34 protein-coding genes (1 of these 34 running past the window's edge) are annotated in these 41,998 nt (G+C 52.7%); 11 read left to right on the top strand and 23 right to left on the bottom strand.

What is annotated here, in order from left to right:
* Together kdgT and kduI are read left to right on the top strand one after the other, a co-directional pair.
* Nucleotides 1-373: the final stretch of a 2-keto-3-deoxygluconate transporter gene (gene kdgT / locus EDI29_RS16735; protein ID WP_129708579.1), read on the top strand. 584 nt of this gene lie to the left of the window's left edge; 373 of the gene's 957 nt are visible here — the last part of the coding sequence; the start codon falls outside the window, past its left edge; its stop codon occupies nt 371-373.
* Nucleotides 374-385: 12 nt separating this feature from the next.
* Complete coding sequence (gene kduI, locus EDI29_RS16740; RefSeq protein ID WP_137741788.1) at nt 386-1,222, top strand: 5-dehydro-4-deoxy-D-glucuronate isomerase; 837 nt, start codon at nt 386-388, stop codon at nt 1,220-1,222.
* A gap of 70 nt (nt 1,223-1,292) precedes the next feature.
* Here kduI and EDI29_RS16745 read toward each other — a convergent pair whose 3' ends face one another.
* The 11 genes from EDI29_RS16745 to bioH form a co-directional block, all read right to left on the bottom strand.
* A complete protein-coding gene (locus EDI29_RS16745) occupies nt 1,293-1,835 on the bottom strand; it encodes a carbapenem biosynthesis protein CpmH (protein ID WP_241664956.1) in 543 nt (180 codons plus the stop codon).
* 8 nt (nt 1,836-1,843) lie between these two features.
* Nucleotides 1,844-2,377: a carbapenem self-resistance protein CarG family protein gene (locus EDI29_RS16750; protein WP_107168920.1), complete on the bottom strand. Its 534-nt coding sequence runs from the start codon at nt 2,375-2,377 to the stop codon at nt 1,844-1,846.
* A complete protein-coding gene (locus EDI29_RS16755; RefSeq protein WP_137741790.1) occupies nt 2,367-3,248 on the bottom strand; it encodes an SUMF1/EgtB/PvdO family nonheme iron enzyme in 882 nt (293 codons plus the stop codon). The genes EDI29_RS16750 and EDI29_RS16755 overlap by 11 nt, the downstream gene beginning before the upstream one ends.
* Nucleotides 3,249-3,466: 218 nt before the next feature.
* The gene (locus tag EDI29_RS16760) at nt 3,467-4,858 is read right to left on the bottom strand and encodes an FtsX-like permease family protein (RefSeq protein ID WP_137741791.1); all 1,392 of its coding nucleotides are present in this window, start codon (nt 4,856-4,858) and stop codon (nt 3,467-3,469) included.
* Nucleotides 4,855-5,547 carry an ABC transporter ATP-binding protein gene (locus EDI29_RS16765; protein ID WP_137741792.1) on the bottom strand — a complete coding sequence of 231 codons (693 nt, stop codon included), beginning with the start codon at nt 5,545-5,547 and terminating at the stop codon, nt 4,855-4,857. Before EDI29_RS16765 ends, EDI29_RS16760 begins: the two co-directional genes overlap by 4 nt.
* An 8-nt stretch (nt 5,548-5,555) precedes the next feature.
* On the bottom strand, nt 5,556-6,035 hold the full coding sequence (locus EDI29_RS16770; RefSeq protein WP_137741793.1) for a hypothetical protein: 480 nt from the start codon (nt 6,033-6,035) through the stop codon (nt 5,556-5,558).
* A gap of 12 nt (nt 6,036-6,047) precedes the next feature.
* Nucleotides 6,048-7,793: an alkaline phosphatase gene (locus EDI29_RS16775; protein WP_137741794.1), complete on the bottom strand. Its 1,746-nt coding sequence runs from the start codon at nt 7,791-7,793 to the stop codon at nt 6,048-6,050.
* Between the two features lie 124 nt (nt 7,794-7,917).
* A complete protein-coding gene (locus tag EDI29_RS16780) occupies nt 7,918-8,901 on the bottom strand; it encodes a GlxA family transcriptional regulator (RefSeq protein ID WP_137741795.1) in 984 nt (327 codons plus the stop codon).
* A gap of 106 nt (nt 8,902-9,007) precedes the next feature.
* On the bottom strand, nt 9,008-9,622 hold the full coding sequence (locus tag EDI29_RS16785) for a LysE family translocator (RefSeq protein ID WP_137741796.1): 615 nt from the start codon (nt 9,620-9,622) through the stop codon (nt 9,008-9,010).
* A gap of 145 nt (nt 9,623-9,767) precedes the next feature.
* Entirely contained in the window at nt 9,768-12,884 is a 3,117-nt protein-coding gene (gene acrD / locus EDI29_RS16790; RefSeq protein ID WP_137741797.1) for a multidrug efflux RND transporter permease AcrD, read from the bottom strand.
* A 182-nt stretch (nt 12,885-13,066) separates the two neighbouring features.
* Complete coding sequence (bioH, locus tag EDI29_RS16795; protein WP_137741798.1) at nt 13,067-13,834, bottom strand: pimeloyl-ACP methyl ester esterase BioH; 768 nt, start codon at nt 13,832-13,834, stop codon at nt 13,067-13,069.
* Nucleotides 13,835-14,044: 210 nt separating this feature from the next.
* On the opposite strand from bioH, the gene gntX reads away from it, so the two are divergent.
* Nucleotides 14,045-14,746: a DNA utilization protein GntX gene (gntX, locus tag EDI29_RS16800; RefSeq protein WP_137741799.1), complete on the top strand. Its 702-nt coding sequence runs from the start codon at nt 14,045-14,047 to the stop codon at nt 14,744-14,746.
* 60 nt (nt 14,747-14,806) lie between these two features.
* Complete coding sequence (gene nfuA, locus EDI29_RS16805; protein WP_039345583.1) at nt 14,807-15,382, top strand: Fe-S biogenesis protein NfuA; 576 nt, start codon at nt 14,807-14,809, stop codon at nt 15,380-15,382.
* An 88-nt stretch (nt 15,383-15,470) separates the two neighbouring features.
* Here the strand turns inward: nfuA and EDI29_RS16810 are convergent, their stop codons facing one another.
* From EDI29_RS16810 to glpG, 5 genes are all read right to left on the bottom strand, one after another.
* Nucleotides 15,471-16,508 (bottom strand): S66 family peptidase, encoded by a 1,038-nt coding sequence (locus EDI29_RS16810; RefSeq protein WP_137741800.1) that lies wholly within the window; start codon nt 16,506-16,508, stop codon nt 15,471-15,473.
* Nucleotides 16,509-16,656: 148 nt separating this feature from the next.
* Nucleotides 16,657-18,738: a 4-alpha-glucanotransferase gene (gene malQ / locus EDI29_RS16815; RefSeq protein WP_137741801.1), complete on the bottom strand. Its 2,082-nt coding sequence runs from the start codon at nt 18,736-18,738 to the stop codon at nt 16,657-16,659.
* Between the two features lie 12 nt (nt 18,739-18,750).
* The gene (gene malP, locus EDI29_RS16820; RefSeq protein WP_137741802.1) at nt 18,751-21,273 is read right to left on the bottom strand and encodes a maltodextrin phosphorylase; all 2,523 of its coding nucleotides are present in this window, start codon (nt 21,271-21,273) and stop codon (nt 18,751-18,753) included.
* Nucleotides 21,274-21,315: 42 nt separating this feature from the next.
* On the bottom strand, nt 21,316-22,074 hold the full coding sequence (locus EDI29_RS16825) for a DeoR/GlpR family transcriptional regulator (RefSeq protein ID WP_005969330.1): 759 nt from the start codon (nt 22,072-22,074) through the stop codon (nt 21,316-21,318).
* A 24-nt stretch (nt 22,075-22,098) separates the two neighbouring features.
* Nucleotides 22,099-22,932 (bottom strand): rhomboid family intramembrane serine protease GlpG, encoded by an 834-nt coding sequence (glpG, locus tag EDI29_RS16830; protein WP_137741803.1) that lies wholly within the window; start codon nt 22,930-22,932, stop codon nt 22,099-22,101.
* Nucleotides 22,933-23,135: 203 nt separating this feature from the next.
* Between glpG and rbsK the strand changes: the two genes are divergently transcribed.
* The 4 genes from rbsK to EDI29_RS16850 all read left to right on the top strand — a co-directional run bounded on the left by rbsK (nt 23,136) and on the right by EDI29_RS16850 (nt 27,183).
* Nucleotides 23,136-24,347, top strand: coding sequence for a ribokinase (gene rbsK, locus EDI29_RS16835; RefSeq protein ID WP_137741804.1), 1,212 nt, complete (start codon nt 23,136-23,138; stop codon nt 24,345-24,347).
* A 44-nt stretch (nt 24,348-24,391) separates the two neighbouring features.
* On the top strand, nt 24,392-25,315 hold the full coding sequence (locus tag EDI29_RS16840) for a dihydrodipicolinate synthase family protein (protein WP_137741805.1): 924 nt from the start codon (nt 24,392-24,394) through the stop codon (nt 25,313-25,315).
* Between the two features lie 85 nt (nt 25,316-25,400).
* Nucleotides 25,401-25,883 carry a NanQ anomerase/TabA/YiaL family protein gene (locus EDI29_RS16845; RefSeq protein ID WP_137741806.1) on the top strand — a complete coding sequence of 161 codons (483 nt, stop codon included), beginning with the start codon at nt 25,401-25,403 and terminating at the stop codon, nt 25,881-25,883.
* Between the two features lies 1 nt (nt 25,884).
* Nucleotides 25,885-27,183, top strand: a complete 1,299-nt coding sequence (locus EDI29_RS16850; protein WP_137741807.1) for an MFS transporter — start codon at nt 25,885-25,887, stop codon at nt 27,181-27,183.
* Nucleotides 27,184-27,225: 42 nt separating this feature from the next.
* Here EDI29_RS16850 and glpE read toward each other — a convergent pair whose 3' ends face one another.
* Nucleotides 27,226-27,549 (bottom strand): thiosulfate sulfurtransferase GlpE, encoded by a 324-nt coding sequence (glpE, locus tag EDI29_RS16855; protein ID WP_107168938.1) that lies wholly within the window; start codon nt 27,547-27,549, stop codon nt 27,226-27,228.
* 145 nt (nt 27,550-27,694) lie between these two features.
* Between glpE and EDI29_RS16860 the strand changes: the two genes are divergently transcribed.
* Both EDI29_RS16860 and glpD read left to right on the top strand, forming a co-directional pair.
* Nucleotides 27,695-28,123, top strand: a complete 429-nt coding sequence (locus EDI29_RS16860; protein WP_241664957.1) for a bleomycin resistance protein — start codon at nt 27,695-27,697, stop codon at nt 28,121-28,123.
* Between the two features lie 202 nt (nt 28,124-28,325).
* Complete coding sequence (gene glpD / locus EDI29_RS16865) at nt 28,326-29,828, top strand: glycerol-3-phosphate dehydrogenase (protein ID WP_137741808.1); 1,503 nt, start codon at nt 28,326-28,328, stop codon at nt 29,826-29,828.
* Nucleotides 29,829-30,732: 904 nt separating this feature from the next.
* Here the strand turns inward: glpD and EDI29_RS16875 are convergent.
* The 6 genes from EDI29_RS16875 to glgB all read right to left on the bottom strand — a co-directional run bounded on the left by EDI29_RS16875 (nt 30,733) and on the right by glgB (nt 40,966).
* Entirely contained in the window at nt 30,733-31,302 is a 570-nt protein-coding gene (locus tag EDI29_RS16875; protein ID WP_137741810.1) for an NAD(P)H-dependent oxidoreductase, read from the bottom strand.
* Nucleotides 31,303-31,506: 204 nt separating this feature from the next.
* Nucleotides 31,507-33,954, bottom strand: a complete 2,448-nt coding sequence (gene glgP / locus EDI29_RS16880; RefSeq protein ID WP_137741811.1) for a glycogen phosphorylase — start codon at nt 33,952-33,954, stop codon at nt 31,507-31,509.
* 75 nt (nt 33,955-34,029) lie between these two features.
* Nucleotides 34,030-35,469: a glycogen synthase GlgA gene (glgA, locus tag EDI29_RS16885; protein WP_137741812.1), complete on the bottom strand. Its 1,440-nt coding sequence runs from the start codon at nt 35,467-35,469 to the stop codon at nt 34,030-34,032.
* A gap of 28 nt (nt 35,470-35,497) precedes the next feature.
* Nucleotides 35,498-36,775: a glucose-1-phosphate adenylyltransferase gene (gene glgC / locus EDI29_RS16890; protein ID WP_137741813.1), complete on the bottom strand. Its 1,278-nt coding sequence runs from the start codon at nt 36,773-36,775 to the stop codon at nt 35,498-35,500.
* A 36-nt stretch (nt 36,776-36,811) separates the two neighbouring features.
* Nucleotides 36,812-38,788: a glycogen debranching protein GlgX gene (glgX, locus tag EDI29_RS16895; RefSeq protein WP_137741814.1), complete on the bottom strand. Its 1,977-nt coding sequence runs from the start codon at nt 38,786-38,788 to the stop codon at nt 36,812-36,814.
* Entirely contained in the window at nt 38,789-40,966 is a 2,178-nt protein-coding gene (gene glgB, locus EDI29_RS16900) for a 1,4-alpha-glucan branching enzyme (protein WP_137741815.1), read from the bottom strand.
* Between the two features lie 523 nt (nt 40,967-41,489).
* Between glgB and EDI29_RS16905 the strand changes: the two genes are divergently transcribed.
* On the top strand, nt 41,490-41,998 hold a 509-nt coding region (locus EDI29_RS16905; RefSeq protein ID WP_421949925.1), incomplete at its 3' end, for an ABC transporter permease.

Genomic DNA, 41,998 nt, shown 5'->3' on the forward strand with positions numbered 1-41,998 from the left:
CGGCAATTCAGTACAAACGCTGATCCCTTTCTTCGCCTTTGCGTTGGGCAACACCATTAATTTATCGGTGATCCTCCAGACCGGCTTCGCGGGTATCTTCCTCGGCGTATTGGTGATTATTGTTACCGGTATTCCATTAATTCTCGCCGATAAATTTATCGGCGGCGGTAATGGAACCGCTGGCGTGGCCGCATCCAGCAGCGCAGGTGCCGCCGTCGCCACTCCCCTTCTGATCGCGAATATGGCACCAGAGTTCGCGCCAGTCGCTCAACAGGCGACAGCGTTAGTCGCCACCAGCGTCATTGTGACGTCAGTATTGGTGCCCATCATTACGGCATTATGGGCAAAACGCTTTTCACCTAAACACGCATAAAAAGGTAGCAAAATGGACGTAAGACAAAGTGTACACAGTGAGCATGCGAAAACGCTTGATACCACCGAGCTGAGAAAGAAATTTCTCATTGAGAAGATATTTACGCCAAACCACTACACCATGACTTACAGCCACATCGACCGTATTGTGGTGGGCGGGATCATGCCGGTAGATAGTGAAATAACGTTTGATGACGGCATCGGCAAACAATTTGGCGTGAACTATTTTCTTGAACGACGCGAACTGGGGCTGATCAATATCGGCGGCCCGGCAAACATCGTTATTGACGGTACAAGCTATCAGGTTGGCAATGAGGAAGCGCTCTATGTCGGCAAGGGAGCCAAGGCCTTAGCCTTTAGTAGCCTCGACAAGACTAAACCGGCAAAACTGTATTATAACAGCGCACCCGCACATGCCGTTTACCCGACACGCATCATCACACAGGATGACGCGATAAAAGCGCCGTTGGGCGATGTCACGACCTGCAACAAACGGACGATTTGCAAATATCTGGTGCCGGAAGTGGTAGAGACCTGTCAACTGAGCATGGGATTAACGCGCCTGGCAGAAGGCAGCAACTGGAATTCAATGCCAACGCATACCCATGAACGCAGAATGGAGGTTTACTTCTATTTTGACATGGCGGAAGACACCATTATTTTCCACATGATGGGTGAACCGCATGAAACGCGTCATCTGGTGATGCATAACGAACAGGCGGTGATCTCACCGAGTTGGTCGATTCACACTGGCGTCGGCACCAAAAACTACGCCTTTATCTGGGGCATGATCGGCGAAAATCTGACGTTTGACGATATGGATCATATCGCGATGTTGGATTTACGCTAATCCCTTCCGGCGTGATGCCAAGGGAGTAAAAAACGGGGTGGACCATGTTCACCCTGTTTTTTATTTAGCATCAGTAATCCAGTTCTACTGGCACAGGATAATCCTGCAATTTCGCCGCTCCGCCTAACGCTTCACGAATGGTGGCCGAATAGCGCGTGGTTCCTACGCCACCAACAAGATTATCCAGCTCGCTAAAGGCAAAACGTAGCGCCCGGTTATGCGCCCAGTTCTCCAGTGGCGTTAAACGATAAGTGAAATACACCACCGTCAGTTCCTGATTCACGCGGTCGACTTTCTCAATGCGATCCACCTGCATCCTGCCGTAACACAGGTCACCATACTGACGCCAGTTTTTATCCCCTATGGGCGATAAACGGTATACCGTGCTGGTTCCTTCCGGCGTGGCATAGGCCAGACCCGCATCGACCAACGCGTGCAAACGCCCGCTGTTCCAAGGCGCGTCGCCTTTAGGGCTATGCACTGGCCACTGTTTCTCACCCAGACACAAAGGTGACCCTGCATCAAAGAAGTCCTGTACCCGCTGCTGATAATCCCGCTCGCTCAGCTGTGCCAACGCCACGACAGGCAAAAGTAGTCCGACTGCGATTAACATCGACATTTTCATTTTGCTAGCATTGCCTCATCGACTTCCTTGTAGGCCTCATCGACAGATTGGTAGGCATTTTGCGTGACGACACGCTTGCGTTCTGACCATTCATACAACGGCACACCCGGATCGTCCTGCGACGAGTTGAAACCGTAAATCGTCAAAATAACTTTTGCAGGATCAAAGGCGTTTTCCCCTTCCTTCCTTGCCGATACCAGAAAGTAGCGACCGCCAGACAGGAACAGTTGATTATCCTGCACCAGAAAATCAGCAGCGGCGGACAGCCGATAATCAAACCAGGTAAACGTATTACTGTTGGCAACGGGCATAATGCTGTGTCCACCGTCCGGCCGTTGTATAAAGAAAGTCAGCCCGAGATGAGGATGCGAGGTATTGTTGTCAAACTGCGCCACGACAACATAGTCTTGCCCACCGTCCTGATTCAGATCCAGTCGGTTGATGCCGTCTTTCAGCACCACGGGAGACAGTGCAGCGGCAGCGCTGCTGATGGCGCAGAGCACCACCCCACCAACGAATTTATTTATCACCACGCGTCCTTACCAATCGAAAACCGATGTCCGGCATGAAAAAACCGGGCGTATGCAGATCGCAGCTTGCCAGACTATGCACCTGTTCCAGATAGCTTCCGCCGCAAAAGTAGAACATCGTTTTGCCGCCCTCTACCGCATAGGGCTCATTCAACCACTCAGAGACATTGCCACTCATGTCGTACAGACCCAGTGAATTGGGGCGCTTCGATGCCACTGGCACCGTTCCAAACAACTGCGTGTCCGAGGGAAAATGCGCCACGCGATCCGGCTGTTCGCTGCCTGCATAGCGAGAGCCGTAAGTGGCATCCGCAAGTCCCTTCTTGCCGCCTCTGGCCGCCATTTGCCATTCCGCTAACGTCGGCAAGCGGTAACCTGATGCCTGCGGATTCTCACGCATCAGCTTGTCGTTATCGTCTTCTGGAGCACGCTTCAGCGTCTTACCGTCAATAGTGAGGTAACGAGGTTGCAGTTGCTGCCGTTCGCTGAGTGCATTGGCAAAAATCACCGCATCCCACCATGAAACATTGGTCACAGGGTGTTGCCCACTATCCTGCTCAGGTGGCAAGCAATCTTCAAACGTCGCGCCATTGCAGCCACCACTAAGCTGATAACCGTGTGCGTCCGCCCAATCTTGCAGCGCATGGTACTGCTGATAGGTGATTTCTGTTTGCGTCATGGAAAAAGAGGTAATCGACGTGTTGGCATGAGCCGCATAGTCTTCTGGGCCAAAGACAGAACCCACGTAAAAATTGCCGCCGTCGACGTTAATTTCTGTTACCACGTTCACCTTAGCGTCCATAACGGGTAGCGCTGCGGCATGCGATAGCATTAAACACAGCCCTGAAAAGATAAAACCGTTCTTTAACATAACAATCCGTGTTAACCGTACTGAGGAGGGAACATCATTTATTTATTCGCCGCCGAAGTATATGCCTCTGCCTACGGTTTGAGCTAGCCATAGAATAGACTTTTCATCGTCTTAGCGGTTCAAGTGGGGGTCTATAGGTGGGATAAAAAACAGCATCGGGTGCCAAAACAACGCGCCCGATGCCAACACAGCTTAGCTCAGCGAATGAGTCGACGCGCTTACTCCCCTCGAAGCGCCGTTGCGGGAGACTGCCGATAAGACAGCATAGCCGGGATCGTGAGGACGACAGCGGCAACCAGCAACAGGAGCAGGACGAAGTGGATATCTTCCCATTCCAACGTCACTGGCAGCACAAAGCCGCTTTTTTCGCTCATGACTACCGCAATCGCACGTGCCGCAAGGTAACCAAGGCCGACACCCAGCAACACGCCGACGCCCACTAGCGACATCAGCCCGCTCCAGATCAGCGTAAAAATGCCATAGCGCGGTGCGCCAAACGCGCGCAGTGCACCGATCTGTTTCTGCCGTTGCCGCAGGTGGATAACCGCCACCATCGCCACGGCCACCCCCACTAATCCCTGTGTCCCCAGCGAGATATAGGTCAGCAGTTCGCGGATATCACCCAACATCGAGTACAGCTTCACCAGCACTTCACCGGGGAACACCGCCAGCGTCGTGTTGCTGCGATACAGCGAACGCAGTTGATAAGCCCCTGCAATTGTTTTTGGTTTCACAACAATCGCAGGCAGCCCCGCCTGATGCTTGTGCTCTTGTGCTCCCACATCGTGATGATCGTCGTCATGTGCTGCCGTAGCTGGGTGGTCACGGCTGCCCGTTCCTTCCGCAGAATGGGCTTCGTCGTGATGTTCATCAGCATGCTGCTCATCTTCCGTGTGCGCAGCGTCATCATGCCCATGCTCACCTTCATGCTCATGTGCGCCATGATCGCTATGGTCGTGGTCATCGTGGTGTGCATCGTCCGCATCATGCGGTGGATGGATTCCATGTACCCGCCATACTGCGTTCACCGGAACCAGAATCGCGTTATCCCATGCGCTGCCGTCCGCAGGCAACACACCAACCACGGTGTAGGTGACATCATCGTGCGCGTGCGCGCCTTCCGTTCCTACTTGACCGTGGATAGGGCTAAATTTACTCCCCACCGTCAGCCCGGTTTGCGCGCCGACTACAGCTTCAAAACCGTCGTTGAACAGGCGTCCGGCGGTGAGCTGTCGCTTGCCGTTATCCGTCACCAACGGCGGCGTGGTGCCGATAATCGGCATCCCTTGATAAAAATCACCAAACGCGACCGGGGCCGCCCACGCCACCAGCGGATTCTTCTCCAGGTCGGTTAGCACCTGTGCGGGAATCAACGTCAGCGCGGAGGGTTGCAAAAACACGGATGACAGCACAAGCTGTGTTTCGCTTCCCGGCGCACCGATCACTAAATCAAAACGATCGGCAGCCTTGGCGCTGCCCATCCGTAATGCTCTTTCCTGCAAACTCACCGAAATACTTAGTGCTGTCGCCACTGCGATCAGCAACACCACGACCAGCACACCCGGCCAGAGCCGACGCCAGTCGACCCAGATAAGACGCCATGGAATCATGCACGATCCTCCTGATAGGGCTTGTCCGCCACAAGGCGTCCTTTTTCCAGTTGAATACAGCGCGACATCTGGGAAGCCAGACGCGCATCGTGCGTAATGGCAATAAGCGTTGCGCGGCTCTCGCGCGCCAGCGTCACCAGCAGGTCAGCAATCTGCTCACCGCTCTGTGCATCTAAACTCGCCGTCGGTTCATCGGCAACGATGATATCTGGCTTGCTAAGTAAGGCTCTTGCTACCGCAACCCGCTGCTTCTCGCCGCGTGATAGCACTTCGACCGGGCGTTTCCCCGTGTCCAGCCCAACCTGTGCCAGCAACTCTACCGCTCGCTGCCTGAGCGACGCCGGTATCCGCCAGTGGTGAAACTGTGCGGGCAGCAAGACGTTTTCTATCGCATTCAGACCGGGGAAAAGGTGAAAGTCCTGCATCACCAGCCCGATGTGCTGCGCTCGCCAGCGGTCACGTTCCGCTTCGTTCAACTGCCAGATGTCCTGCTTTTCCCACTGCACCTGACCTGTTCCACTGTGATCCATGCCGGTGATGGCATTCACCAACGTCGTTTTACCGGAGCCAGAAGGCCCCATCACCGCCACGCGTTCGCCGGAACGAATCGACAGCGCAGGAATATCCAGCACGGCCTCTGATGTATCAGGGAAGGTCACACTCAGGTGTTGAATCAATAGCTCAGCCATCAGCGCTCCTAAAGGGTATCGAACGTAGCTTCACGCAGTCGCAGCAGGCTGACAAAACCCGTTTCGGGATCGGTCCACGATCCGTGCTCCAACACACCTTCTACTTCAATCATGGTGTTGTTCTGTACGAAGGTCTGACGTTTGGCGAGATAGACCACAACGATATCTTCGGGCCAATCCGCATCAGACGAACAGAAGGGGCACAGCGCCATCGGCATTTTAGTTAAAACAAAGAATTGTGACTCCGCCTTGAGCGGCGGTGCCATGAAGCCGCGCATCGTTACCCGTTTGCCGGAAAGTGCTTTGACCTCATTGGAGAATTCAAGACCCAGCACGCCGTAAGAGGCATACAGCTTATCGAAGGAGAGTTCAGACTGCGCGGCATTCACGGGTGCGATGCCACCAAGGAGCAGCAACACCAACACCGCACGCAGCCAGGAGAATAAAAGCGGGGTTGCCCCCGCTTTGCTGCATTTCGCATTATTCATAGCGTCGTAGGATTACTTTTTGTCTTGCGGTTTTACCGCCAGTGCATCGACAATCACGCGGAACAGATCGGTGTTTTCCATGTAGCCACGGATACGTTCTGCACCTGGGCCACTCGCCTGAATCACCATATCGTCAACGGCATGAACACCTGTGTCAGAAGAGCGTGGCAGAATCCCTTCACGGAATACCGCACCCGGTACTTTCTCGTAGGCTTTGTTGGCAACGTACTCATCTTTTTCGTTCTTGATAGCAGGCACGAACTGACCATCCAGCTTCGGACGGAACGTTTCGTAATAGTCTGGGTAGTTGTTGAAGAACACCGCCAGACGTTTCGAGACGTTCAGGTCATCCGGGTAGCCGTCTTTGTTGGCATCTTTATAGTTCGGATAGCCTGCGTCTTCATACACGCCAACTTTCTCACGCATCTCGGTGCCTGGTTTGCTGTCATCGACCGTACCGATGATAGACAGGCCGTGCGTATGGTCACCCGTTACGATGATCATCGTATCTGGGTTCTTCTCCACGAACTTCTTGGCGATCGCGACAGACTGATCCAGCATGATGGTGTTCGTAAACGCACGTTCCCAATCCAGCGGGTGAGAGGCTTTGTCGATCAGCGCGGATTCCACCATCAGGAAGAAGCCATCTTGGTTTTTGGACAGCACATCCAGCGCCGCCTGCGTCATTTCAGTCAGGTCAGGCTGATTAGGGAATTTCTTGGCCACGTCATTTTTCAGGAAACGACGATCCATCACGCCGTCCATATTACCGGTGTGGAACAGTCCCAGCAGCTTGGTGGCCTGTGAAGCGTTTTTCTTCAGAGAATCCGCATCGGTAACCAGTGAGTAACCCGCCTGCTGGAATTTCTCAACGTAGTTGGTTTCGTCTTTACGTTTTGATCCCGGTGTGCTTTTCGGCAGGAAGTAGGCTGAACCGCCGCCCAGCATGACTGTCGGCTGCACGTTGTAGAACATCTCGACGATTTCAGCTTTATCCGCACGGCGGCGAGTGTGGGAAACCACAGCGGCTGGCGTCGCATCCTGAAGTTCAGCATCACTGACTACGCCAACAGACATTTTGGTAGAACGGGTCAGCAGTTCACCCAGCGTTTCCTGCTTCGGGTGATCCAGTGAGTTTTTGCTACGGCTGACGTACACGCCCAGCGCATTCACACCGGATTTGTGACCGGTCATGTAAGCACTCATGGTATTGGCGCTGTCGGCTGCGATGGAGTCCGTACTGGAAGTACCGCCAAACGCCATATATTGCAGGTCATCAATCGCCAGACGACCGTCCGCTTTCCCTTCCGTCACCCCTTTAGACAGGATGCGCGCGCCGGTGCGGTGTGCGACGGACAGGCCATCGCCGATGAACAGAATCACGTTTTTGGCTTTACGCGGGCCAGACGCCGAATACACGTCCCAGTTCACCTGCGTTTTCTTGCCTTTGGCTTCCGCTTCTACCACATACTTGCCTGCTTCAGGCAGGTTCACGTCTCGCAGCCAGATCGTGGAAGCATTGCCGCCATCTTCACGTTCAACAAATGAGGCCGTTTTACCCAGCACCTGCTGGTAATCTTTGCCGTTGATCAGAATGCGAATATCTTCTGGCTTGAGTACTTCATCAAACTCGACTTTAAAATCGAATTTTCCGCCTGCCAGCATCGTGGCGCGGTCAATGGGATAAATGGCCTGAGCCTGCACCATTCCTGGCAGCGCAGCAGAAATCAGTAAAGGCAGTAACCAGCGAGCTTTCATTGTTATGTCCTTGGTTGCGTAGTTTAGCAGGACATAACGTAGTTACCTTTTTTTACAGTTTGATGAATTTCACCATAAATTATTGCATCTACATCTATTTTCAATAACAAATACAATCTGTCTTTTACGTTTTAAATGCATTCTCCTGACGCCATTTTCCGGGTGTCAGCCCCAGATGCAGCCTGAAAATACGGTTCAGGTGGCTGGGATCGGAAAAACCGGTATCTGTCGCAATTTGCGACAAGGTACGAGCAGTACGTGACATCAACCAGCAAGCCTGAGCGATCTTCATGTCCATGTATGCCTGCTGGATGGTGCGGCCGATACTCTTTTGCAACGACCTATCCAGCTGTCTACGCGATAGGCCGCTGCGCTGAGCAATATCCTCAGAACTAAGCCTGCTTGCCAGACTCTGACGCATGATAATTAGCGCCCGCCGTACCGACATCGGCATACCTTCAAGCTCAGGGCTGTTCCATGTCAGGTGAGACGGTGGCACAAATCCCCCGACTAACATGTCTGACAACCCCTTGATAGCCCTTTCCCTGCCCAGTTTTTTTTCCAGAAGAAAGGCCGCCAGCTCGATGGTGGCACTGCCTCCGGGGCAGGAATAGACGTGCCCTTCCTCCATGACGTTCTTGTCTGTAACAGGAGTAATCGACGGAAACAGCGCTTTAAATTCACCAAAATGACGCCAGTGAACAAGAATACGCTTGCCGGAAAGCCCCGTATCAGCGAGAAGAAAGGCGGCGTTATCGACACTCACAAGCGGGATCTTACTGCGCCGGAGGTGCCGCAGTAAGGGGAGATAAGAGGCGGTATCAGACACTATTTTGGCCGGTACATTCCCACCAAAGATAACGAAATAATCGCAGTTTCCCGCATGGATTTGCCGCGTTGAAACCGCCTGATCCGGTACGAGTACGGCGCCACAGCTTGCTGTCACAGGGTGGTTATCCAACGCAGTCAGCGTCCAGGAACAGGTCAACTGACGGCTGTAGTCCTCCTCATCGCTGGAGAACCGCAGCTTGTCAAGAAACCCGCCGACCGACAAAAGAGAAAACCCCGGCATCAGCAGCAGAACAAATTTTACCTGGGGATTGACCATGTTACGCCTGCTCAAAAAACGGATCGCGACAACGCAATCCAGACAGAGATAACCCTATTTTACCCCTCAACGGGGAAAGCGTCTTTCTCAGAACCAGACCCGCCGTTTACTGCATAAACAACACCAGACCGCCAATCATCATAAAGATGACACCGCAGACCATGCTGAAGGCTTTTCCATGTACCGCGAGATAAGATCGGAACCGTCCCGCTGTAAGATTGATAGCCAGTTCAACCAAAAACTCCACGGCAGCAAAGGTGGCGACCATCACGACAAATTGCAGCAAGGAGTCTTTTGTCGGATCGATAAACTGAGAGAGAAACGCCCCGAAAAATAAGAAGACTTTCGGGTTAGCCCCTGCCGACGCGGCACCCTGAGTAAAAAGAGATAACCGATTTATCGATGCCGCCAATGGCGCAGACTCACCGATATTCAGCGTCCTTAACCGCCATTGCCTGAAACCCAGCCAGATAAGATACATGCCGCCAGCAAATTTTATGTAAGTCAGAAAAGAAGGGTACATGTTAAGCAACACATCAATGCCAAACAGGGACACCGTCATCAGCAGTGCGAAGGCCAGTATTCCGCCCAAAATGGTATACAGGGTGATAGCAGGCCCGAACCGGATACTGTGCGTGATGACCAGTAACGCATTCGGCCCAGGGGTCAGAGCAAGGCCGCAACAGGCAAGCGCGAAGTAAAACCATACATGCATATCCATAACATCTCCTCTTTTACAGAGGTATTAGAGCGAACTGTTCAGCGTGAATAAATGAACAGTTCGGACTAAATATTGTTATTTATGGACACCTAGTCAGTCGCCATTCGGCTAAGTTCATCAAGCTTTCGGCAATGCTACCTGCACTCTATTCCGAGATCTTATCTCTCAGCGGGAAACGACGCCGCACGACGACAAAGAACAGCGGCACGAAGAAGATGGCGAGGAAGGTGGCCGCCAGCATACCGCCGATCACGCCTGTTCCCACCGCATGCTGGCTGGCCGAGCCCGCACCGCTGCTGGTCGCCATCGGCAGGACACCGAAGATAAATGCCAGCGACGTCATCAAGATTGGCCGCAACCGCTGGCGCGAAGCCTCCAGCGTGGCCTCAACCAAATCTTTCCCTTTCTGGTTCATCTCGTTGGCGAATTCCACAATCAGAATGGCGTTCTTCGCCGATAGCCCGACTACCGTCAGTAGCCCAACCTGAAAGTAGACATCGTTTTCCAGACCGCGCGCCCAGGTCGCTACCAGCGCCCCCAACACGCCCATCGGCACCACCAGCATGACGGAGAACGGCACTGTCCAGCTTTCATACAGCGCGGCCAGACACAGAAACACCACCAGTAGCGAAACGGCATACAGCGCCGGTGCTTGCGCCCCGCTCAGTCGCTCCTGTAAGGACATGCCCGTCCACTCCAACCCAAACCCTTCCGGCAGCTTCGCCACCAGCGATTCCATGATCGTCATCGCCGTGCCGGTACTGACACCCGGCATCGCCTCGCCGACAATTTCCAGCGACGAATAGCCGTTGTAACGCTCAAGACGCGGCGAACCGGTTTCCCAGACGGTTTGTGCAAACGCGCTAAACGGCACCATGCCACCGCTGTTATTGCGAACATACCATTTGCTGATGTCGTCCGGCAGCATACGGAACTTCGCCGCCGCCTGAACGTAGACTTTCTTCACCCGACCACGATCAAGGAAATCATTGACATAGGTCGACCCCCAGCCCGTTTTCAGCGTGCTGTTAATGTCATCCACCGAGACCCCCAGCGCCTGTGCTTTGCGCTGATCGATATGAATCCGCAGTTGCGAGCTGTCATCCAGCCCGTTGTGGCGCACGCGCGTCAGTTCGCGGTTGCTGTCAGCCATGTTCAGCAGTCGATCCCGCGCTTCCATCAGCGCATCGTGCCCCAATCCACCGCGATCCTGTAACCGCATAGCGAAGCCCGCAGCGCTACCCAAGCCGTTAATTGACGGCGGGCTGCTGGCGAACACGCGCGCTTCCTTGATATCGCGAAAGGCTTTGGTCGCGCGTTCGATCACGGCAAACGAGCTGCTCTCCGGCATGGTGCGCTCATCCCAGTCTTTAAGACGCACAAACAGCCGCGCCACGTTCTGTCCGTTACCGCCCGGCCCAGAGCCAATGGTGGAAAACACGGACGTCACGGTGTCTTTTTCCTGCGTGAGGTAATACTGCTCGATCTTGTTGACCACCTGTAAGGTCTGCTGCTGCGTCGAACCCGGTGGAAGTTGCACTTGTGTCGTGAACACCCCCCGATCTTCCTGCGGCAGAAACGAGGTCGGCAGCCGGAAAAACAGGAAGGCCATAATCCCGATAATGCCCATATAAAGCAGCAGCCAGCGTCCGCTACTGACCAATATTTTGCCGACGCCGCGCTCATACTTCAGCGACGTGCGGGTAAAGCTGCGGTTGAACCAGCCGAAAAACCCTTTACGACCGTGGTGTTGGCCTTTAGCGAGCGGCTTGAGCAGCGTCGCACACAGTGCAGGCGTCAGGATCATCGCCACCAGCACCGACAGAATCATTGACGTCACAATCGTGATGGAGAACTGACGATAAATCGCCCCCGTGGTGCCGCCAAAGAAGGCCATCGGTACAAATACGGCGGACAGCACCAGCGCAATCCCGACCAGCGCCCCTTGCACCTGCCCCATCGATTTTCGCGTCGCGTCGCGTGGCGAGAGCCCCTCTTCGCTCATCACCCGTTCCACGTTTTCCACCACCACAATGGCATCATCCACCAGCAGGCCAATCGCCAGCACCATCGCGAACATCGTCAGCGTATTCAGGCTAAAACCGAAGGCATACAGCACGGCAAACGTACCGAGCAACACCACCGGCACGGCAATCGTAGGAATCAGGGTGGCACGGAAATTCTGTAAGAACAGGTACATCACCAGAAAGACCAGCAGCACCGCTTCAAACAGAGTTTTCACCACATCGGTGATAGAGGCTTTAACGAAAGGGGATGTCTCGAAGGCGATTTTGGCTTCCAGACCGTGTGGGAAGTACTGCGACAGCTCCTCGATACGTTCTCTGACGCGTTTATCGGTTTCCAGCTCATTCGCGCCAGACGCCAGTTTTACGCCCAGACCAGAGGCGGCCTGACCGTTAAAACGGCTGAGAAAATCGTAGCGTTCAGAACCCAGTTCCACTTCCGCAACATTAGCCAACGTCACCGCAGAGCCATCTTGATTGACGCGCAGCGTGATATCACGGAACTGCTGTGGCGTTTGCAGCAGTGACTGCGCGTTGATCGTGGCGTTAAGCGCCTGATTATCCACCGACGGCACGCCGCCGACTTGCCCTACCGAGACCTGACTGTTCTGCGATTCGATAGCCCGCACCACGTCGCTGGTCGTCAGCGCATAATCCATCAGTTTGGCCGGGTCTAACCAGATGCGCATCGCATATTGTGACCCATAGGAATCGACCTCGCCCACCCCGCTAATGCGGCTGATCGGCTCCTGAATATTCGTCGCAACATAATCGGCGATATCCTGTTTGTCCATGCTGCCATCGGTAGAGACAAACGCGACCATCAGGATATTGGTATCGCCCGTTTTACTTACGGTAACCCCCTGTTGCTGCACATCCTGCGGCAGCTTACGGGTAGCGGATTGCAGCTGGTTTTGCACCTGCTGACGCGCTTCATCGGGGTCAGTACCTGCTTCAAAGGTCAGCATAATACGGGACTGCCCGGTATTGCTGCTGTCCGAGGACATGTACATCAGGTTATCCAGCCCAGTCATGCTTTGCTCGATAACCTGTGTGACGGTATTTTCCAACGTCTGTGCCGATGCACCGGGGTAGTTAGCTGTGATCCTTACGCTGGGCGGTGCCAGATCGGGATACTGTTCTAGCGGTAATGATTTGATCGCCAACATACCGCACAGGCTGAGAAGGATAGCCAGCACCCACGCAAAAATAGGACGGTCGACAAAAAAATTCGCCATCTCTCCTACACTCCTCAGCCATATTTTGATGTGGCTGCTTCATAAGCAGCCTACTTATTATCAACCGGAATAGATTCACTAACCCCAGAGAAAACCCCTGCATACAGGGTGCCAAATTACCTTAACTGCCAACATCGGTTAAATCGTGGAGAAATTGAGGAGAAAATGTAAATTATCGTCGGCTACGCCTGAGCGAACGCGATTATCTGCTCGGAGAAGGCATCGGGATGCGAGATAAACGGCGCATGTGCGGCCTTTGGAATGACTACCGACGTTGAGTTCGGCCATTGTTGCTCCAACAATCCGGCAACCTTGCGTGGCACCAGCCCGTCTAACGCACCATAGAGCCGTAGGAACGGCACGGCCAAGTCGGCTAACGGCTGGCGTAAATCGGCTTCACGCAGGATTGCCAGCCCACCGTTCAACACCTCGACTGACGGCATCGGCTGTTCCAACACCACGCTTTTCAACAGTCGGGCATCCTGCCGTGCGCTCTCTGTTCCCAGCGTTTGCAGCGCCAGAAATCGCTCAACCGTGCGCTGGAAATCTTCACTGAGCTGCTGCTGAAACCCCTGCAATACGTCCGGTTTGATACCCGGCCAGCCCTCTTGTGCGCTGAAGCAGGGCGACGACGCCACGGTAATCAGCTTGTCCACCCGCGCAGGGGCGCTCAGCGCAATTTGACTGGCAACCAGTCCGCCCAGCGACCACCCCAGCCAGACGGCACGCGCTGGTGCCTGCGCCAGCACGAAGCCCGCCATGTCGCTCAGCGACATCGAACCGAATCCCTGACTCCTGCCATAGCCCGGCAGATCGACCAAATGCAGGCGAAAATGCGGGGCGAGTCGCGCAACTATGCTTTGCCATACCTGCGCATTCAATCCCCAGCCGTGCAGCAACACAAGATCCGTATTTCCTGCACCTTCGCTCTGCCAATACAACGCTGCCATCCGTTATCTTCCTTTCTCAGGGAACCCGTCACGCTTACGTTAGTGCCGATCGTTTAAGCATCGAAATACGCGGGGCGACCACAGGGGTGAGGCATCCCTGTGGGAACCTCCCCCTGTGTTCCCCTAACGACAAGCTTACGTAACCAGCATGACTTCATACTGGCGTGGGGTAAAAGTCTTTCAGGGAAAAACCATATTTAGGGAAAGAATATGTTAACCATCACAGCCCGTTGCTGGCTATGTTTATTGCCGCTTCACCACAGCCAGCAGGGAATTTGTTCGTACTGTCAGCGCCATTTACCCCGTTTGCCCACCTGCTGCCCGCGCTGTGGCTTACCCACAGGCGACATCACACGTCAGTGCGGGCGCTGCCTGCAAAATCCACCGCCCTGGCAATCGATGACCTTTATCAGCGACTACGCACCGCCGTTCAACACGCTACTTAAGCATTTCAAGTTTAATGGTAAAACCGAGCTGGCAGCGGTACTTGCGCGACAGCTGTTATTACGCTGGCAGATGGCCTACCGCGAGCGAAAACTCACCGGGCAGGTTCCGCTATTCCGCCCCGACCGCCTGTTCACCGTTCCCCTGCACCGCAACCGCCAGTGGCGTCGTGGCTTTAACCAGACCGAGTTGCTCGCTCGCCCTCTCGCCCGTTGGCTGAACTGTGCTTACGATCCACGCGAATTGCAGCGCACCCGACGCACGCCGCTACAGCAAACGCTCAGCGCCAGCGCACGGCGGCGAAACCTACGGGGCGCGTTTTCCTGTGATGTCTCGCTGTCTGGGCAACAGGTGATTTTACTGGATGATGTGGTCACAACGGGCAGTACCGCAGCCGAAATCAGCAGGCTATTGTTAGCTCAGGGCGCGGCAGGCGTTCAGGTCTGGTGTTTGTGCCGAACCTTGTAGTCGGGGGGAGGATGGGCGTATTATAACCGATAAGTGCAGTCAACTATCGAGCTTACTATTATGATCCGTATTACCGATGCTGCTCAGGAGCATTTCCTGAAACTGTTGGCAAAACAGGAAGAAGGCACACAGATTCGCGTATTTGTTATCAATCCAGGTACGCCAAACGCCGAGTGCGGCGTCTCGTATTGCCCGCCGGATGCCGTAGAAGCCAGCGATACCGTACTGAAGTTTGAAAAAATTTCCGCTTATGTGGACGAACTCAGCGCACCTTATCTGGAAGACGCTGAAATCGACTTCGTGACCGACCAATTAGGTTCTCAGCTCACGCTGAAAGCGCCGAACGCCAAAATGCGTAAAGTGGATGACAGCGCCCCGCTGATGGAACGCGTGGAGTATGTGCTGCAATCGCAGATCAACCCACAGCTGGCTGGCCACGGCGGCCGCGTGACGCTGATGGAAATTACCGACGATGGTCTGGCGATTCTGCAATTTGGCGGCGGCTGTAACGGCTGTTCTATGGTCGACGTCACGCTGAAAGAAGGGATCGAGAAAGAGCTGCTGGAAAAATTCCCTGATCTGAAAGGCGTGAGAGATCTCACCGAACACCAGCGCGGCGAGCACTCTTACTATTAAGTTTCCTGCGTATCATTTCCCCCTCACTCAAGATCACACTATTGACTGGTTATATGTGATTGAGGGGGAAACGCACTATTCCTTTTAGCTACAACTGCTGAGTAATCGATCCACTGCCTTGAGTGAATAAGACGATTGCCCGTGCTCCATTAACTAATGAGAGTTGCGGTGGGATGTGGCCGATATCCACATCATATAAAACAGGAACAGCCAGATCGCCAAGAGCAGAACGAAGGGCATCCAAATAATTGTGCTGAGTGGGAACACTTACGTTTGGGCCTGCACTCCTGCCTATCAAAATGCCATTTACCTTATTGAACCAGCCATGTAAACGTAAGCTAAATAGCGCGCGTGTTAGCTCACACGGACCCATTTCCACATTTTCAAAGTACAAGATAACGCCATCATCGCTATTTTGTGTTTGAAACAAAGGCAAGTTGCCAAAGGGGGTTCCTGCTAACCGAGAGATGATATCAAGGCACCCTCCGATCAGACGGCCCTGAAAACTGGCAGAAGACGTAACGCCATCAAGATGCTTCCACTTCGTTTGTTGCGTCAGATTAAACCCAACATCTGTTGCTGTACCCCACTGATTTTCATCAGGTTGAAATGCTGTTGAAGCATATTGTGTTATTTCGGTGCCTCTTTCACTTTTTAGCACATCCCATATAGCTTTCGTGGTCGTATCTAGCTCTTTGGCTCCCAAATCCATGAGATTCGGTCCATGCAATGTTGCCCATCCAGAAAGGGTCAGCAATGGAAAATGGAATGTACTTAAATCAGAAAAACCAACAAACCATTTCGGCTTAGTTTGTGCTAATAGGCTGAAATCTACGAGTTCAAGTAATTCCATTGCCAAATCCCCACCCCATGGCGGCATAACAGCCTTCACCTCAGGATCGGTAAGATAACGCATCAGTTCTTTTGCTCGCGAAACGTTATCCGCACTTTTATTTTTATGCTGAGAACGTAAGCAATCCCCTTCCCTAACCCTAAACCCTTCTCTCTGAAGATTTTTTATAGCAAGTTCCAATCGGGGATGTAAATGCTGAGGAACACCAGATGATGGGGCAGTGATAGCGATTAGATCCCCAGGGATTAATTTGGAAGGAAATCGGATGCTCATCTATTAAGTCCTTACCGGCAATATCAATCCATAGCCTACAAGCGAAAAAACCAGCTGATTGAGTTATCAAGCAACTGAAAAGCTGCCTTCATTTGCACTACAGAATCAACTTCAGCAGCCCACTCAGATGGGCTACTCATACCATTATCTACTTTTGCTCTTTTACCGGTACACCGCGGCGCAAATCCACATCCCGAACCAGTCGTTCAAGACAGCGATCGGCGAAGATCGATTCCAGCGGGCGCGTGAGCTTGCGTCGCCAGTTGGGGTATTCACGGTTGGTACCCGGTACATTCACCGGCGTAGCCATATCCAGCCAGTCTTCCAGTTGAAACCCAACCAGTGCACTGGCGCTATCGGCAACATAGCGATGAACACCACGGCTCAGCGGCGCGCCCATTGTCGTCAGCGTCGAGTTGCGGCCAACGCGCTGCGGCAACAGCCCGTAATGGTGTAATGCATTGAGCAGCCCCTGTTTTGCCTTCTCACGTTGCTGCATCTGCTCCTGCAACAACGCCTCTTCCGGGTAAAGCCCCAGTTCTCTCCCCAGCGATAAATCCACAGTTTGCCAGTAGCCGCGCAGCGTCGGGAGGTCGTGGGTAGTGATGGTTGCCATCGCCTGACGCGGGTAATCCTCGGGGGGACGAAAGTGGTTCTCTCCATCCTTTTCAAAGAACAGTACCTTGTAAGAATAGATACCGTAATCATGCAGTTTGCTGACAATTTCCGGCGGCACCGTGCCTAAATCCTCGCCGATAATCAGGCAACGATGACGCTGACTTTCCAGCGCCAGCACCGCCAGCAGATCGTCGACCGGATAATGCACGTAAGCTCCGTTGCCCGCCGACTCTGCCTTCGGTATCCACCACAGGCGCAAGAGCGCCATCACATGATCGATACGCAACGCGCCGCAGTGCGCCATATTGCTGCGCAGTACGTCGATAAAAGGTTGATAGCCCCGAAGCTGCATCATGGTGGGGTTCATCGGCGCAAGCTGCCAGTTTTGCCCCTGTGGCCCAAGCGGATCGGGCGGTGCGCCGATAGAGGCATCAAGGCAATAGAGCTGTCGTTCGTCCCAGGTTTCTGCACCGCCCTGTGCGACGCCGACGGCCAAATCACGATACAAGCCTAACGGCAGGCCAAGCTGCTTACTGTGCGCGTAGCAGTCTGCCAACTGCTCATGCGCTACCCATTGCAGCCAGCTGTAGAACGTAATCTCATCGCTGTTTTCACGGCGGAATGCTTTTACCGTTTCGCTGTGTACATCATGATAGCTGGCAGGCCATTGATGCCAGTCCGCATAATTCTCGCCCTGTTTTTTCAGGTGGGCCTGCAATGCATCAAATGTCGCCTGAAGTTGCAGACTTTGCCCACCGCTGACAACAAACTGACGAAACGCACTAATGCGCGGGTCCAGCGCACTACGGGTAGTAAAATAGCGGTACGCCAGCCGCAGAGCAGCCAGCTTAAGCTGCGTAACCGGTTCATAATCGACCCAGCGCCCCGCCCGCAGCGCTGTGATGGCGCTTTGCGTCTCCTCACGGTGCCACCACGCCTGCGCTTCCCCGCTCTGCTGGAAATCATCAATCCGATTGACATCGATATAAATAATGTTCAGCCAGTGGCGGGACGATGGGCTGTAAGGGCTCGCCGCCTCTGCCAACGCCGGGTACAGCGAATGCAGTGGGTTCAGCCCCACAAAGGCACCGCCGCGGCGGGCAATCTGTTCTACCAGTTGGCGCAGATCGCCAAAATCCCCTACGCCCCAGTTGTTGTGCGAGCGCAAGGTGTAAAGCTGCACGGTCACACCCCACCAGCGTTTTCCCTGCTGTAAAGCTTCAGGTTCATAGCAGCGATGCGGTGCAACAATAATCCGACAACTCCAGCGCTGGTCGGCCTGCGTCAGCGTCAGGTAGTGGTAACCCAGCGGCAGCACGCCCGGCAGAGCCAGCGTTGAACCACCGGTTATCTGCCCTTGAATTTGACCGCCGTTTTCATACATCAGCGTCCAGAAGAATTCACCGTGACCAGCAAGCTCGATGACCGCATCTCGGCCTTGCAAAAAGACACGGACAGGCGGCAGGGGCGCATTGCCGCTATCAGAAACGTCCATCATCGCCTGAATCTGGTTTCTGACTGCGGCAGCAACAATGTGCTCTTTGCCATAGGCATCGGTATAGCTTTCCGCGATGCCGGTTTGCTGGCTTGCCAGTTTATCCACCTTGAACATCCTCTCCTTTTCCTAATGATGCGCTTGCCAAATACGCGTCTGGTAATCATGAATCGCCCTGTCCGAACTGAACATCCCCATTCTGGCGGTATTCAGCACACAGCGGCGCGTCCATTCATCCGGCTCACGATAAAGCGCATCAACACGCTGCTGCACCTCACAATACGGTGCAAAATCGGCCATTAACATATAGGGATCGCCCAGCTTCAACAGGCTATCCAACAGTGGGGCAAACGCGTTTTTATCCCCCTGGCTGAATGCACCACTCGCTAGCTCATTCAGTATTTCGCGTAGCAGAGGCGTCACAGCAAGATAGTCTGACGGTTCGTAACCCTGAGCCTGTAACGCTTTGACCTGCTCTACGGTATGGCCGAAAATGAACAGATTGTCCTCACCGACCTGCTGCGCCATTTCTACATTTGCCCCATCCAACGTGCCAACGGTCAACGCGCCATTCAGCGCGAGTTTCATATTGCCAGTACCAGACGCTTCTTTACCTGCCGTCGAAATCTGCTCAGAGACATCAGCAGCAGGAATCATCCGTTCAGCCAGAGAGACACGATAGTCCGCCGGAAAGATCACCTTTAGGCGATCGTTAACGCGGCGATCCTGATTAATGACCGCAGCGACCCGATTAATGGCATAAATGATATTTTTTGCTAAGACATAACCCGGTGCTGCTTTGGCACCGAACAGAAAGACGTGCGGCACTATATCCAGATGCGGATTGTCACGCAATTGACGATATAGCGCGAGAATATGAAGTAGGTTCAAATGCTGACGTTTGTATTCATGCAATCGCTTAATTTGCACGTCAAACAGCGCCAGTGGATCGACCACAATGTCATACTGTTGGCGGAGATAGCTCGCCAACTGCGTTTTATTATCGGCCTTGATTTGCCGATAACGCTCACGAAAACCGGCATCATCCGCGTAGGGCTCCAGCCCTTGCAACGCAGGCAGATCGTTCACCCACGGCGTAGGCAGCGTGTCGTCGATCAGCGCGGACAGCGCTGGGTTACACTGTTTTAGCCAGCGACGTGGCGTAATGCCGTTGGTGACATTATGGAATTTGGCCGGCCACAGCTGGTGATATTCCGGGAACAGATCTTTCACCACCAGTTCCGAGTGCAGCGCCGCCACGCCGTTGACCGCAAAGCAACTGACGACGCACAGGTTTGCCATGCGAATCTGGCGCTGATGGCGGATGGCGAGCTTCGCCCATCGCTGCAGATCGCCAGGCCATTTCTGCTCAACCTGCACCTTAAACTGCGCATCAATTTGCCGGACAATCGACAGGTGGCGAGGCAGCAAGCGGCCAAACAGCCGTTCGTCCCAGCGCTCAAGCGCTTCCGGCATCAACGTATGATTGGTGTAAGCAAAGGTGCGTCCGGTGATCGACCAGGCGTCGTCCCAGGATAGCTGATGTTCATCCAGCAGCAGCCGCATCAACTCAGGGATCGCCAGCGTCGGATGGGTATCATTAAGCTGGATGACTTCATAATCGGGCAGCGCAGACAGCGCACGCCCCGCGCTAAGATGGCGACGCAGGATGTCAGCTACCGAACAGGCACAGTGGAAATACTGCTGCATCAGACGCAGACGTTTGCCAGCCGCATGATTATCGTTAGGGTATAGCACGCTGGTCAGACTGGCAGCGGAAATACCCGCCTGCGCCGCGCGCAAATAGTGGCCTTCATTGAATAAGGTTAAATCAAACGGATCGCGATGCGTCGCACGCCACAAACGCAGCGGCTGCGCAGCGCCGTTATGATAGCCAATCACCGGCAGGTCACAGGCTTCACCTCTGAAAACGGTATCTGGCAACCAGCGCAGGCTGCCATCGGTCTGGGGTTGCAGACGTCCGCCGAACCCAACCTCTACCGCCAGCTCAGCACGCGGTAAAAGCCATGGATAGGTATCACGCTGCCAGTCATCAGCCGTTTCCTGTTGCTGCTCTTGCGCGAAATGCTGACGAAATAGGCCATACTGGTAATTGAGGCCGTAACCCGTTGCAGGCTGCCCCACCGTCGCCATCGAGTCCAGAAAGCAAGATGCCAGCCGGCCTAATCCGCCGTTGCCTAAACCCGGATCGGTTTCCTGCTCCAGCACATCGCTCAGGTTCAGCCCCTGCTCTGCCAGTACGTCGGCTACGGCATCATACCATCCCAGATTCAGCAGGTTGTTGCCCGTCAAACGACCGGGCAGAAACTCCATCGATAGGTAGTTCACATGGCGCTGAGGCGTTGGGTCAGGGGAAGAGGTTGGCGACGCAGGATGCATCAGCAGCTGTTCCGCTAGCGCAAGACTGACGGCACGCCAGCACTGCACCGGCGTCATCGCCTTCAGGGAAGCGACGCCACCGAGCCGCTGTTGGCGAAGCAGCGCAGCGGCAAATTGTACTGCATCAAAGGCGATAGCAGAGTGATTGGAAGACGCTGGCTGAGTCAAAAAATCTGACTTTTTTACAGCGACTGAACGCGTTAAAGAACCTGACTTTTCTGAAGAACCCGGCTTTTTTGCAGAATCTGACATCGTGCCTCCTCCTTTGTCCGTCATGGAAAAGGCACATCGGGTTCAACACAACTCCAACTGTACCTTATGTTGTTCAATAATTTTCAGTACGCTGGGTGGTGGTGACTGATCGGTAAAAAGATAGTCGATCAAATCCATGTTGCCCAAGTTCACCATCGCATTACGGCCAAACTTGGAATGATCCGTCACCAGCATCACGCAGCGAGAATTTTCAATAATCGCCCGTTTTGTGCGCACTTCATGATAATCAAACTCCAGTAATGACCCATCCATGTCAATACCGCTGATGCCCAAAATGCCAAAATCCAGACGGAACTGAGAGATAAAATCGAGCGTCGCCTCCCCCATAATACCGCCATCACGGGTGCGTACTTCGCCACCGGCCAAAATCAGGCGAAAATCCTCTTTTGCGGTCAGTAGCGTTGCTACATTCAGGTTATTGGTGACCACGCGCAGATCCTTATGCTGCATCAGCGCATAGGCCACCGCTTCAGGCGTGGTGCCGATATCGATAAACAAGGTCGCCCCGTCTGGAATCTGGCTCGCCACCCGACGGGCAATACGTGCCTTTTCATCTGACCACATCATTTTACGATCGTGATAAGCCGTGTTAACCGAACTGGATGGCAATGCCGCACCGCCGTGGTGGCGATGGATTTTATTTTGCTCGGCCAGATCGTTCAAATCACGACGAATCGTTTGCGGGCTCACCGCAAAATGATCCACCAGCTCTTCAGTACTGACATACCCCTGCCGACGCACCAGTTCAATAATGGCGTCATGCCGTTGTGTCTGCTTCACATTTATCCCCTAAGACGCCCCGATTTACCGGGGGTTTGTTTTATTATACGTGTCCCAAAAGGCCATCAATAGCCCGACAATCAGCCCTGCCACATGCGCTGCATTCGCGATCGACATGCCTAAAATATCGAAATATCCGGCAACCAACCACAGTAAAGCGAAGGCCATCAGGCTGCGCGGCATAGCCAAATAACCGTCAGGCTCTCTTTCCCCTCGTAGCCAGACGTAGCCCATCAGAGCATAGACAACGCCAGACAGGCCACCAAAATAGGTGCCGCTAAACCAAGACTGCGCCCAGCCGCTGACCAGTGCGGAAACCAGCGTGATAACCAACAATTTGCCAGTCCCCAACACTTTCTCAACCGGCCCGCCCAAATACCACCACCACATCAGATTGAACAAAATATGCAGCGGGGAAAAGTGCAACAAAGCATGACTAAACCAGCGCCATAGCTGTGCCTGCTGCCCTTCAGCCGGAAAGGCTAGCCAGGCCATCACGCTCTCATAGCCCGAAATCTGCATCAGGATAAACACCGCAATCGTCACCACCATCACGGATAGCGTCAGCGGCCCAGCCTTTTGTTTCAAGGTTTGCAGGAAAGAATAGCGTTGGTATTGAATACCAGAGTCCATCGATCCCGTTTGCCAACTGGCTGCCAGATAGCGTGGGTTTGTCGGGTCGCGCAGAAAAATCTCCAGCGCTTCCTGAACGCTTCTCAGCTGTGTTTCATCGTCTAGCCACAGCTCAGCTTCATGCCCCTGAGGCCGCATCTCCAGATGGATCTGCTGCGTACGCATGTAATCGACAAATGCCTGAGCCAGACGCGGGTTGGAGAGAGCGATAACGCGGATTGGCATGGGTGTGTATCCGTAGCGAATAGATTTACCTAAAAATATCATATTGCTTCCCGGGCAGGGGCGGAAAAAGTAAAAACGCCCTTCTTAACCGATAACATTCTACCCACTTCCGTTTACTTCCGTTTCACCGATCATCCTATGACAGTAGTCACTTTTTAGCCGCAGACTCTCCTTTAGGCTCATAGCCAACAACTGAGGTAAGCATGTTTCTAGAAGAAAGACGTAATCAGATTCTGGCCTATCTGGCCAAACATGAACGCGCCAGCGTCGATTATCTGGCAACGGCCTTTGCCGTTAGCAAAGAGACTATCCGCAGTGATTTGAATCAACTGGCACGGTTGAACCTGATTCAGCGCTGCTACGGCGGAGCCATGATCGTACGACGTCTCTTACAGTCCGAATTAATCGCCCCGTCTGGCGAGAATTTCGAAGTGCTGCTGAAGCGGTTAGAAAAACAGAACAGACATCAAACCAGTAAACAGAAAGGAAACTCGATGAACGGCAAGGTGTGTATTTTAGGATCGTTCAATGTTGATATCGTCGCCAAGGTGATGCGTTTTCCCAAGGGCGGCGAATCCATCATGGCTCAGGGCAGCGCGATCGGCCCTGGGGGCAAAGGCGCTAACCAGGCAATGGCTGCCAGTCGGGCAGGTGCACAGGTTTATTTCATCGCTAAAGTGGGTACCGACCAATTTAGCCAGTTTGCCTACGATCATTTTACGGCATCAGACATCCACTCGTTCAAGTTGTATCAGTCAGATAGCGAGCCCACGGGTAACGCGATCATTTACGTCTCGCAGCAAAACGGCGAAAACATGATCGCCATCCACCCCGGTGCTAACCAAACCATTACTGATGACGAAGTGGCCGCCATTGCGTCAGAGCTCACCACCTCAGACGTGCTGCTGGTGCAGTTAGAGAATAACTTTTCTGCAACGCTGAACGCGATCAAGCTGGCCCATACGCTGGGCAAGAAAGTGATTCTTAACCCCGCGCCCTACTCCAGTGAGATTCTGCCCTATCTGGATTATCTCGATGTCATCACGCCTAACGAGACGGAAGCCTCGCTTTTATCCGGCATTGATATTCACGATGTTGACGATGCCAAACAAGCGGCGCTGAAAATCGCTGCCATGGGAGCCAAACGCGTGATTATCACCATGGGTTCCCGCGGTGCGCTGTTATTGGACGGCAAGCAGTTACAGCATATTCCCGCCTTTCCGGCACTGGGTGTCGATACGACCGGCGCAGGAGATGCATTCAACGGCGCGTTTGCCGCCGCGCTCGCTAACGGGCAGAACCTGGTGCAGGCCGCCACATACGCCTCCGCTTTTGCCTCCCTTGCCGTTGAGCGTGAAGGGGCCTCTAACATGCCTGAACATCAACAAGTTATTGCACGTTTATCGCAACGCTAACGCGGAAAATCGCCCGCAACCGCTGTTTTTTGGAGAATAAAGAAATGAAAACAATTGATGGTATCGTCCCTGTCATGCTGACCCCGTTCACCGAACAGAACGACGTCGATTATCCCGGTCTGGCGAAGCTCATTGACTGGTACATAGACAAAAACGTCGATGCGCTGTTCGCCGTGTGCCAGTCTAGCGAAATGCAGTTTCTCTCGTTAGAAGAACGGGTGGCCGTGGCGCGCTTTGTGGTGGAACACGTGCAAGGCCGTATACCGGTGATTGCCTCCGGCCATATCAGCGACGATCTCAATGCACAGGTTGAAGAACTTTCTGCGATGGCGGAAACCGGCATTGACGCACTGGTGCTGGTCACTAATCACCTCGATCCGCAGAAAGCGGGCAGCGATACCTTCTTTGCCAATCTGAATCATCTGTTGGACGCCCTGCCAAAGACGCTGCCACTCGGCCTCTACGAATGCCCGGCTCCTTATCGTCGGCTATTGAGTGATGAAGAGCTGACCTATTGCGCCAATACAGGCCGTTTTGTGGTGCTAAAAGACGTCAGCTGTGACCTGGCTACCGTCACCCGCCGTGTGGCGTTGGTGCAGGGAACACCGCTCAATATCATTAACGCCAATGCCGCTATCGCGTTCCCCGCGATGAAAGCGGGTTCACGCGGCTTTAGCGGCGTATTCACCAATTTCCATCCTGAACTGTATGTATGGTTATATCACCATCATCAAGAGAACCCTGCGCTGGCAGAAGAACTGGCCGACTTCCTGTCACTGGCCGCCGTGACTGAAACCTTGGGCTACCCGAAAAATGCCAAGGTTTACCATCAGCGCCTCGGCACCTTTACCAGCATTCAGTGTCGCGTCAATAAAGATGACGTACTGGAAAAATATTGGGGATTAACCGTCATCCTCGATCAAATTCGACACGGAACAGAACACTACCAGAAAAAAATCACACGATAAAAATAAGCGTCTACGGGTAACGGGAATAAATAGATTTTCTCGTTACCCTATATAAAAAACCGCATTCACAGGGGAATATTTTATCATGATTATTTGCGATCAGCGCGATTGGGCGCAGGAAAAACATGCCCTGCATCCTATTATCCAAAAAGGGATTGATTATATTAATCAAACTGATTTCGCCAGATTAGCACCAGGGAAATACGATATTATTCCAGGCAAGATGTTTTGCCTGCTGCAAGAAACCTCTACGGTGCCTGCTACACAAATGCGAGCAGAATCACACTTTAATTTTGTTGATATTCAATACCTCATTTCTGGAGAAGAGAGTATTGGTGTGGCGCGTGGAGCCAAAGAACATACGGTTATCGAAAATAAAGCGGAACAAAACGATATTGTATTTTATACCGACACGCGAAACGAATCCTTTATTCATCTGCTGCCCGGAATGTTTGCCGTATTTTTTCCCGAAGATTTACATCGCCCTTGTTGTCAAACGCACGGTGAATCTTTTATCCGCAAAGCGGTAATCAAGATTCACCTCAGCCTGTTTACGGAAAATAAATAAAATGAAACAGACAACTACCTCATCTACACCTGCTGCTGTAACGCAACCTTCGCAGAAAATATCTCGTCTGCGTTGGAATATTATCTTCATATTACTGATTGCCGCCGTGGTGAATTATCTTGACCGCGCTAATCTCAGTATCGCCAACACCACCATTTCAAAAGAGTTTGGCTTCAGTTCCACACAGATGGGACTCCTGCTCTCCGCATTCTTATGGCCGTATGCCATCGCGAACCTGCCTGCTGGCTGGCTGGTCGATAAGTTCGGCCCGAAAAAAATGTTTTCCTGGGCTCTCGGTCTCTGGTCTGGGTTCACCATTCTGGCAGGGTTCGTCAATGGCTACGCCATGTTCTATGGCCTGCGTATGCTACTCGGGGTGTCTGAATCACCGTTCTTCACCTCCGGCATTAAAATCACCCACCGTTGGTTCCCAAGTAATGAACGCGGCCTACCCACCGCCATCATCAATACGGGTTCGCAAATCGCCAACGCGATTGCACCACCAATTTTGACCATTCTGTTGTTAACTCTGGGCTGGCGCGGCATGTTTATCGCCATTGGGCTGGCGGGTATTCCGCTCCTCCTGGTCTGGATGAAGCTCTACCGTAACCCAACGCCACAGGAAGAAGTTGAAATCCATGGCCCCGTCGAAGCCACGGAAACGCAAAAGCCAGACGCGCCAAAAGCAAGCTGGGGCTCTCTGTTTAAACACAAGACAACCTGGTTCATGATTCTGGGTAATTTCTCCATCATGTTTACCATTTGGGTCTATCTCACCTGGCTACCCAGCTATCTGGAGCGTTCTCTTGGATTCAGCTTGATGAAAACAGGTTGGGTCGCATCGATTCCGTTCATGGCGGGTATTTTAGGCGTGCTATGCGGAGGGATAATTTCAGATCGTCTGATTCGCCGCGGCACTAACACCATTACCGCGCGCAAGATCCCCATTGTATGCGGCGCAGCTCTCGCGGCGTGTTGCGTCGCTCCCGTGCCGTTCGTCAGTGACACAACATTATGTATCGCGCTGCTTTCTCTGGGATATTTCTTTTCTCAGATGCCTTCTGGCGTGATCTGGACGCTAGCGACCGATATCGCCCCGAAAGCACAGGTTGCCTCCCTTGGTGCCATCCAGAACTTCGGCGGTTTTCTCGGCGCGGCCAGTGCTCCCATCGTCACGGGTATCATTCTTGATATGACAGGTGCTTTCACCAACGTGTTTATCTTCGGTGCCAGTTTACTTATGCTAGGTGCTATCAGCTACGGCGTATTTGTCAAAAAGCCGTTACCGGCTGAGCAATAATGGTTCGCCTGCTGCGCCGTCAAACGCAGCAGGTTTCCACTTTCACACGGGTGGTAACACATCCTGCGGGTAACGGTGTTGCCAGGCTTCAAAGCCACCATCAATGCTGTACACCGAATCAAATCCCAGGCTAATCAGGTACTGCGCGGCATTGCGGCTGCTAATGCCGTGGTAGCAAATCACCATGACTGGCGCATCGAAGTCAGCACCGCGCACAAAGTCAGACAGGCTCTCATTCGTCAGGTGCATCGCACCGGGAACATGAGCAGTGGCAAAGCTCTGTGGATCGCGAATATCAACGACAACGCCCCCTTCCTGCCAGCGGGAATGGGCTTGCTCAATACTAATAGCTTCAAATTGTTCCATCGAAAGTGACAACCTTGTTAATAATAGACAGGATGTTAGTAACAACTGGCGTCATTGTAACCTGCCTTTGACAGCATAAAACCTATATGATTATAAGGTTATTAAGAAAAACAGCGCTTCGCATGACGATAAAAATGGTAACGCTATGACACAAACCTACTGGAACCGCATGGTGCCTGAACTTACCGTGACGGACTTTTCCACCTCTCTGCATTTCTACGTGAACATACTCGGTTTCTCCATAACGATTCGCCGTGAGAATCCAGAATTTGCCTATCTCAGTCTCGGCGAGGCACAGCTAATGCTGGAAGCGTTTCACGATGGAGGATGGAACACGGAGGCGCTCATCAGGCCTTTGGGACGGGGTATCAATCTTCAGATTGAGGTAGACGACGTGATGCCACTACTGGACAGCCTGGCGCATCATCGCATCCCGCTTTACCGACCGCTGAGAGATAACTATTACACAATAGACGACAGCGAGAACGCGACAAAAGCCTGCCAGCGAGAGTTTTTGGTGCAGGACCCCGATGGTTATCTCTTACGCTTCAGCCAATATATCGAACAGCCGTAACGCCTACAGGGCTATATCGTCAAGAAGAGCCCCAAAAACCCTCCAATACCCCTTATTTTAATGTGACAATTATCATCATATTGTTAGCTCCATCACGCATAAATGTTTTTATTTGGTTAACCATTGGCTGATTTGTTTGTTTTCGATTATTATAATGCTCGAAAACGAACATTTTGATTTATTCGAGGGTGGAGGAAGAAACGTGGAAACCAAAGATCTCATCGTTATCGGCGGCGGAATTAACGGTGCAGGCATCGCCGCAGATGCGGCTGGGCGGGGTTTATCAGTCCTGTTGTTGGAAGCACAGGATCTCGCCTGTGCCACGTCCTCCGCCAGCTCCAAGCTGATTCACGGTGGCCTGCGTTACCTTGAGCACTATGAGTTTCGTTTGGTCAGCGAAGCGCTGTCTGAGCGTGAAACGCTGCTAAAAATGGCCCCGCACATTATTTTCCCGATGCGCTTTCGTTTGCCCCATCAGCCGCACCTGCGTCCGGCCTGGATGATTCGTATCGGCCTGTTCATGTACGACAACATTGGCAAACGCGTTAGCCTGCCTGCCAGTAAGGGATTGAAATTCGGAGCAGATTCGGTGCTTAAGCCTGAACTGAAGCAAGGCTTTGAATATTCGGACTGCTGGGTGGACGATGCGCGTCTGGTGGTGTTAAACGCGCAGGAAGTGACAAAACGCGGCGGAGAAGTCCGTACCCGTACCAAAGTGACCCGTGCTCGCCGCGAACAAGGCGTGTGGATTGTCGATGCGGTTGATTCACTGACCGGTGAAACCTTCACCTGGCGCACCAAAGGTCTGGTGAACGCCACGGGTCCGTGGGTGAAAGAATTCTTTGATGATGGCTTACAGCTGAAATCACCTTACGGTATCCGTTTGATCAAAGGCAGCCACATCGTGGTGCCAAAGGTTCACAACCAGCCGCAGGCGTATATTCTGCAAAACAAAGATCACCGTATTGTGTTCGTGATCCCGTGGCAGGACGATTATTCGATCATCGGCACCACCGACGTGGAATACAAGGGTAATCCGCACGATGTGAAGATCGATGATAACGAAGTCGGCTATCTGCTGGATGTGTATAACGACCATTTCAAACAGCAGCTCACACGTGACGATATCGTTTGGACTTATTCCGGCGTGCGTCCGCTGTGTGATGACGAATCCGATTCTCCACAGGCGATTACGCGTGATTACACGCTGTCAGTCGATGATGATAACGGTCAGGCTCCACTGCTTTCCGTGTTTGGCGGCAAGCTGACGACATATCGTAAGCTGGCAGAGCACGCGCTGGACAAGTTGCACAAATATTATCCGCAGGCAGGCAAAGCCTGGACGAAAGGTGCAGTACTGCCGGGCGGTGATATTGCTGGCACGCGTGATGACTACGCCGCTGCGCTGCGTCGTCGCTTCAATCTGCCTGAATCACTGACGCGCCGTTACAGCCGCACCTACGGCTCAAACAGCGAACTCATTCTGGCAAACGTGAAAAGCCTCAGCGATCTGGGTGAAGATTTCGGTCATGACTTGTATGAGGTGGAACTGCGCTATCTGGTTGAGAAAGAGTGGGCTGTCACGCTGGACGACGTCATCTGGCGTCGCACCAAACTGGGCATGCGCTTTGACGACGCGCAGAAACAGCGCATCAGCGACTGGTTAGCAGGCTACCGCCAACAGCAGATGGCAAAAGCGGGTTAATCCGCGGTCACTGCAAACGCCTTTTACTGCAAATACAAAAGCGCCGTAGGTTGTTACCTACGGCGCTTTTTTATATCAGCAACACGCCATCACAGCCGTATTGGTTTGATATTCCGATATCTTCTGCACACTCGTCGATATACCCGTAATACTTCAAGCCGCAGGTGCGTTGGATGCGTTTACTCACCCGAATCACTTACCTGAGTAAGCTCATCGGGACTCCCTCTCTTGCCGCCTTCCTGCAACTCGAATTATTTGGGGTATAGGTCGGTCAGACGAGAAATAGCCCGTGTTGGCAGCAGCACAACGGGGAATATCAAGCACGCCAATGCAGCTTGAAGTTGTTTGAATATATCAGGATGATACAGTATAAATATTGGCTTTAATGTTATGAGTAATACAATTAAGGATGATGATGAACCAGGATACATCGTTGAAAGCGGATAACAATAGGGTAAAAATAAACAAGTCATCTATTATTTATGCTTTTTTAGCACCAACGTTTCTTTGGTGTTTCTTATCATTTTTATATGCTTTTTTTTGCGGTGAACGATATAGTGATACGAATTTTTTTAATAGTTGGGATCTTGTAGCAGGGATTATTATATCCAGTTACATCATACTTGTTGGGTTTGTTTCTATTTGTTTACATTTCATAATCAAAAAGTATTTTATAGTCACGATGGCGAGCTTTATTTTTTTATTTATCATTACAGTCATAGATTTGGATTACATAGATTTACTTTTATTTTTTATCATTCTGCTCACTATTCCAATCTTTGGCTCGTTGACGTTGAAATATCTGCATAAAAAACACGCGCATCATGCGGGCTAACTATAATAAGCAGGCGTTCATTGAACGCCTGTGTTTTTTAAAATTAACGCTCTCTGAAGCGTGAATGACTTAGCGTATCGCGTTTAACACATCCGTAATAAAATCCATTCTCTGTGCATCACTACGTTGAGTAATATGATCGCAGTTTATCCATTTTCCATTTTTCAATCCTACTGCCGTCATGCAATGGAAAATAGCGTCACGAATCGAGTCGCCTTCTTTGATAATAAACGAGGTTTCTTCTTCCGACGTCGTGACGACCGTCGTTTTTTCAATGTTCAGCAACGGCAATAATTTTTGTTGCTCCTCGTTGTAGTACCAGGAAAACCCATTCAGCATCACTTTATCAAAAAAACCTTTCAGTATTGCTGGCATCCCCATCCACCAAATAGGAAAGACCACAATAACTTCATCCGAATTTTTCAGCATATCTTGATATTTTTCGACTAAAGGATCGGTATGCCCGCCTTTAGAATATAAAGACAACTCAGACTCTGTCAGGACAGGATTAAAATTATCTTTATGTAGGTCAATCAGTTGGTAAGGTTTGCCCTGCTTAGATAATTCCGTCGTGATATTATTCAGTAAAAATTGGCAGAAACTGCCGTGCCATGGGTGTGAAAAAATAATAGTAATCATAAAATTCCATTTAATCTTTAGCATAAAAGTCGGCGAAATATGCTAACACGCACGGGTATCCATGGTGGTTTTTATTTCAGATACACAATTTTTCGGATGCATTTCATTGTGATAATCAATAGCAATCCATTGATATAATTAAAAAAGGCGTTCGCCATATGCGGAACGCCAGTTCTCCATCATCCTGCTAATGATGGTGTTTCATCACAACCGTATCGGTTTAATATTCCAGATATCTTCTGCATATTCGCCGATGGTGCGGTCAGACGAGAAATAACCCATGTTGGCAATATTCTGGATGGCACTACGCGCCCATTCGTCCTTGTTCTGATACAACTCGTCAACCCGATCTTGCGTATCCACATAGCTGCGATAGTCGGCCAATAGCTGATAGTAATCGCCAAAGTTCACCAGTGAATCAAACAGATCGCTGTAACGTCGGCTGTCATCAGGGCTGAAGATGCCCGTAGTGATTTGCGTCAACACACGGCGCAACTCTTCATCCTGATCGTAATATTGCCGTGGGTTGTAACCGTTCTGGCGCAACGCTTCGACCTGCTCAGTCGTATTACCGAAGATAAACATATTCTCTTCACCAATATGTTCCAGCATTTCGACATTCGCCCCATCCAACGTGCCGATCGTCAGCGCGCCATTCAGTGCAAATTTCATATTACTGGTGCCGGATGCTTCCGTCCCCGCCAGCGAGATCTGTTCAGAGAGATCCGCCGCTGGAATGATCAGCTGCGCCAGACTCACGCTATAGTTCGGGATGAAGACGACCTTCAGCTTATCGTGCAGAGTCTGATCGTTGTTGATCACCTTCCCGACGTCGTTGATCAAGTTAATGATGTGCTTCGCCATGTAATAGGCCGATGCCGCCTTGCCCGCAAAGATGACAACACGCGGAACACGCTCGACGCCGGGATCGTCCTTAATGCGGTTATAAAGCGTGATGACGTGCAACACGTTCAGCAGTTGCCGTTTGTATTCGTGAATACGCTTAATCTGCACATCAAACAGCGATTCCGGGTTAACCACAATATTCAGGTTTTCCGCCATATAGGTCGCTAAACGCACTTTGTTCTTTAGTTTCACCTTACGGATTTTCTGCACAAACGCCGGGTAATCGATATGTTGTTTAAGTTCGCTCAACTGGCTCAGATCGGTACGCCAGGTCTGTCCGATGGTGTCATCCAACAGCTTAGAGAGCGACGGGTTGGCCAGCGCCAGCCAGCGCCGCGGCGTGACACCATTGGTTTTATTACAGAAGCGATTGGGGAAGAGTCGGGCGAAATCAGCAAACAGGGACTGCACCATCAGATCCGAATGCAGTTCCGATACGCCGTTCACTTTATGGCTGGCGATCACCGCTAGCCACGCCATCCGTATTTTACGCCCGTTATTTTCATCAATGATGGAAACCCGTGCCAGCAGTTCGTTGTCATCGGGAACTTCTTTCTGCACGTACTCCAGAAAATGTTCGTTAATTTCGAAAATTAATTGCAGGTGGCGCGGCAGGATTTTACCCAGCATATCAACCGGCCAGGTTTCCAGCGCTTCCTGCATCAGCGTGTGGTTGGTATAGGAGAAGACCTTCCTCACCACGGTCCACGCCTCTATCCATTTGAATTTATGCTCATCGATCAGCAAACGCATCAACTCTGGGATCGCCAGCACCGGATGCGTATCGTTCAGGTGGATGGCGAATTTTTCCGCCAGATTGGCATAGGTCTTATGCATCATCCAATGGCGGTTGAGGATGTCCTGCACCGTTGCGGAAACCAGAAAGTATTCCTGACGCAAACGCAGCTCGCGGCCAGAATAGGTGGAATCATCGGGATACAGCACGCGTGACACGTTTTCCGAGTGGTTTTTATCTTCTACCGCCGCAAAATAGTCGCCCTGATTGAATTTACCTAAATTGATTTCGTTACTGGCCTGCGCCCCCCACAGACGCAATGTATTGGTGGCATCGGTATCGAAACCGGGAATGATTTGGTCGTAGGCGCACGCGATAACCTCTTCCGTTTCCAGCCAGCGCATTTTGCTGCCTTCCTGCTGGATACGTCCCCCAAACCGCACTTTGTAACGCGTGCTGTGGCGTGGGAATTCCCATGCATTGCCGTATTCCAGCCAGTAGTCCGGTGATTCGGCCTGCTTGCCGTTAACGATATTTTGTTTGAACATGCCGTATTCGTAGCGAATACCGTAGCCGCGCCCCGGCAGAGCCATCGTCGCCAGCGAATCGAGGAAACAGGCGGCCAGACGCCCCAGGCCACCGTTCCCTAAGCCAGGGTCATTTTCTTCCTGTAGCAGATCGTCCAGTTCCAGCCCCATACCATCCAGCGCCGCTTTCAGATCATCATACAATCCCATCGCCAGCAGCGCGTTCGACAACGTCCGCCCCAGCAAAAACTCCATCGACAGGTAATACACCTGCCGTACATCCTGCGAAAGCTGTGCGCGGTTTGAGCGCAGCCAGCGCTCCACCATCCGGTCGCGCACGGCCAGCAGCGTGGCGTTCAGCCAGTCATGTTTATTCGCAATCGAGGGATCTTTCCCGACGCTAAACATGAGCTTGTAAGCAATAGAGTGTTTCAGCGCTTCCACACTGAGCGTTGGTGAAGTATAGATAAACGGCGAGTTCATAATATTCATTCCCAAGTGAGTGTTACCATACCCTGTCGTTTTCAGATTGCACGCGGATGACGTACCGCAGGAAAACTAGTGGGTATACAAGCGTTGATATAGCGCACCATAAGCCTGAGCAGAAACCTGCCAACCAAAATCCATCGCCATTGCCTGACGCTGCACATAGCGCCATAGCGTAGGTCGGGACCACAACACGAACACACGACGAATCGCGCGGGATAGCGATCCCACACTGCAATCGTTAAAGACAAATCCGCTTGCCAGACCATCTGCCAGATTCTCTAGCGAACAGTCCGATACTGTATCCGCCAGCCCGCCGGTTCGGCGCACCAGCGGCAACGTGCCATACTTCAAACCATAGAGCTGCGTTAACCCACAGGGCTCGAATCGGCTGGGCACCATGATGACATCCGCACCGCCAATAATGCGGTGTGAGAAGGCTTCGTGATAGCCAATCTGCACGCCAACCTGACCGTGATATTCGGCTGCGGCGGCCAGAAAACCTTCCTGCAAATCGGCATCCCCCGCTCCTAACACCACCAGTTGCCCACCCTGCTCTAACAGATCGGGTATCGCGCTTAACGCAATATCGAGCCCTTTCTGGCTGGTCAGGCGGCTAACAATGGCGAACACGGGAGCCTTGTCATCAACCTTCAGCCCCATTGCTGTTTGCAGATGTCGTTTGTTTTCCGCTTTGTTCGCCAGCGCATCGCGGCTGTAATGGCTCGTGAGCAAAGGGTCATGCGCCGGATTCCAAATCGTTTCGTCTACGCCATTGAGAATGCCAGACAGCCGCCCCTCTTCTTCACGCGCCTGTAACAAGCCTTCCATGCCATAACCATAGGCTGGCAGCGTAATCTCATGCGCGTAGGTCGGGCTCACGGTCGTAATGTGGTCGGCGTAGAACAACCCCGCTTTGAGGTAGGAAATCTGGCCGTAAAACTCCAGCCCGTAGACCTGAAAGAAGTCTCTCGGTAAGTGGAGATCTGCCATATGTCGGGCATCAAACAGCCCTTGATAAGCCAGATTGTGAACGGTAAAAACCGATTTCGCCGGACGATTACGTGCAGCCAGATAGGCACAGGTCAACCCCGCGTGCCAGTCATGAGCATGCACAACATCGGGCCGCCAATAGTGGTCCAGCCCGCACGCCATTTCACACCCCATCCACCCCAGCAGCGCAAACCGCAGATAGTTATCAGCATAAGCATAAAGTGCCGGGTCGTGATAAGGGCTGCCCGCGCGTTCATACAGCTCAGGCACATCAATCAGATAAATACCGACGCCGTTAAAATGACCGAACAGTAAGGTGACATGTCCGGCAAACGTATCCAGCTCACGCACAACCTGAATATCAGCGATCCCTTTTTTCAAATCGGGGAAGGCAGGCAGGATGACGCGGGCATCCATCCCCGCCGCAATTTGCGCGCCGGGCAACGCACCTGCCACATCCGCAAGACCGCCGGTTTTCAATAGTGGAAACAGCTCTGAACAAACATGTAAGACCCGCATTATGACTCCCATTTTGTGCCGATGGCGTTTACAGCTTTTCCAACATCGATCGCGTGACCAGTACGATCCCTTCCTCCGAGCGGTAAAAACGGCGGCTATCCTCTTCCGCGTTTTCGCCAATCACCATGCCTTCCGGCAAGTGGCAGGCTCGATCAATCACGCAACGGCGTAAACGACAGGAGCGTCCCACGTTGACATCCGGCAGGATCACCGTCGAATCGATACTACAAAATGAATTGACCCGCACACGCGGGAACAACACCGAATGCGTGACAACCGAACCGGACACGATGCAGCCCCCGGATACCAGCGAGTTCATCGTCATGCCATGGCTGCCAGAGCGGTCCTGAACAAATTTGGCGGGCGGCAGCGATTCAATTGCGGAACGAATCGGCCAGTGCCGATCGTACACATCCAACTCCGGCGTGACGGACGCCAGATCGAGATTGGCGCGCCAGTAAGCTTCCAGCGTGCCGACATCTCGCCAATACTGGTGCTCATCTTCACCCGACGTGACGCACGACAGGGTAAAAGGGTGCGCCCAGGCCAAACGCTGCGAGACGATCTTCGGGATCAGATCCTGACCAAAATCGTGGTTAGAATCCGGCGCATTGCGATCCGCTTCCAACAATTGATAAAGATAGTCCGCATTAAAAACATAGATCCCCATGCTCGCGAGCGCCATGTCGGGGTTATCCGGCATCGGTGTCGGGTTATCCGGTTTTTCAGCAAAATCGAGGATGCGATGCTGTTTGTCCACGCTCATGACGCCAAAAGCATTGGCTTCTTCCAGCGGCACGGGCAGGCAGGCGACCGTACACTCAGCCCCCTTCTCCACGTGATCAATCAGCATACGTGAGTAGTCCATCTTGTAGATGTGATCGCCCGCGAGGATCACCACATACTCCGCACGGTAGCGCCGAATAATGTCGAGATTCTGACAAACGGCGTCTGCAGTTCCCCGATACCAATGATCGGTAGAATGGCGTTGCTGAGCGGGGAGTAAATCCACAAATTCGTTCATTTCCGCATTCAAAAACGACCAGCCGCGTTGAATGTGTTGCACCAGCGTATGCGACTGATATTGCGTAATCACACCAATACGGCGTATGCCGGAGTTCAGGCAGTTAGAGAGCGCGAAATCAATAATGCGAAATTTACCGCCAAAATGGACGGCAGGCTTGGCACGCAATGCCGTCAGCCCTTTCAGTCGCGTTCCACGGCCTCCTGCCAAAATTAATGCCACGGATTTCAGAGGGAGCTGTCTTGCCAACATCAGAGGGTCATGCTTATCGTTGTTCACCATGGCTATCTCCTGATTATTCTTTTTAATGGCTTGCGCTTAGGCGGTCTGTTTTATCAAGACGCCTACCGCCTGCGCTTGTCCGTGCCAAATTCCGCCTTCAGGCGGGTTCGTCTCATCAAACGGCGGTGAAACCTGCCAGTGGCCTTCTGGCAAAATGAACGTTCCGGTATGCAGGCTGGCGTTAACCAGCACAAGCCAACGACCGGAAAGTAAAATCTGTAGCTGATGCTCCCCGTGCTCCCACTGCTGCGGCGTTAAAGGCTGCCCTTCTCGGTTCAACCACTGCACCGCGCCATCCCCTTCCTGCCACCACGTTTCCTGCTGTAATGCCGGGATCGTGCTACGCAGTTGGATCAATCCTGCGACAAATTCACGCAAGCCACGATCTGCATTTTCCCAGTGCAGCCAGGTCAATTCATTATCTTGGCAGTAGGCGTTGTTGTTGCCCTGCTGACTGTGCCCCAGCTCATCGCCCGCCAGCAGCATTGGCGTACCCTGCGACAGAATCAGCGTTGTCAGCAGCGCCTTCTGGCTAGCCAGCCGACGTTGACGAATGTCGTCATCGGCTTCTAACCCTTCCGTGCCGTGGTTGTTGCTGAAGTTACTGTCCGTGCCGTCACGGTTACCTTCACCGTTGGCATCGTTGTGCTTGTGGTTGAAACTCACCAGATCGCGCAGCGTAAAGCCGTCATGAGCCGTCAGTTTGTTGATAGAGGCGTGAGGCAGGCGGTCGCGCTGCTGGAAGATGTCGCTGGAGGCGGCGAAGCGGCGGGCAAATGCGCCGAGAGCAATATCACCATGCAGCCAAAAGCGGCGCATGTCGTCACGATAGCGATCGCTCCACTCGGCGAACGGGGCCGGGAACTGGCCCAGTTGATAGCCACCATGCCCAATATCCCACGGCTCAGCGATCAGCTTGCAGCCCTGTAAGCGACTATCGTTTTTCATAGCGGACAGCAGCGGTGCGGCGGCGGTAAAATCTGGAGTACGCCCCAGCACCGTTGCCAGATCGAAACGAAAACCGTCAATGTGGCAAACCTCGCGCCAGAAGCGCAGACAGTCCATCACCCAGTCAATCACCGTCGGATGATTCAGGCGCAGCACATTGCCGCAGCCGGTCCAGTTATGGTATTCGCCGCTTTCGCTCAGCCAATAATAGCTGCGGTTATCGATGCCGCGCTGGCACAGCGTGGGGCCTTCGACATCCAGTTCGGCACTATGGTTGAACACCACATCCAGAATGACCTCAATACCCGCGCTATGCAGGGCTTTCACCGCATCCCGAAATTCATTCAGCGCGTCGTCACCGGCGGCAAGGCTGTTATCCACCGCAAACGGCAGCAGCACGTTATAGCCCCAATAGTTACGCAACCCCAGTTGCTGAAGCCGTGGTTCATCGGCATGTTGCTGCACGGGAAGTAATTCCAGCGCCGTGATGCCCAGCGACGTCAGATAGTCAATCATCACCGGATGGCCTAACGCGGCATAGCTACCGCGAATATCTTCGGGAATATCGGGGTGCAGTTGCGTCAGCCCGCGAACGTGCGCCTCATAAATTACCGTCTGACACCAGGGCGTTTGCGGATGTTGGTCATCTTGCCAGTCGTAATCCTCAGCCGTGACCACGCACTTCGCCATGATTTCCGCACTATCTCGCTCATCCCGCCGATCAATCCCACCTTGCAGGCAAGCGTCATCCACCACCCAGCCATCAAGCTGGCGAGCGCACGGATCTAACAGCAGCTTATGCGGATTGAAGCGTAAACCCTGCGACGGCTCGAACGGCCCATCGACCCGAAAACCGTAGCGTAAGCCCGGCTGTGCATCGGGAAGATAGCCATGCCAAATATCACCGCTGCGTGCGGTCAGTTCGATCCGCTGTTCCTGCTGATGCTCGTCGAACACACACAGTTCAACCCGCTCGGCATCCGCCGAAAACAGCGCGAAATTCACACCCTGTCCATCAAAACTGGCTCCCAGCGGCGTCGGCTTGCCCGTCTGCAATTCCGCCATTTACACCTCCTTCACCAGATACAGCGTGGCAAGCGGTGGAATGGTCAGAACAAGGGAATGCTGGCGCTGATGGCTGCCCCACTCCTCGCTGTAAATCGTCCCAACATTGCCCTGATCGCTCCCGTTGTAGTGAACAGAATCGGTGTTGATGACCTCTCGCCAGCCGCCGGGCTGGTTAATGCCAATCCGATAGCCATAACGTGGCACCGGCGTAAAGTTGCTGACCACCAGCACTTCATTGCCCTGTTCATCACGCCGGACAAAGGCAAAAACCGAATTTTCCCGATCGTCCACCACCAGCCATTCAAAGCCCTGCGGCTGAAAATCCAACTGATACAGCGACGGCTGCTGGCGATAGTAATGGTTAAGATCGCGCACCAGCGTCTGCACGCCGCGGTGCCACCCTTCCGGCTCATCCAGCAGATGCCAGTCCAGACTGGCGTCGTGGTTCCACTCACGCCCTTGCGCAAATTCGCCGCCCATAAACAGCAGTTTCTTGCCGGGATAGGCCCACATAAAGCCGTAATACGCGCGTAAATTAGCAAATTTCTGCCAGACATCGCCGGGCATACGATCCAGCAGTGAGCGCTTACCGTGCACCACCTCATCGTGAGACAGCGGCAGCACGAAGTTCTCGCTATAGGCGTACAACATGCCGAATGTCAGCAAATCGTGATGGTATTTGCGGTGAACCGGATCGTGCTGCATATAGGCCAACGTGTCGTGCATCCAGCCCATATTCCATTTGTAATGAAACCCTAACCCGTTACAGTCAGGCGGCAGCGTGACGCCCGGATAATCGGTCGACTCTTCGGCCAGCGTAATCGCCGCAGGCGCGGCATGACCCAGCATGTGGTTGGTGTAGCGCAGAAACGCAATCGCCTCGAGGTTCTCTTTACCACCGTAATGGTTCGGCACCCACTCACCTTCGCTGCGGCTGTAGTCGCGATAAATCATGGAGGCCACAGCGTCTACCCGCAGCCCGTCGATGCCATAGCGTTCCATCCAGAACAGTGCGTTGCCCGCCAGATAGTTACGCACCTCATGACGGCCATAGTTATAAATCAGCGTGTTCCAATCCTGATGGTAGCCTTCGCGTGGATCGGCGTATTCATACAGCGCGGTGCCGTCAAACTGTGCCAAACCGTATTCGTCACCGGGGAAATGCCCCGGCACCCAGTCCAGCAAAACGTTAATACCCGCATCATGGAGCGCATCAACAAACACCCTGAACTCCGACGCGGTGCCGAAGCGGCGCGTTGGCGCATACAGCCCCAGCGGCTGATAACCCCAGCTACCATCAAACGGGTGTTCGTTAATCGGCATCAGCTCCACATGCGTGAAACCCATGTACTGCACATAATCAATCAGTTGCTTCGCCAGTTCCTGATAGCTCAGCCAGAAGTTGTTATCCGTATGCCGTCGCCAGGAACCGAGGTGCACTTCATAAATGGAGATCGGGGAACGCAGGCCATTCGCTTCACGGCGAGCCTCACTGGTCGCAACTTTCTCAGGCAGCGGCGTAATCAGCGATGCAGTATCCGGGCGCATCTGCGCTTCAAACGCATACGGATCGGCCTTCAGCCGGACGCTACCGTGGCTGTCGATCATTTCATATTTGTAGAGCTGCCCCGCTTTCACATCAGGCAAAAACAGCTCCCAAATACCGTTTTCCCGGCGCAGTCGCATCGGGTGCCGTCGGCCATCCCAAAAGTTGAATTCTCCCACCACCGAAACGCGCTGCGCATTGGGTGCCCAGACGGCAAAGCGCGTGCCTTCTACCCCATCCAGCGTTTCCAGATGTGCGCCTAATCGCTCGTAAGGACGCAGGTGGGTGCCTTCGGCCAACAGCCAAATGTCCATATCCTGCAACAGCGGACCAAAACGATAAGGATCTTCAATCACCCAGGTTTCTTCACGCCAGGTCACAGCCAATTGATAGTGAAAAGCATTTTTCCGGCGTGGCACCAGACCACAAAAAAAACCGCGCTCGTCTATACGTTCCAGTTCGACAATTTTTCGCCCATTGCTGGCATCCACAATCCACGCTGCCTGCGCATCCGGCAGCAGTGCTCGAACTTCAAGACCTTCGGAGGAATGATGCATACCTAACAGCGAAAATGGATCGGCATAATGCCCGGAAATAAGTGAATTAATCGCATCAGAAAACGCTGACATGGTATTCATCCTTTGATTAACCATTTGAATTAAATAAATAAGCGCGATAAAACGTTATGTGGCGCTTATATTTTTCCCAAACTTTATTTTCGATAAAACTCAATAAAAATAATTAGTTATTAGCTTGCTAACGAATAACGGCGACATGTAAAAATAATGAATACTATGAAAGGGTTCTCGCGCTACCCCTTCCATTTAGCGTAGTCAAGAAACCAGAAAAGAACTGGGAATTGATCAACATTTTCTGTTTATATTTATATGAATAAGTTATGACACGAATTTATAGCGTCAAGCCCGCTCCCACGTTGAGTAAGCGCTAGTCGGCATCATGTCTGTGCGAACGCCTCGGGCAATATGATAAAAGCGCATAACGATAACCATTATTTGATTATCCAGGAATGACAGGGAATTGGTATTTTAGGAACCTCGCACTTTTCATTGGATTTTCACATGGTTGAAATCACTTTACCCGATTTCATTATTCATTCAGGCAACAAGGATAGTTGCAGGCTGGTTAATCATGGTGATATCTAGCCTCCGCTCATTCCCATGGGTTCATGCTATTTTTTACCGTAGCCAGCAATGGGTTATTAGCCTGATGGCCCTCCTCACCACCCTACTGGGCTTGCTCGCCTTTACCTTTACGCTGTCCCACTTTTCACCCATAGACCCTGTTATGCAGGTCGTTGGCGATCGCGCCAGTGAGTCTACCTATCAGCAAGCACGGCACGACCTCGGATTGGACAAACCCGTCCCTGTGCAGTTTTGGTATTACCTTACTCGCTTATTTCATGGCGACCTTGGGGTAGCCAGCACCACAGGGCAACCTGTACTGAACGATCTGGTTCATACTTTTCCTGCCACGCTTGAGCTGGCCACCTGCGCCATGTTGCTTGGGGCATCGCTGGGGATCGGCTTAGCGCTATTAGCCGCCTGGAAACCGGGAGGCCTCGTGGATGGCCTCGTCCGCTTTATTTCTCTACTGGGGTTTTCCGTGCCGATATTTTGGCTTGGGCTACTCGGATTATTGCT

Origin of the sequence: Pectobacterium polonicum, from assembly GCF_005497185.1 — a bacterium.
Taxonomy (GTDB): domain Bacteria; phylum Pseudomonadota; class Gammaproteobacteria; order Enterobacterales; family Enterobacteriaceae; genus Pectobacterium; species Pectobacterium polonicum.

Bases quoted from the DNA above. Each gene is read 5' to 3' on its own strand.
- glpG (WP_137741803.1), bottom strand. From the start codon at position 22,932: ATGCCAATCCGCGTTATCGCTCTCTCCAACCCGCGTCTGGCTCAGGCA.
- glgX (WP_137741814.1), bottom strand. From the start codon at position 38,788: ATGGCGGAATTGCAGACGGGCAAGCCGACGCCGCTGGGAGCCAGTTTT.
- EDI29_RS16775 (WP_137741794.1), bottom strand. From the start codon at position 7,793: ATGAAAGCTCGCTGGTTACTGCCTTTACTGATTTCTGCTGCGCTGCCA.
- glgC (WP_137741813.1), bottom strand. From the start codon at position 36,775: ATGGTGAACAACGATAAGCATGACCCTCTGATGTTGGCAAGACAGCTC.
- EDI29_RS16875 (WP_137741810.1), bottom strand. From the start codon at position 31,302: ATGATTACTATTATTTTTTCACACCCATGGCACGGCAGTTTCTGCCAA.
- EDI29_RS16780 (WP_137741795.1), bottom strand. From the start codon at position 8,901: ATGGTCAATCCCCAGGTAAAATTTGTTCTGCTGCTGATGCCGGGGTTT.
- EDI29_RS16745 (WP_241664956.1), bottom strand. From the start codon at position 1,835: ATGTTAATCGCAGTCGGACTACTTTTGCCTGTCGTGGCGTTGGCACAG.
- EDI29_RS16755 (WP_137741790.1), bottom strand. From the start codon at position 3,248: ATGTTAAAGAACGGTTTTATCTTTTCAGGGCTGTGTTTAATGCTATCG.
- gntX (WP_137741799.1), top strand. From the start codon at position 14,045: ATGTTAACCATCACAGCCCGTTGCTGGCTATGTTTATTGCCGCTTCAC.
- glpE (WP_107168938.1), bottom strand. From the start codon at position 27,549: ATGGAACAATTTGAAGCTATTAGTATTGAGCAAGCCCATTCCCGCTGG.
- rbsK (WP_137741804.1), top strand. From the start codon at position 23,136: ATGTTTCTAGAAGAAAGACGTAATCAGATTCTGGCCTATCTGGCCAAA.
- EDI29_RS16850 (WP_137741807.1), top strand. From the start codon at position 25,885: ATGAAACAGACAACTACCTCATCTACACCTGCTGCTGTAACGCAACCT.
- EDI29_RS16840 (WP_137741805.1), top strand. From the start codon at position 24,392: ATGAAAACAATTGATGGTATCGTCCCTGTCATGCTGACCCCGTTCACC.
- EDI29_RS16765 (WP_137741792.1), bottom strand. From the start codon at position 5,547: ATGGCTGAGCTATTGATTCAACACCTGAGTGTGACCTTCCCTGATACA.
- malP (WP_137741802.1), bottom strand. From the start codon at position 21,273: ATGTCAGATTCTGCAAAAAAGCCGGGTTCTTCAGAAAAGTCAGGTTCT.
- glgP (WP_137741811.1), bottom strand. From the start codon at position 33,954: ATGAACTCGCCGTTTATCTATACTTCACCAACGCTCAGTGTGGAAGCG.
- bioH (WP_137741798.1), bottom strand. From the start codon at position 13,834: ATGGCAGCGTTGTATTGGCAGAGCGAAGGTGCAGGAAATACGGATCTT.
- glgB (WP_137741815.1), bottom strand. From the start codon at position 40,966: ATGTCAGCGTTTTCTGATGCGATTAATTCACTTATTTCCGGGCATTAT.
- nfuA (WP_039345583.1), top strand. From the start codon at position 14,807: ATGATCCGTATTACCGATGCTGCTCAGGAGCATTTCCTGAAACTGTTG.
- acrD (WP_137741797.1), bottom strand. From the start codon at position 12,884: ATGGCGAATTTTTTTGTCGACCGTCCTATTTTTGCGTGGGTGCTGGCT.
- kduI (WP_137741788.1), top strand. From the start codon at position 386: ATGGACGTAAGACAAAGTGTACACAGTGAGCATGCGAAAACGCTTGAT.
- malQ (WP_137741801.1), bottom strand. From the start codon at position 18,738: ATGTTCAAGGTGGATAAACTGGCAAGCCAGCAAACCGGCATCGCGGAA.
- glgA (WP_137741812.1), bottom strand. From the start codon at position 35,469: ATGCGGGTCTTACATGTTTGTTCAGAGCTGTTTCCACTATTGAAAACC.
- EDI29_RS16785 (WP_137741796.1), bottom strand. From the start codon at position 9,622: ATGGATATGCATGTATGGTTTTACTTCGCGCTTGCCTGTTGCGGCCTT.
- EDI29_RS16810 (WP_137741800.1), bottom strand. From the start codon at position 16,508: ATGAGCATCCGATTTCCTTCCAAATTAATCCCTGGGGATCTAATCGCT.
- EDI29_RS16760 (WP_137741791.1), bottom strand. From the start codon at position 4,858: ATGATTCCATGGCGTCTTATCTGGGTCGACTGGCGTCGGCTCTGGCCG.
- EDI29_RS16770 (WP_137741793.1), bottom strand. From the start codon at position 6,035: ATGAATAATGCGAAATGCAGCAAAGCGGGGGCAACCCCGCTTTTATTC.
- EDI29_RS16860 (WP_241664957.1), top strand. From the start codon at position 27,695: ATGACACAAACCTACTGGAACCGCATGGTGCCTGAACTTACCGTGACG.
- EDI29_RS16845 (WP_137741806.1), top strand. From the start codon at position 25,401: ATGATTATTTGCGATCAGCGCGATTGGGCGCAGGAAAAACATGCCCTG.